The organism is Comamonas badia DSM 17552, assembly GCF_000484635.1.
In the GTDB taxonomy this organism is placed as follows: domain Bacteria; phylum Pseudomonadota; class Gammaproteobacteria; order Burkholderiales; family Burkholderiaceae_C; genus Comamonas_C; species Comamonas_C badia.
In genome coordinates this window covers 222,810-280,480 of sequence record NZ_AXVM01000004.1, presented here as the reverse complement: position 1 = coordinate 280,480, position 57,671 = coordinate 222,810, and the positions used below count along the sequence as shown (strand labels likewise).

The 57,671-nt window shown below is 65.1% G+C and carries 48 protein-coding genes (2 of these 48 cut by a window edge); 44 read left to right on the top strand and 4 right to left on the bottom strand.

Translation table 11 applies throughout. The features are described 5' to 3' along the window. The 13 genes in view from K320_RS0110530 to K320_RS0110470 are tightly spaced (at most 38 nt apart) and all read left to right on the top strand, a layout consistent with a single transcriptional unit that may run on beyond the window. A protein-coding gene (locus K320_RS0110530) for an enoyl-CoA hydratase/isomerase family protein (RefSeq protein ID WP_024538802.1) crosses the window boundary here: on the top strand, positions 1-806 show its 3' portion. It extends 16 nt beyond the left edge of the window; the window shows 806 of its 822 coding nt (coding positions 17-822); its start codon lies off the left edge, out of view; its stop codon occupies positions 804-806. Further along, complete coding sequence (locus K320_RS0110525) at positions 806-1,558, top strand: SDR family NAD(P)-dependent oxidoreductase (protein WP_051384892.1); 753 nt, start codon at positions 806-808, stop codon at positions 1,556-1,558. Before K320_RS0110530 ends, K320_RS0110525 begins: the two co-directional genes overlap by 1 nt. Further along, on the top strand, positions 1,555-2,484 hold the full coding sequence (locus K320_RS0110520; protein ID WP_024538800.1) for an alpha/beta hydrolase: 930 nt from the start codon (positions 1,555-1,557) through the stop codon (positions 2,482-2,484). Before K320_RS0110525 ends, K320_RS0110520 begins: the two co-directional genes overlap by 4 nt. Further along, positions 2,481-3,938 (top strand): hydroxymethylglutaryl-CoA synthase family protein, encoded by a 1,458-nt coding sequence (locus K320_RS0110515; RefSeq protein WP_024538799.1) that lies wholly within the window; start codon positions 2,481-2,483, stop codon positions 3,936-3,938. Before K320_RS0110520 ends, K320_RS0110515 begins: the two co-directional genes overlap by 4 nt. Positions 3,939-3,948: 10 nt before the next feature. Continuing rightward, complete coding sequence (locus tag K320_RS0110510) at positions 3,949-5,151, top strand: acetyl-CoA acetyltransferase (RefSeq protein WP_024538798.1); 1,203 nt, start codon at positions 3,949-3,951, stop codon at positions 5,149-5,151. A gap of 37 nt (positions 5,152-5,188) precedes the next feature. After that, entirely contained in the window at positions 5,189-6,748 is a 1,560-nt protein-coding gene (locus K320_RS0110505) for an acyl-CoA synthetase (RefSeq protein WP_024538797.1), read from the top strand. A 38-nt stretch (positions 6,749-6,786) separates the two neighbouring features. Then, a complete protein-coding gene (locus tag K320_RS0110500) occupies positions 6,787-7,593 on the top strand; it encodes an enoyl-CoA hydratase/isomerase family protein (protein ID WP_084301237.1) in 807 nt (268 codons plus the stop codon). Beyond that, complete coding sequence (locus tag K320_RS0110495; RefSeq protein ID WP_024538795.1) at positions 7,590-8,375, top strand: enoyl-CoA hydratase-related protein; 786 nt, start codon at positions 7,590-7,592, stop codon at positions 8,373-8,375. Before K320_RS0110500 ends, K320_RS0110495 begins: the two co-directional genes overlap by 4 nt. A gap of 2 nt (positions 8,376-8,377) precedes the next feature. Beyond that, positions 8,378-9,889 (top strand): 3-hydroxyacyl-CoA dehydrogenase, encoded by a 1,512-nt coding sequence (locus K320_RS0110490; protein WP_024538794.1) that lies wholly within the window; start codon positions 8,378-8,380, stop codon positions 9,887-9,889. After that, positions 9,886-10,740, top strand: a complete 855-nt coding sequence (locus K320_RS0110485) for an FAS1-like dehydratase domain-containing protein (protein ID WP_024538793.1) — start codon at positions 9,886-9,888, stop codon at positions 10,738-10,740. The genes K320_RS0110490 and K320_RS0110485 overlap by 4 nt, the downstream gene beginning before the upstream one ends. 32 nt (positions 10,741-10,772) lie before the next feature. Next, entirely contained in the window at positions 10,773-12,104 is a 1,332-nt protein-coding gene (locus K320_RS0110480) for a phytoene desaturase family protein (RefSeq protein ID WP_024538792.1), read from the top strand. A gap of 11 nt (positions 12,105-12,115) precedes the next feature. After that, positions 12,116-13,783, top strand: coding sequence for an acyl-CoA dehydrogenase family protein (locus K320_RS0110475; protein ID WP_024538791.1), 1,668 nt, complete (start codon positions 12,116-12,118; stop codon positions 13,781-13,783). A gap of 1 nt (position 13,784) precedes the next feature. Next, entirely contained in the window at positions 13,785-15,002 is a 1,218-nt protein-coding gene (locus tag K320_RS0110470; RefSeq protein WP_024538790.1) for a CoA transferase, read from the top strand. On the opposite strand, the gene K320_RS18395 is transcribed toward K320_RS0110470, so the two are convergent. Next, complete coding sequence (locus tag K320_RS18395; protein ID WP_024538789.1) at positions 15,003-15,611, bottom strand: TetR/AcrR family transcriptional regulator; 609 nt, start codon at positions 15,609-15,611, stop codon at positions 15,003-15,005. A gap of 139 nt (positions 15,612-15,750) precedes the next feature. Here K320_RS18395 and K320_RS0110460 point away from each other — a divergent pair, with 139 nt between their 5' ends. From K320_RS0110460 to K320_RS18390, 8 genes are all read left to right on the top strand, one after another. Then, positions 15,751-17,028 (top strand): NAD(P)/FAD-dependent oxidoreductase, encoded by a 1,278-nt coding sequence (locus tag K320_RS0110460; RefSeq protein ID WP_024538788.1) that lies wholly within the window; start codon positions 15,751-15,753, stop codon positions 17,026-17,028. 83 nt (positions 17,029-17,111) lie between these two features. Beyond that, positions 17,112-17,441 (top strand): ATP-binding cassette domain-containing protein, encoded by a 330-nt coding sequence (locus K320_RS19690; protein WP_342667229.1) that lies wholly within the window; start codon positions 17,112-17,114, stop codon positions 17,439-17,441. Then, complete coding sequence (locus K320_RS18125) at positions 17,345-17,941, top strand: ABC transporter ATP-binding protein (protein WP_342667228.1); 597 nt, start codon at positions 17,345-17,347, stop codon at positions 17,939-17,941. The genes K320_RS19690 and K320_RS18125 overlap by 97 nt, the downstream gene beginning before the upstream one ends. Before the next feature lie 11 nt (positions 17,942-17,952). Next, positions 17,953-18,729, top strand: a complete 777-nt coding sequence (locus tag K320_RS0110450; RefSeq protein WP_245593862.1) for an ABC transporter ATP-binding protein — start codon at positions 17,953-17,955, stop codon at positions 18,727-18,729. Continuing rightward, positions 18,722-20,584 carry an AMP-dependent synthetase/ligase gene (locus tag K320_RS0110445; protein ID WP_024538786.1) on the top strand — a complete coding sequence of 621 codons (1,863 nt, stop codon included), beginning with the start codon at positions 18,722-18,724 and terminating at the stop codon, positions 20,582-20,584. Before K320_RS0110450 ends, K320_RS0110445 begins: the two co-directional genes overlap by 8 nt. Before the next feature lie 55 nt (positions 20,585-20,639). Beyond that, positions 20,640-21,512: a branched-chain amino acid ABC transporter permease gene (locus tag K320_RS0110440; protein ID WP_024538785.1), complete on the top strand. Its 873-nt coding sequence runs from the start codon at positions 20,640-20,642 to the stop codon at positions 21,510-21,512. Then, positions 21,512-22,558 (top strand): branched-chain amino acid ABC transporter permease, encoded by a 1,047-nt coding sequence (locus K320_RS0110435; protein ID WP_024538784.1) that lies wholly within the window; start codon positions 21,512-21,514, stop codon positions 22,556-22,558. Before K320_RS0110440 ends, K320_RS0110435 begins: the two co-directional genes overlap by 1 nt. 81 nt (positions 22,559-22,639) lie before the next feature. Beyond that, a complete protein-coding gene (locus tag K320_RS18390) occupies positions 22,640-23,767 on the top strand; it encodes an ABC transporter substrate-binding protein (protein ID WP_169730049.1) in 1,128 nt (375 codons plus the stop codon). A 28-nt stretch (positions 23,768-23,795) separates the two neighbouring features. Here the strand turns inward: K320_RS18390 and K320_RS0110425 are convergent, their stop codons facing one another. Then, positions 23,796-24,389 carry a TetR/AcrR family transcriptional regulator gene (locus tag K320_RS0110425; protein ID WP_024538782.1) on the bottom strand — a complete coding sequence of 198 codons (594 nt, stop codon included), beginning with the start codon at positions 24,387-24,389 and terminating at the stop codon, positions 23,796-23,798. A 132-nt stretch (positions 24,390-24,521) separates the two neighbouring features. On the opposite strand from K320_RS0110425, the gene K320_RS0110420 reads away from it, so the two are divergent. The 20 genes from K320_RS0110420 (at position 24,522) to K320_RS0110325 (ending at position 49,674) form a co-directional block, all read left to right on the top strand. After that, positions 24,522-25,682 (top strand): acyl-CoA dehydrogenase family protein, encoded by a 1,161-nt coding sequence (locus K320_RS0110420; protein WP_024538781.1) that lies wholly within the window; start codon positions 24,522-24,524, stop codon positions 25,680-25,682. A gap of 11 nt (positions 25,683-25,693) precedes the next feature. Next, positions 25,694-26,857, top strand: a complete 1,164-nt coding sequence (locus K320_RS0110415) for a CaiB/BaiF CoA transferase family protein (RefSeq protein ID WP_024538780.1) — start codon at positions 25,694-25,696, stop codon at positions 26,855-26,857. After that, on the top strand, positions 26,854-27,399 hold the full coding sequence (locus K320_RS0110410; RefSeq protein ID WP_024538779.1) for a DUF2889 domain-containing protein: 546 nt from the start codon (positions 26,854-26,856) through the stop codon (positions 27,397-27,399). The genes K320_RS0110415 and K320_RS0110410 overlap by 4 nt, the downstream gene beginning before the upstream one ends. Continuing rightward, positions 27,396-28,214: an enoyl-CoA hydratase-related protein gene (locus K320_RS0110405; RefSeq protein ID WP_024538778.1), complete on the top strand. Its 819-nt coding sequence runs from the start codon at positions 27,396-27,398 to the stop codon at positions 28,212-28,214. The genes K320_RS0110410 and K320_RS0110405 overlap by 4 nt, the downstream gene beginning before the upstream one ends. Before the next feature lie 179 nt (positions 28,215-28,393). After that, positions 28,394-29,281, top strand: a complete 888-nt coding sequence (locus K320_RS0110400) for a branched-chain amino acid ABC transporter permease (protein ID WP_029696038.1) — start codon at positions 28,394-28,396, stop codon at positions 29,279-29,281. A 12-nt stretch (positions 29,282-29,293) separates the two neighbouring features. Continuing rightward, on the top strand, positions 29,294-30,370 hold the full coding sequence (locus tag K320_RS0110395; RefSeq protein ID WP_024538776.1) for a branched-chain amino acid ABC transporter permease: 1,077 nt from the start codon (positions 29,294-29,296) through the stop codon (positions 30,368-30,370). Then, positions 30,367-31,179, top strand: coding sequence for an ABC transporter ATP-binding protein (locus tag K320_RS0110390; RefSeq protein WP_024538775.1), 813 nt, complete (start codon positions 30,367-30,369; stop codon positions 31,177-31,179). The genes K320_RS0110395 and K320_RS0110390 overlap by 4 nt, the downstream gene beginning before the upstream one ends. An 11-nt stretch (positions 31,180-31,190) precedes the next feature. After that, on the top strand, positions 31,191-31,964 hold the full coding sequence (locus K320_RS0110385; RefSeq protein ID WP_024538774.1) for an ABC transporter ATP-binding protein: 774 nt from the start codon (positions 31,191-31,193) through the stop codon (positions 31,962-31,964). A 5-nt stretch (positions 31,965-31,969) separates the two neighbouring features. After that, positions 31,970-33,826: an AMP-dependent synthetase/ligase gene (locus tag K320_RS0110380; RefSeq protein ID WP_024538773.1), complete on the top strand. Its 1,857-nt coding sequence runs from the start codon at positions 31,970-31,972 to the stop codon at positions 33,824-33,826. Positions 33,827-33,909: 83 nt separating this feature from the next. Continuing rightward, entirely contained in the window at positions 33,910-35,094 is a 1,185-nt protein-coding gene (locus K320_RS0110375; RefSeq protein WP_024538772.1) for an ABC transporter substrate-binding protein, read from the top strand. A gap of 35 nt (positions 35,095-35,129) precedes the next feature. Next, the gene (locus K320_RS19640; protein WP_281172629.1) at positions 35,130-35,255 is read left to right on the top strand and encodes a hypothetical protein; all 126 of its coding nucleotides are present in this window, start codon (positions 35,130-35,132) and stop codon (positions 35,253-35,255) included. Further along, positions 35,239-36,444, top strand: coding sequence for a lipid-transfer protein (locus K320_RS0110365; protein WP_024538771.1), 1,206 nt, complete (start codon positions 35,239-35,241; stop codon positions 36,442-36,444). The genes K320_RS19640 and K320_RS0110365 overlap by 17 nt, the downstream gene beginning before the upstream one ends. Before the next feature lie 184 nt (positions 36,445-36,628). Beyond that, positions 36,629-39,367: a LuxR C-terminal-related transcriptional regulator gene (locus K320_RS0110360; protein ID WP_024538770.1), complete on the top strand. Its 2,739-nt coding sequence runs from the start codon at positions 36,629-36,631 to the stop codon at positions 39,365-39,367. Between the two features lie 10 nt (positions 39,368-39,377). Then, the gene (locus K320_RS0110355) at positions 39,378-40,517 is read left to right on the top strand and encodes an acyl-CoA dehydrogenase family protein (RefSeq protein ID WP_024538769.1); all 1,140 of its coding nucleotides are present in this window, start codon (positions 39,378-39,380) and stop codon (positions 40,515-40,517) included. Positions 40,518-40,706: 189 nt separating this feature from the next. After that, positions 40,707-42,506 (top strand): acyl-CoA dehydrogenase C-terminal domain-containing protein, encoded by a 1,800-nt coding sequence (locus K320_RS0110350; RefSeq protein ID WP_024538768.1) that lies wholly within the window; start codon positions 40,707-40,709, stop codon positions 42,504-42,506. Positions 42,507-42,715: 209 nt separating this feature from the next. After that, positions 42,716-43,537, top strand: a complete 822-nt coding sequence (locus K320_RS18115) for an enoyl-CoA hydratase (protein ID WP_024538767.1) — start codon at positions 42,716-42,718, stop codon at positions 43,535-43,537. Between the two features lie 246 nt (positions 43,538-43,783). Then, entirely contained in the window at positions 43,784-44,575 is a 792-nt protein-coding gene (locus K320_RS0110340; RefSeq protein WP_084301235.1) for an enoyl-CoA hydratase/isomerase family protein, read from the top strand. A gap of 62 nt (positions 44,576-44,637) precedes the next feature. Then, positions 44,638-45,846: an acetyl-CoA C-acetyltransferase gene (locus tag K320_RS0110335; RefSeq protein WP_024538765.1), complete on the top strand. Its 1,209-nt coding sequence runs from the start codon at positions 44,638-44,640 to the stop codon at positions 45,844-45,846. Positions 45,847-45,866: 20 nt separating this feature from the next. Further along, entirely contained in the window at positions 45,867-47,993 is a 2,127-nt protein-coding gene (locus K320_RS0110330) for a 3-hydroxyacyl-CoA dehydrogenase NAD-binding domain-containing protein (RefSeq protein ID WP_024538764.1), read from the top strand. 103 nt (positions 47,994-48,096) lie between these two features. Continuing rightward, the gene (locus K320_RS0110325) at positions 48,097-49,674 is read left to right on the top strand and encodes a long-chain-fatty-acid--CoA ligase (RefSeq protein WP_024538763.1); all 1,578 of its coding nucleotides are present in this window, start codon (positions 48,097-48,099) and stop codon (positions 49,672-49,674) included. 219 nt (positions 49,675-49,893) lie between these two features. On the opposite strand, the gene K320_RS0110320 is transcribed toward K320_RS0110325, so the two are convergent. Continuing rightward, complete coding sequence (locus K320_RS0110320) at positions 49,894-50,895, bottom strand: helix-turn-helix domain-containing protein (protein ID WP_024538762.1); 1,002 nt, start codon at positions 50,893-50,895, stop codon at positions 49,894-49,896. Between the two features lie 246 nt (positions 50,896-51,141). Between K320_RS0110320 and K320_RS0110315 the strand changes: the two genes are divergently transcribed. From K320_RS0110315 to K320_RS0110305, 3 genes are all read left to right on the top strand, one after another. After that, on the top strand, positions 51,142-52,707 hold the full coding sequence (locus tag K320_RS0110315) for a serine hydrolase (protein WP_024538761.1): 1,566 nt from the start codon (positions 51,142-51,144) through the stop codon (positions 52,705-52,707). Between the two features lie 30 nt (positions 52,708-52,737). Further along, positions 52,738-55,623 carry a hypothetical protein gene (locus K320_RS0110310; protein WP_024538760.1) on the top strand — a complete coding sequence of 962 codons (2,886 nt, stop codon included), beginning with the start codon at positions 52,738-52,740 and terminating at the stop codon, positions 55,621-55,623. 111 nt (positions 55,624-55,734) lie between these two features. Further along, positions 55,735-57,351, top strand: a complete 1,617-nt coding sequence (locus tag K320_RS0110305) for a D-alanyl-D-alanine carboxypeptidase/D-alanyl-D-alanine-endopeptidase (protein ID WP_029696032.1) — start codon at positions 55,735-55,737, stop codon at positions 57,349-57,351. Positions 57,352-57,359: 8 nt separating this feature from the next. Here K320_RS0110305 and ttcA read toward each other — a convergent pair whose 3' ends face one another. Then, positions 57,360-57,671, bottom strand: partial view of a tRNA 2-thiocytidine(32) synthetase TtcA gene (gene ttcA, locus K320_RS0110300; protein WP_024538758.1) — the 3' end only. It continues 588 nt past the right edge of the window; 312 of the gene's 900 nt are visible here — the last part of the coding sequence; the start codon falls outside the window, past its right edge; it ends in the stop codon at positions 57,360-57,362.

Below are 57,671 nucleotides of genomic sequence, written 5' to 3'. Positions count from 1 at the left end.
CTACGGTGCTGGTTGGCGAGGGGCCAGCCTTGCTGGCGCTCCATGCCGACGGCGTGGCCCACATCCGGCTAAACCGAGCCGAATCGGCCAACGGCCTGAACATCGAGCTACTCAAGGCATTGCACGAAGTCGTGATGCGCGTGCATGGCGACGGGCGCGTGCGCAGCGTGCTGATCACCGGAGAGGGCAAGAATTTCTGTGCCGGCGGCGATGTGCACACCTTCCTGTCCAAAGGCGCCGAACTGCCGGATTACATCCGTGTGGCGACGGGCTATCTGCAGCTGGTGGCGGCGGGCCTGATCCGTCTGAATCCGCCCGTGGTCTGCGCGGTTCAGGGCTTCGCGGCCGGCGGCGGCGGCATGGGGCTGGTGTGCTCCGCGGATTTCGTAGTGGCGGGCGAATCGGCCAAGTTCCTGGCCGGCGCCACCCGCGTGGCCATGGTGCCGGATGCCGGAGTGTCGGTCACCCTCACGCAGCTGGTGGGTCTGCGCCGCGCGATGGAAATCCTGATGCTCAACCCGACAATCACGGCGGCCGAGGCCAAGGACATGGGCCTGGTCACCCGTGTGGTGGCAGACGACGCCCTGCGGCACGAAGCCCTGGCGCTGGCGCGACAGCTGGCCGCCGGCGCGCCGGCGGCGCTGGCCAACACCAAGCGCCTGCTCTGGAACGGTATTGGGCAGGGTGTGGAGGCCGCGATGCCCGAGGAAAACCACACGCAGGCCGTGCTCTCGGGCATGGGCGATGCGCTGGAAGGCCTGGCGGCGGTAATCGACAAGCGTGCACCGCGCTTTACGGGGCGCTGATGGTGGCGCCGGCATCTTCTGTCCCCCTGGCGGGTCGGCGGGCGCTGGTCACGGGCGGTGCCAGCGGCATCGGCGCGGCCATTTGCGCACGCCTGGCTGCCGACGGCGCGAGCGTGGTCATTGCCGATCTGCAGCTCGAAACTGCTGCCCGGTTGGCTGCAGACACTGATGGCGTCGCCGTACGGTTGGACGTGACCGACTTCGACGCTGTCGCGGCGGTGGTGCAGGCGCACGGTCCGTTCGATGTCCTGGTCAACAGCGCGGGCGTGGATCAGCACGCTTTCTTCACGCAGACCACGCCGGCCGACTGGCGCCGCCTGCTGGCCGTCAACCTGGAGTCGGTGTTGAACACCACGCACGCCGTACTCGGGGGAATGCAGGCGGCTGGCTATGGCCGCATCATCAATATCGCGTCAGAGGCAGGTCGGCTCGGCTCGCGCGGCGGCTCGGTGTATGCGGCGGCCAAGGGCGGTGTGATCGCCTTCACCCGCTCCATTGCACGCGAGAACGGCCGCAAGGGCATCACGGCCAACGTCGTCGCGCCGGGTCCGATCGACACGCCGCTGCTGCGCCAGGCCGTGGCGCAGGAAGGCGACAAGATCATGACGGCCATGACCGGCGCCACGCTCGCGGGGCGGCTCGGCACGTCGGATGAGGTGGCCGCTGCCGTGGCTTTCCTGGCGTCGGAGGGCGCGGGCTATGTCACCGGCGAGGTGCTGGGCGTATCCGGCGGCATGGGGTGTGGCGCATGACGAAGCATGAGGCCGTCGAATCCGTCATCGCACGCGTCAAGGCCGTCTATGGTGGCTGGCGGCGTGATACCACGGTGGCCCAGATGCGCGCAGACTGGGACCAGCTGTTCAGCGCGCCTGGCGCGGCCGATATCCAGGATGTGGTGGCAGCCCATGTGCCCTGCCAGTGGGTGACGGCGCCTGGTGCGGACATGGGGCGCACGGTTGTGTATTTCCACGGTGGGGGCTTCCAGGTGGGCTCGCTGGCCTCGCACCGCGAGCTGATGGCCTGCATCTCCGCCGCCAGTGGCGCGCGCGTGCTGGGCGTGGGCTACCGCCTGGCACCAGAGCACCGCTATCCCGCGGCGCTGGAAGATGCGCTGGCCGCCCATGGCTGGCTGCGCGCGCAGGGCGTGGCGGCAGAGCGGATCGCGGTCGCGGGCGATTCGGCGGGGGGTGGCCTGGGTTTGTCGCTGCTGCTGGCGTTGCGCCGCCGCGGTGAGCTGATGCCCGCCGCCTACTGGGGCTTGTCCGCCTGGACCGATCTCACGGCCTCGGGCCAAAGCTATGACACCCGCGCCACGCTCGATCCGATCCACCAGCGGCCCATGATCGCGGCCATGGCGCGCAACTATCTGGGCAGCGCGGGCAACCCCAAGGACCCGCTGGCGTCGCCGTTGTTCGCGGCGCCCGACGAGCTCGCCGCCTTGCCGCCGATGCTGCTGCAGGTGGGCGAACGCGAGACGGTCGTCAGCGATTCCGAGGCCTTCGTGCAGCGGGCGCGAGCGGCAGGTGCCACGGCCGAACTGCAGGTGTGGCCCGCAATGATCCATGTGTTTCAGCAATTCCCGACCCTGTTGGCCGAGGCGCGCGATGCGCTGGCCGGCGGCGGGCGGTTTCTCTCGGCGTGCTTTGACGCCGCCTCCAATCGAAAGACAGCTCAATGATAGGTATCACCGGATTCGGCGGCTATGTGCCACGCCTGCGCCTTTCGCGCCAGGCGGTCGCGCAGGCCAACGCCTGGTATGCGCCGCATTTTGCGGCGCGCAAGGGCACGCGTTCCATGGTCAACTGGGACGAGGACAGCATCACCATGGCCGTGGCCGCCGCGCGCGATTGCCTGGGCGCGGGCGAGGATCGCCGGCACGTGCGCAGCGTGCTGCTGGCGTCGGGCACGCTGCCGTTTGCCGAGCGCCTGAACGCCGGCGTGGTGGCCGGGGCGCTGACCCTGGACGACGACATCGACGCCATCGATCTGGGCGGCTCGCAGCGCGCGGCGCTGTCGGCGGTGACCCAGGCCGTGGCGCGCGTGCGTGCGGGGGGTGGCGATGTGCTGGTGCTGGCGTCCGACGCGCGCAAGGCGCTCGCGGCGAGCGCGCAGGAGATCGAGTACGGTGACGCGGCCGCGGCCCTGCTGATCGGCCAGGACAAGGTGCTGGCCGAATTTCTGGGTGCAGGCACCCTGTCCGTCGATTTCGTCGACCACTTCCGTGCAGCGGGCGAGGACATCGACTACCACTGGGAAGAACGTTGGGTGCGCGACGAGGGCCTCTCCAAGCTGGTGCCGCGCGCCGTGGCCGATGCGCTGCAGCAGGCCGGCGTGGCGCCGGCCGAGGTGGACCATTTGATCTTCCCGTCGAGCTTCGCCAAGATGGACGCGCAGCTGGCCAAGGCCTGCGGCATCCGCGCCGAGGCGGTGGTCGATCCCTTGTTCGCTCAGATCGGCGACAGCGGCCTGCCGCACGCGTTGCTGGTGCTGGCGCACCTGCTGGAGCGTGCCGAGCCCGGCAAGGTGATCGTGCTGGCGCAGTTCGGCAGCGGTGCGCAGGCGCTGGTGTTCCGCACCACCGATGCCGCCGGCACGTTCCGGCCGTCGCGCGGCGTGCACGCATGGATCGCGCGTGGTGCCGAGGAGCGCAGCTACACCAAGTTCCTTGCCTTCAAGGGGCAGCTTCAGCTTGAGCGCGGCATGCGCGGCGAGCAGGACAAGAAAACGGCGTTGTCAACGGCCTGGCGCCACCGCGCGGCGCTGCTGGGCCTGGTCGCCGGGCGCTGCGAGGTCACGGGCAGCGTGCATTTCCCGCCCTCGCGCATTTCCTATGACCAGGGCAAGCCGCTGCAGGACACGCAGCGGCCCTACAGGCTGGCCGACCGGCCGGCGAAGATCCTGTCGTGGTCGGCCGAATACCTGTCCTACCACCCGGCGCCGCCCCACCACTACGGGCAGATCGATTTCGAGGGCGGCGGCCGCATCCTGATGGACTTCACCGACCTGGACGTGGGGGAGGTGGATTCCGGCTCGGCGATGGAGATGGTGTTCCGCATCAAGGATGTCGATGAGCGCCGCCACTTCACCCGTTATTTCTGGAAGGCCACCCCGGTACGTGGCGCAAAGGCCTGAGGAGAACACCATGGCACAAGGTATCAAGGACAAGGTAGCCATCCTCGGCATGGGCTGCAGCAAGTTCGGCGAGCGCTGGGATGCCAGCCCCGAAGATCTGATGGTCGAGGCCTACAACGAGGCCATGGCCGATGCCGGTATCGCGCCCGAGCAGCTTGGGGCAGCCTGGTATTCGACCCACATGGATGATGTCGGCACGGGCCGCGGCGGCACGCCCATGGGCATCGCTCTGCGCCTGCCGAACATCGGCATCACGCGGGTGGAGAATTTTTGCGCCGGTGGCTCCGAGGCCGTGCGCGCCGCCGTCTATGCCGTGGCCGCGGGCGCCTGCGACATCGCGTTGGCGCTCGGCGTGGAAAAACTCAAGGACACCGGTTACGGTGGGCTGCCGATGGCCACCGTGGGCACCTACATTCCGCAGTGGTACCCGAACGCGGTGGCGCCGGCGAACTTCGCGCAGCTTGCTTCCGCGTACCGCAGCCGCCACGGTGTCGATGCCGCCTTGCTCAAGCGCGCGATCGCGCATGTGTCGGTCAAGAGCCACGCCAACGGTGCCAAGAACCCCAAGGCCCACTTTCAGAAGGCGGTGAGCGAGGAGACGGTGCTCAAGGCGCCCATCATTGCCGAGCCGCTGGGGCTTTTCGACTGCGCGGGTGTTTCGGATGGCGCCGCCGCGGTCATCGTGACGACACCCGAAATAGCGCGCAGCCTGGGCAAGCGTGACCTGGTCACGTTCAAGGCGCTGCAGGTGGTCGTGTCCAACGGCTGGGAGCTCCAGTCGAGCGAATGGGACGGCAGCTACGTGCACACGGCGCGCATCGCCGCGCAGCGGGCTTATGCGGAAGCCGGTATCGCGAAGCCGCGCGAGCAGATCAGCATGACCGAGGTGCACGACTGCTTCTCGATCACGGAGCTGGTGACGATGGAGGATCTGGGCCTGTCGGACGTCGGCGGCGCGGTGAAAGACGTGCTCGATGGGGTTTTCGATGCGGACGGCAGGATCCCGTGCCAGATCGATGGCGGCCTCAAGTGCTTCGGCCACCCCATCGGCGCCAGCGGCATCCGCATGCTCTACGAGATGTACCTGCAGTTGCAGGGCCGGGCGGGGCCGCGCCAGTTGAGCAACCCGACCATGGGGCTGACGCACAACCTCGGGGGCCAGCCGTCGCAGAACGTCTGCTCGGTGTCCATCGTGGGCCTGGAAGGCGCATGAGGCCAGCCGCGCTTCATCCATTTTCGATAAGTGAATCATGACAGTCGGTATCACGCAATCCCTCCATCGCGCGCTGCAGCAAAGTCCCCAGCGCATCGCGACCATCGCCCAAGGACGTCGCCAGACCTATGCCGAATTCGCCGATCGCGTCCGGCGGCTCGCCGGTGCCATGCGCAGTCTTGGCGTCGAAAAAGGCGACCGAGTCGGCATCCTGTCACTCAACTCGGACCGCTACCTTGAGGTCATCATGGCGGTGTTCTGGCTGGGTGCGGCGATCAACCCCGCGAACACGCGCTGGAGCGCGAAGGAACTGGCCTTCTCGTTCAACGACTGCGAGACCACGCTGCTGTTTGTCGACGATGCCCACCTGCCCCGCATGGACGAGGTGCGGGCCGAATCGCGCACGCTGCGCAAGGTTATCCATCTGGGCGACGGTGCGTGCCCGGCGGACATGCTCGACTATGGACAACTGGTGGCGCAGGCCGAGCCCGTGGACGATGTGCGTGCGGGCGGCTCCGACCTGGCGGCGGTGTTCTATACCGGTGGCACCACCGGCTTCCCCAAGGGGGTGATGATCTCGCACGATGGCTTGATGGGCGCGGCCCTGAACCGGCTGGCGATCGGCTATCCGGTGGGCCCGGTGTACCTGCATGCGGCGCCCATATTCCATTTGGCCGGCGCGCTGGGGGTGTGGTGGCAATTCATCGCCGGGGGCACGCATGTCCTGCTGCCCAGCTTCGATGCCCTGCAGTTCATGGAGACGGTGCAGAGCGAGCGCGTGACAGACACGCTGCTGGTGCCGACCATGATCCAGATGGTGCTGGACCACCCGGCGTACAGCAGCTTCGATCTGACGAGCCTGACGTTCATGGTGTACGGCGCTTCGCCCATCTCTGAAACGCTGCTTGATCGCCTGAGTGCTGCCTTGCCCCAGCTGTCGCTGATGCAGGGCTACGGCATGACCGAGCTGTCGGGCTGCGTGAGCTACCTGCCGCCGTACTACCACACGGCCCAAGGGCGCGCGCAGGGCAAGCTGCGCTCGGCCGGGCGCGCGGCGGCGCTGGCCGAGATCAAGATCGTGGACGGCGATGGCAACGAAGTGCCGCGCGGCACGGTGGGTGAAATTGCCTCCAGCGGCATGTCGGCCATGCTGGGTTACTGGGGCCGCCCGGAAGACAACGCCAGAACCTTGCGCAACGGCTGGGTGCATTCGGGCGACGGCGCCTACATGGACGAGGAGGGCTTCATCTTCATCGTGGACCGCATGAAGGACATGGTGGTCAGCGGTGGAGAGAACGTCTATTCGGCAGAAGTCGAGAACGCCATCCTCAAGCACCCCGCCATCGCGGCGTGCGCCGTGGTCGGCATCCCGAGCGAAAAGTGGGGCGAGAGTGTGCACGCGGTGGTGGTGCTCAAGCCCGAACAGACGGTGTCCGAGGCTGAGCTGATCGCGCACTGCAAGGGCCTGATCGCCAACTACAAGTGCCCGCGCAGCGTCGAGGTGCGCACCGAGCTGCCCCTGTCCGGTGCTGGAAAAATCCAGAAGAACAAGCTGCGCGAACCCTACTGGGCCGACCGCAGCCGCCGGGTGGCCTGAGTCCCCTTTTTTCCGCTCCCCGCTCGGACGATGGATCTATGACAAACCCTGCAAATCCCCCTCCGGTGGTGCTGATGGACAGACCGGCGCCCCATGTGGCGCGCCTGCTGATCAACCGCCCGGACAAGCGCAACGCCATCGACTTCGATGTGCGCGAGCAGCTGACCCGGCAGATTCAGGCCTTGCAAAACGAGGGCAGCACCCGCGCCCTGGTGATCGGCGGGGTGGGTGGCGTGTTTTCCGCGGGCGGCGATGTGCCCAGCATGCTCGGCCTGACCGAGGCGCAGGCACGCGATCGCATGCAGCATATCCACGTGCTGTGCCGGCTCGTGGCCAGCGCGCGCTTTCCGGTGGTCAGTGCCATGGAAGGCTTCGCGGCCGGCGCCGTGGTCGGCCTGGCCCTGCTGGGTGACCGCATCGTTGGCGGGCCTGGCACCCGGGTGATGTTCCCCTTTCTGCGCCTGGGCTTGGTGCCGGACTGGGGGCAGCTGCTCACACTGCCGCGCCGGGTCGGCATCGGCGCCGCACGCCGCATGCTGACCAGTGGCAAGACCGTGGAGGGTGAGGAGGCGCATCGCCTCGGGCTGCTGGACCTGCTGGTGCCCGACGCGCAGGTGATGGACACGGCGGTGCAGCAGGCGCTGGAACTCGCCCGTTTGCCCCAGGATGCGTTCAGCCGCATGAAACAGCGCCTCAATGCGATCTCGGGCTCCCTGGCCGAAGAACTGACCCGGGAGGAGAACGACCAGGCAGTGTGCCTGCTCGGTGATGAATTCAAGGAAGGCTACGCGGCATTCAGCGAGAAACGGGCGCCGGATTTTCTGCGCGGCGGAGGTAGTCAATGACGACGCCATTGAGCGACGCGCCCGTGCTGGTGCACCGTGATGGCGCCGTCGGCGTCGTCACCCTGAACCGGCCCGACAAGCGCAACGCGCTGGACCTGACCATGCGCGCCGCGATCGCCCAGGCCGTGGCGGCGCTGGACGCCGAGGCGGCGGTGAGGGCCATCGTGATTACTGGCGGCGATGCGGTGTTCGCGGCCGGAGCCGACCTCAACCTGCTGGTGGACAAGGGTGCCCAGGATGTCGCCGACATCGACCTCGGCCAGTTCTGGGCACCGGTGGCGAACAGCCGCAAGCCCGTGATCGCCGCCGTGAGCGGCTTCGCGCTCGGCGCGGGCTGCGAGTTGGCCATGATGTGCGACTTCATCGTCGCCGACGCGAGCGCACGCCTGGGCCAGCCCGAGCTGGCCGTGGGCATCATGCCCGGCGCCGGCGGCACGCAGCGGCTGGTGCGCACGGTGGGCAAGCAGGTTGCCAGCCTGCTGCTGCTGACCGGCGAGCCACTGAGCGGCGAGCGCGCCTTCGAGCTCGGCCTGGTGGCCGAGCTCGCGCCGGCCGGAGAAGCGCTGTCCCGCGCCCTGGAGCTGGCCAAGAAGGCAGCGCGCATGCCGCCGAAGGCGGTCGCAGCCACTCGGCGCGCGCTGCGCCAGGGTGCCGACCTGCCCCTGGACGCCGCGCTGGCGCTGGAGAACCGCGAGTTCCTGCTGCTCTTCGACACCGCCGACAAGACCGAAGGCATGCGGGCCTTCCTCGACAAACGCAAGCCCGACTTCAAGGGCGAATGAACATGGCAGAAAAAATCACCATCGGCGTTATCGGCGCCGGCACCATGGGGCGCGGCATCGTCCAGTTGTTCGCGCAGGCGGGGCACCCGGTGCGCTGCCACGATGCGCAGCCCGGCGCCGCCGCCAAGGCGATGGACTACGTGGACGGCATGTTCGCTCGCGCGGTGGAAAAGGGCCGCATGGCCGCCGCCGGGCATGCCGCGGCGCGCGCGCGCCTCAACGCCTGTGAAAGCCTGGCCGATCTGGCGGACTGCGAGCTGGTGATCGAGGCCATCGTGGAGGATCTGGACGTCAAGCGCGCGCTGTTCCGCGAGCTTGAAGGCCTGGTCGGCGAAGACGCCATCCTGGCGAGCAACACCTCGTCGCTCACGGTGGCCGAGATCGCGGCCGCCTGCCAGCGGCCGCAGCGCGTGGCGGGCCTGCACTTTTTCAACCCGGTGCCGCTGATGAAGGTGGCCGAGGTCATCGCCGCCGTGCGCACCGAGCCCGCCGTGGTGCGGCGCCTGTGCGAACTCACCGAGGGTGCGGGCCACCGCGCTGTGGTCACCGCCGACCAGCCGGGTTTTCTCATCAACCACGCGGGGCGCGGCCTGTACACCGAGGGCCTGCGCATCGTGGAAGAGCAGGTGGCCACGCCGGCCGACGTGGACGACGTGCTGCGCGAGGCGCTGGGTTTTCGCATGGGCCCCTTCGAGCTGCTGGACCTGACGGGCCTGGACGTGTCCTCGCGCGTGATGACCTCGATCTACGAGCAGTTCCAGCAAGAACCCCGGTTTCGGCCCTCGTCCCTGGTGGCGCCGCGGGTGGCCGCCGGCCTGTTCGGCCGCAAGAGCGGAGAGGGCTGGTACCGCTATGTCGATGGCCAGCAGCAAAAGCCGCCCGCGAAGCCCGTGCCGCCGCTGCCCGAGGCGCTCACCGTGTGGGTGGACCCGCAGGTCAGCGGCGGCGCCGGCTTGCGCGAGCTCGTGTCGGCCGCTGGCGCGCGCCTGGCCGATGACGCGGCCAACGCCGACCTTGCCATCGTGCAACCCTGGGGCCAGGACGCCACCAGTACCGCGCTGGTTTTGGGCCTGGACGCCGCGCGCTGCGTCGCCGTTGACCCGCTGCCGGCGCTCGCGCTGCGCCGCACGCTGATGCTCACGGCCGTGACCAGCGCTGCAGCGCGCGATGCCGCGCACGCGCTGCTCGCCCAGGACGGCACGCCGGTGACCCTGATCAACGACAGCCCCGGTTTCATCGCGCAGCGCGTGATGGCCACCATCGTCAACATCGCCGCCAACATCGCGCAGCGCGGCATCGCCAGCGTGGCCGATCTGGAAGACGCCGTGCGCCTGGGCCTGGGGTATCCGCAGGGGCCGCTGGGCTGGGGCGACAGGCTCGGCGCCGGCCGGATGCTGGAGATCCTGCGCGCCCAGCTCGCCGCGACGGGTGATCCGCGCTACCGCCCCAGCGCCTGGCTCGTGCGCCGCGTGGCGCTGGGCCTGCCGCTGACCACGGCAGAGGCGGCGCGATGAACGCGCCCATCGACATCGACCATCTGCGCCAGTGGGTCGGCCGCAGCGAAACCCGCGAGCAGCACCTCGACCCCTTTCCGGCGCGCGCACTGGCGGGCCTGCTGGACCGCGCCGACGTGCCTGGCGAGGGCGACGCGCTGCCGTTGCCCTGGCACTGGCTCTACTTTCTTGACGCGCCCAGTCGCGAGGGCACGGGCGTGGATGGGCACCCCAAGCGCGGCGGCTTCCTGCCGCCCGTGCCGCTGCCGCGCCGCATGTGGGCCGCAGGTGAGCTCACATTGCACGAACCCTTGCGCCTGGGCCGTGCCGCGCGCAAGACCTCCACCGTGCGCAGCGTCGAACTCAAGCAGGGCAAGGCCGGCGCGCTGGTCTTCGTGACCGTTGCGCACGAGCTGGAACAAGGCGGCCAGCCGTGCCTGAGCGAGCTGCAGCACATCGTCTACCGCGAAGCGCCCGCCGCGCCCGCGCCGCTGCCGCCCGGAGAGCCCGCGTCCACCGACGCCGGCTGGTCGCGCGCCGTATCGCCCGATCCGGTGATGCTGTTCCGCTTCTCCGCGCTCACCTACAACGGCCACCGCATCCATTACGACCGCGACTACGCCACGCGCGAGGAGTTCTACCCCGCGCTGGTGGTGCACGGCCCGCTGCTGGCCACGCTGCTGCTGGACCTGCTGGCGCGCGAAGGTCAAGCAACGGCCCCGCCCGCCCACTTCAGGTTCCGGGCCCAGCGCCCGGCCTTCGATACCGAGCCTTTGACGCTCTGCGGCCGCCAGGAGGCCGAGGGCGCGGCGCTTTGGACCACGGATGCCTCCGGCATGGTCGGCATGACCGCGTCCGCACGCTACCGGTGACAACGAATCAACCTTCTCAACCAGGATATGCAATGACTTCATCCACGAATACAACCCACAGCTACGACGCCGTCGTGATCGGCGCCGGCGCGGGCGGCATGAGCGCTGCGGCCCATCTGGTGGCCGCCGGCAGAAAAGTGCTGCTGGTCGAATCGCAGGACCGCCTGGGCGGCCGCGCATCCAGCGAAGAGATCGATGGCTTCATCGTCAACCGCGGCGCGATCGCCATCGAGCGCGGCAGCAGTTTCGAGCAGACCTTCGATCTGCTGGGTGTGCCGCTGGATGTGCGCGAGCCGCAGCCGGCGACCGTGTTCCGTATCGACGGCAAGATCATCGATCCGAGCAAGGGCGGTGGCTGGAATCTGATCCTCGGGGGGCTGACCAAGGCAGCGGCCAAGATCGGCGCGAGCTTCGGCGACGTACGCAAGGGCAATACCGAGCTGCCCGAGGAAGCGATCACCACCGAAGAGTGGCTGCGCAAGTTCACCAAGAACCAGACCGTGCATCGCCTGTTCCGCAACTTCTGCGCGGCCATCTGGGCCGCCAATGCGGATGAACTGCCCGCGCGCGCCTTCTTGACCTACTTCGCTTTCAAGGGTGCGTTCAAGCGCTTCGGTTTTTGCCCGCGCGGCACCATCGGCGTCTGGAACGACCTGGGCGATGGCATCCGCGCCAAGGGCGGCGAGATCTGGCTCGACGCACCAGTGAGCAAAATTCACGTGACCAACGGCCGTACGACCGGCGTGGATGTAGTGCGCAATGGCGTGACGCAACGGGTCGAGGCCCGTGTGGTGATCAGCAATGTCGGACCCAGCGCGACGATCAGGCTGGCTGGCGAAGCCGCGATGGGCGAGACCTACGTGGCCAAGGCGCGCAAAGTGTTGCGCCCGGCGGCGAACATCGTGGTCAACTTCGCCACCCAACAGCGCCTGATCGACCAGCCGGGTCTGATCACCTTCGCCAACACCGAGCGCCTGTGCAACCTGGGCGAACTCACCGCCATGTGCCCCGAGATGGCGCCGCCGGGCTGGCATCTGTATGTCGCCTATGTGGTGCCCAAGCCGGCACTGGGCGATTTCGACGAAAAGGCCGAGACGGAGCTGGGATTGCAGGACCTGCGCAACGAGTTCCCCGGCTTTGCCGATGCGAAGATCCTGTCCATTCGCGTGATGCGCGACGAGTGGCCCGCCCAGCGCTCCTGCGCCGGCTACGACATGCCGCAGGAAACACCGCTGCCCAACCTCTGGAACGTGGGCGATGCCGTCAAGGACTACGGTGGCGGGGGCACGCAGGCGTGTGTCGACACGGGCCGCGAGGCCGCCCACAAAGCGCTGGGTGTGCTGGGCGTGGGCCAGGCGGCATGAACTCAGGTCATATGGAACACCTTCACAGTGCCGCCACCGTCCTGGCGCGGCTGAGGCTCCTTTTCGATGCCGGCGTCCAGGCGCTGGCGCGAAGCTGCATGGAAGACGGGCGATTGAGTGCCAGGCGGCTCGATGAGCACCAGGTGGCCAGCTTCGAGCTGGCCTGGGCCGGCGCCGAGCTGCTCGCGGCCGAAACCGCCATCGGGGCACTCACGCCCGCGAGCGCACCAATGCAGGCGCAGCTGGCGCTGGTGTTCGCGGCCGATGCCGTGGTGGCGCTGCTTGACCGCCTGGACATGGTGTATGCCGAAACCGGTCTGGATCCGGCCGAGGTGGACCACCTGCGCGCCGCGCCGGAATGGCGTGCGCTGCGCCAGGCCGCTGGCAGCGCCGAGGCCTTGCAGGCCGCCGGTCGCGGCGTGATCGAGGCGCAGGGGCTGGTCGGCGAGATCACCCTCGACGAGCCGCACGCGCTGGCCCAGGACGCCTTCCGCCGCTTCGCCGAGGAGGTGGTGGCGCCCCAGGCCGAGGCCATCCACCGCGACGACCTCACGGTGCCCGAGCCGCTGCTGCAATCCATGCGCGAGATGGGCGTGTTCGGCCTGGCGATTCCCGAGCGCTTCGGCGGCAGCGCGCCCAATGAGCATGAGGACACACTGCTCATGGTGGTCGTGACCGAGGCCTTGTCCGAGGGTTCGCTCGCGGCGGCGGGCAGCCTGATCACGCGGCCCGAAATCCTCACGCGCGCGCTGCTCGCGGGCGGCACCGAGGCGCAAAAGGCGCACTGGCTGCCGCGCCTGGCCACCGGCGATCCGCTGTGCGCCATCGCCATGACCGAGCCCGACTATGGCTCCGACCTCGCGGCCTGCCAGTTCAAGGGCACGCGTGTGGATGGCGGCTGGCTGCTCAACGGCGCCAAGACCTGGTGCACCTTCGCGGGCAAGGCTGGCGTGCTGATGGTGGTCACGCGCACCCACCCCGATCGATCGCTGGGCCACAAGGGCCTGTCGGTGCTGCTGGCCGAGAAACCCTCGGTGGACACGCACGAGTTCGAGGTGGAGCAAGAAGGCGGCGGCAAGCTCACGGGCCGCGCCATCCCCACCATCGGCTACCGGGGCATGCACTCCTTCGATCTCTCTTTCCAGGATTATTTCGTGCCTGACGCCAACGTGGTCGGCGGCGAGGCGGGCCTGGGCAAGGGTTTTTACTACACGCTCTCGGGCATGGTCGGCGGGCGCATGCAGACCTCGGCGCGCGCCTGCGGCGTGATGCGCGCGGCACTGCGCGCCGCCGTGCGCTACACGCAGGACCGCAAGGTCTTTGGCGCGCCGCTGGCGGAGTTCGCGCTCACGCAGGCCAAGCTGGCGCGCATGGGGGCGCGCCTGGCAGTCTGCCGGCGCCTGGCCTACACGGTGGCCGGCATCGTCGATGGCGGCAACGGCCGCATGGAGGCAAGTTTGGTCAAGCTGCTGGCCTGCCGCTCGGCCGAGTTGGTCACGCGTGAGGCACTGCAGCTGCACGGCGGCATGGGCTACGCGGAAGAAACGCCCGTGAGCCGCTACTTTGTCGATGCGCGCGTGCTGTCGATCTTCGAAGGTGCCGAGGAAACCCTCGCGCTCAAGGTGGTGGCGCGCAGCCTGATGGAGCGCGCGCTGGGCATCACTGCGGGGGGCAACTGACATGGCCCAGGGTGTTCTTTGCGGCATGCGTGTGGTGGAGGCGGCCGCTTTCGTGGCCGCCCCACTGGGTGGCATGACACTGGCGCAGATGGGTGCCGACGTGATCCGCATCGATACGCTGGGCGGTGGGCTGGACTATCGCCGCTGGCCGGTGACGCAGGACAACACCAGTCTGTTCTGGTGCGGCCTCAACAAGTCCAAGCGCTCGGTGGCGCTGGATCTGTCATCGCCTGAAGGCCGCGAGATCGCCATGGCGCTGATCACGGCGCCGGGCCAGGATGCCGGTCTGTTCGTCACCAATTTCCCCCCGCGCGGCTGGCTTGACTACGACAAGCTGCGCGAGCGGCGCACCGACCTCATCCAGCTCACTCTGCAGGGCGATCGCCATGGCGGCTCGGCCGTCGACTACACCGTCAACCCGAGCCTGGGCTTGCCGTCGATGACGGGGCCGCAGGACAGTGGCGAGCCGGTGAACCACGTGCTGCCGACCTGGGACTTGATCACCGGGCAAATGGTGGCGGTAGGCCTGCTTGCCGCCGAAAGGCACCGCAGCCGCACGGGAGAGGGCCAGCATGTCAAGCTCGCGCTGCAGGACGTCGGCCTGGCCGTGATGGGACATCTCGGTTTCATCGCCGAGGCGCGGCAGGGTCAGCCGCGCCAGCGCCATGGCAACGAGCTGTTTGGCGCGTTCGGCCGCGATTTCCGTTGCGCGGATGGCGCTCGCGTAATGGTCGTGGGGCTGACCGGCAAGCAGTGGCGTTCGATCTGCAATGCGACGGACACTGGCGCGCAGATGGATGCGCTGGGCGGTCGCCTGGGGCTTGAGCTGGCCCGCGAGGGCGATCGCTTCCAGGCACGGCGCGAGATCGGTGACATCGTGGGGGACTGGATCGCACGCCGGTCGTTTGCCGAGGTGGCGGCTGCCTTCAAGCACCACGGTGTGTGCTGGAGCCGCTACCAGAACGTCGCTGAGCTCGTGCGCGATGATCCGGAGTGCTCGATCGCGAACCCGATGTTCGCGGCCATCGAGCAGCCAGGCGTCGGGACCGTGCTCGCGCCAGGCGTTCCACTGGACTTTCAGGGTTCCGGCCGTTTGCCGCCACGAGCGGCTCCGCGCCTGGGTGAGCACACGGCGGAAGTGCTGTCCGAGTTGCTGGGCCTCGATGCGGCGGCGTTCGGGCGCCTGCACGACCGGCGCATCGTCGCGTCGGCGGACTGATCAGTTCAAGGTCTGGGGCAGGGCCTTGAACCCATGGACGAACAAGGTTGAAATGCGCTGCGCCAGTTCGTGCGGCGCGATCGATCCGGTCCGGCGGTACCACGAGAAGGTCCAGATCATCATGCCGAACAAAAGCAGGGCATAAGGCTTCTGAAGATGCTCTTCGGCCATGAATTCGGGATTGATCTCGCGCAGCAGGTCTTCCATCAGCTCGGTCAAATTCGCTTCCAGGCGGCGGATCTGGTCGAGTTGGGCCTTGGGCAGAAACTTGATGTCGTTCATCAGAATCAGGTGCTCGTTGCGCGAGCGTGCCGCGCCTTGCATGAAGGTGTCCACGAACTGCGCAAAGCGCTCTTCCGCGGGCAAGGGCTGTGCCACGATGCGATTGAGTTCGGCGGCTTGCGCGGTGATGTGCTCATGCACGATGGCAAAGAGCAAATCTTCCTTGCTCGAAAAATAGTGGTAAAGGTGCGACTTGGAGGCGCCGCAGGCCTTGGCCACGTCCAGCATGGTGGCGACGTCGAAGCCTTTGCGCGCGATGAGCGCCGCGGCCTTGTCAAGGATGGTTTGTCGTTTTGCTTCGTAGTCATCCGCACGCACACGCGTCATTGCATTTCTCCAACACCGATTGGCCGCCCGTCTGCCCAACGCACCAGGCGGCGCATTGCGATTTTAGTCCATGAAGGATATAATTAGACCGACTGGACGGACTATGTGAAACGATAGATCGAAAACGGCAAGGGAAACCATGGAGACACAAGGCAGCGGATTGCTCATCGTCGGTGCGGGGCATGCGGGTAGTGAACTGGCGGTGGCCGCGCGGCAGGGGGGCTGGACGGATCGCATCGTCCTGCTGGGTGACGAGCGGGTTGTGCCCTATCAGCGCCCCCCCCTGTCAAAGGCTTACCTGCTGGGCCAGGCCGATGTGGATGCCCTGGCATTGCGCCCTGCCGCGGCCTATCAGGCGGCGCGTATCGAACGGGTACAGGGCGCTCGCCTGGCTGCCATTGATCCTACGGGCCGTGCCGTGACATTGGCCGACGGTGCGACGCTGCGCTACGACAAGCTTGCCCTGTGCACGGGTGGGCGCCCCAGGCCGTTCGTGTGCGAGGGCATCGATGCACGGAATCCGCCGCCGTCCAATCTCTTTTATCTGCGCACGCTGGCCGATGCCGATGGTATTCGAGCGAGCCTCGGCCCGGATGCGCAGGTGGTTGTGGTTGGCGGCGGCTACGTGGGGCTTGAAGTGGCTGCTTCCGCACGCGGACTGGGCGCGCGCGTCACTGTGATCGAGGCGCAGCCGCGTGTGCTTGCGCGCGTCGCGGGTGCCGAGGTATCGCGCTTTTACGAAAGCGTGCATCGCGAAGCGGGCGTGGAAATCTTGACAGGCGCTGGTGTCGAGCGCGTGACGTGCGAGGGGGGGCGCATCGTGGCCGTGCACTGCAGCAACGGTCAGCGCGTTCCCGCGGATCTGGTCGTGGCAGGCGTCGGCATGCTGCCCAATGTCGAGGCTGCTGTGGCAGCGGGCCTGGCGGGTGAGGGCGGCATTCCGGTGGATGAACTCGCACGCACCGCAGACCCGCACATCGTGGCGGCCGGGGACAACACGCTGCAGCACCATCCTCTTTACGACCGCGAACTGCGGCTGGAGTCGGTGCCCAATGCCCTAGAGCAGGCGCGCGCCGCCGCGTCCTGGCTTTGCGGCAAACCCAAGCCGAATCGCAGCGTGCCGTGGTTCTGGTCGGATCAGTACGATCTGAAACTGCAAACGGCGGGGCTGTCGCAGGGGCACGACCGCTGCTTGTTGCGTGGAGACCCCGGCGCGCGCAGCTTCTGTGCTTTCTACCTGCGTGGCGGGCAATTGCTCGCGATCGACGCGGTCAATCGGCCGGGCGACTTCATGGCCACGCGGCGCGCTCTGGCGCAGCAGCCGGTACTGCTGAACCCGGCAAGCCTGACGGATGAGTCGCTTCCGTTGAGAGAGATTTTTCCCGGCCAAAGCGCTCAAAATCCGGGTAATCCCTAATCAAAAAACGGTCTTTGGTGTTTATACTTTGATCCAAATCAAAGTCCGACACGTCGGACTAATTATATCGGGATGAATCATCAATGACGGATACGCGCGCGCCGGTTTCAACGGCCCCGCCTGCTCTTGCCGTGCACAACATTCAGATTGTTTACGGGGGTGCCATCGAGGCCGTTCGTGACGTGTCGCTGGAAGTGCGGCCGGGCCAGATCGTTGCCCTGCTGGGCTCCAACGGCGCTGGCAAATCCAGTGTTCTCAAGGCCATTTCAGGTGTTTTGGATGCCGAGGACGGAGAAATAGAAAAGGGTTCATCCATTTGTTCGGCGAAGCCATCGAGCGCGCTCCCGCGCCGCACATCGTCAAGAACGGGATGGTGCAGGTGCCCGAAGGCCGTCGCCTCTTCGCCACGCTGACGGTGGAGGAAAACCTGATAGCCGGCGCCCACCTGCAAGGCTCTGAAAAGCTCGCGCAGGCGCGCAATTTCGTGTTCGATCTGTTCCCGCGCCTGGCGGAGATGCGCCAGAGCATCTCGGGCTATCTCTCCGGTGGTGAGCAGCAGATGGTTGCGATCGGCAGGGCGCTGATGAGCCAGCCCAAGGTGCTGGCCCTGGATGAACCGTCCCTGGGTCTGGCTCCGCTGATCGTGACGGATATTTTTCGCACGATTCAAAAGCTGCGCGACAGCACGGGGCTCACCATCCTGCTGGTGGAGCAAAACGCCAACCGGGCTTTGGCCATCGCCGATTACGCCTACATCATGGAAAACGGGCGTGTCGTACTCGATGGCACCAGTGAGCAGCTGCGCCGCAACACCGATGTGCGCGAGTTCTATCTTGGATTGAGTACCCAGCCCGGCCGCACCAGCATGAAAGACGTGAAGCATTACAAGCGACGCAAGAGGTGGTTGTCATGACGCAGGACAGCATGACTCCCGTCCTGGAGGCGCGGGGTATTTCCAAGCGCTTTGGCGGTGTGACGGCCGTGAACAACGTCAGCCTCAAGGTGATGCCGGGTGAAATCGTCAGCCTCATTGGCCCCAATGGCGCGGGCAAGACGACCACGTTCAATCTGGTGAGTGGCGTGCTGCCGCCGACCCAGGGGCAGATTCTGTTCGAGGGGCGGGATACGGCGGGGCTGAAACCCTCCGAATTCGCGCGCCTGGGTATAGGCCGTACTTTCCAGAATCTGGCGCTGTTTCGCCACGGCACCGTGGTGGAAAACCTGCTGGTGGGGCGGCATATCCATTTCCGCTATTCGGTGCTGGAGTCGCTGTTGTTCTGGGGGCGGCCGCGCCGCGACGAGATCGCAGCGCGCGAAAAGGTGGAGCAGATCATTGAGTTCCTCGAAATCGAAGAACTGCGCGACAAGTCCGTGAGCCAGCTCGCCTACGGCCAGCAAAAGCGTGTCGAACTGGGCCGTGCGCTGGCCTGCGAGCCCAAATTGCTGTTGCTCGATGAAATCGTTGCAGGGATGAATCGTGAAGAAAAAGAGGACATCGCGCGCTTCACGCTGGACATACGTGATGAATTCGGGGTTGCGGTGCTCATGATTGAACACGACATGCAGGTGGTGATGGATTTGTCCGACCGGGTTTACGTGCTGGACTTCGGATCGAAGATCGCCGAAGGGACGCCGGCGGAGGTGGCGGCCGATCCGGTGGTACTGCGGGCCTACCTCGGCGAGGAGGCGGAGCATGTTTGAACATGGCGCCCTGCTGCGCGGGGACGGGACGCTGCCCGGACTGCTGCGCCTGCGTGCGCAGGAGCGCGGACAACAAGTGGCGCTGCGGGAGAAGGTGCAAGGCGTGTGGCGCGGACGCACCTGGGCCGACTACTACCGGGATGCGCGCCGTGTGGCTTTGGGCTTCATGAAGCTGGGCTTGCAGCGGGGTGACCGCATCGTCATCGCGGCCGAAGACGTACCGGAGTGGTTCTATGCGGACCTCGGTGCGCAGATGCTGGGCGTGCAGGTCGTCGGCATCTATCCCACCAACCCCTGGCCCGAAGTGCAGTACATCGCCAGCCACTGCCAGGCCAAGGTCGCCATCACGGGCGACCAGGAGCAGACCGACAAGGTGCTCGACGCCATGAAGGAAGGGGCCGGCCTGCCCCATCTGGAGCATATTTTCTGTGTCGACATGAAGGGGCTGCGCCGCTATGCGCCGGGCAAGCCGGGCAGTTTCGAACACCTGATGGCGCTGGGCGACCAGCTGGTGCAGGAAGACCCGTTGGCCGAGCAGCGCCTCGATCAGAGCGTGGACCGCCTGTTGCCCGACGACGTGAACATTCTCGTGTACACCTCGGGAACGACCGGGCCGCCCAAAGGGGCGATGCTCACGCACCGCAACTTCATCTTCGCGGCGTACTCCTACGCGGCGGCGCGCCAGATGGTGGGCAAGCGCTTTGAGTCCGTGTGCTATCTGCCGCTGTGCCACGTGGCCGAGCGCGGCTACTCGACGGTGCTGCACCTGCTCACAGGCGGCTGCGTCAACTTCGCCGAATCCGTGGATACGGTGTCCGCCAACATCCGCGAGATCGCACCGACCTTCTTCCTGGGCGTACCCCGCATCTGGGAAAAGCTGCAGCAGAATTTTGATTTCCGCATGAAAGACAGCGGGCGCGTGCAGCGCTGGCTGTACCGCGCCGGCATGAAGCGCGGGCGCGTGCTGTCGGACAAACGCGCGCAGAAGGGCCGCCTCGTGGATCTGGGCGATCGGGCCGAGTTCGGCCTCTGGTACCTGCTGTTGTTTCGCAACATGCAGCGCCACATGGGGTTGAACCGCACCCACACGCGCATGTGCGGCGGCGCTTCGGTGTCACCGGAGACGCTGAAGTTCTTCGACATCATCGGCCTGCCGGTGGGGCAGGGCTATGGCCTGACCGAGGCCGGCGGACTGGCTTTCGTGCAGGTACCGGGGCGGCCATTCGTTTCGGGCAGCTGCGGGCCTGCCATGCCGGGCGTCGAATGGAAAGTGGGCGAGGATGGCGAGGCCTTTGTGCGCTCACCCGGGGTGTTTCGCGGCTACCTGTTCGATGACAAGGGGACGCAGGACATTCTGTCCAGCGACGGCTGGCTGGCCAGTGGCGACATCGTGGAGGTGCGCGCCAAGGATGAGATTGCGGTCGTTGATCGCAAGAAGGCCATCATCATCACGAGCGGTGGCAAGAACATTGCGCCATCCGAGATAGAGAACGCGCTCAAGGACAGTCCCTATGTGCGCGAAGCCATCGTGGTGGGCGAGGGCAAGAAATTCCTGGGGGGTCTGATTCAGATCGATTTTGATAGCGTGGGCCGCTGGGCTGGCGAGCGCGACTTGCCTTATACGACCTTCAAATCGCTGACACAGATGAGCGAGGTGCGCGAATTGATCCAGCAGGTGGTCGATGAGGTGAATGGCAAGTTTGCCCGCGTCGAGAACATCCGCAAATTCGTGTTGCTGGAAAAGGAGCTGGACCACGACGATGGCGAGCTCACGGCCACGCAGAAGGTGCGCCGCGGACTCATCAACAAGAAGTTCGCGCGCGAGCTCGAACAAATTTACGGAGACGCGCAATGAACCTTGAGTCATCGCAGGAACAGGTGCGCCCGGCCGTGCGCAGCAAGGAGATTGGGTGAACTATTTTCTCGAACTGGTCGTTTCGGGATTGGCGGTCGGTGCGATCTATGGTCTCGTGGCCATGAGTTTCGCCGTCATCTTCAAGGCGACCGGCATCATCAATTTCGCCCAAGGCGAGATGGGCATGCTCACCGCCTACAGTTCCTGGTCCATCGCCACGGCCTTGGGGACCAGCGCGGTTCCAACCATCATCGTTGCCGTGGTTGTGGGAGCGATCCTGGGGCTCGTGTGTGAGCGGCTGATCATGCGTCCCATGCTCGGCGAGCCGGTCTTGTCGGTGGTGCTGGTGACCGTGGGGCTTGCGGTGGTGCTGCGGGCCCTGGTGACACTGATCTGGGGTGCCGCGCCGCACAAGTTCAATGTCGAAGGAGCGGACACCATCGTCCATATAGGAGGCATGGGCCTGCGGATGAGCCAGATCACCGTGATCCTGGTGCTGCTGCTGGCCATCGCTGGGTTCTGGTTCTTCCTGCGCCACAGCCGATTTGGTGTCGCCATGCGGGCGGTCGCTGCGGACGAGAAGACCGCACGGCTCATGGGTGTGTCCACCGCGCGCGTGCAGGCCGTGGCCTGGGCCTCGGCTTCCGGCCTTGCCGGTCTGGCCGGCGCCTTTTTCGCAGTGATCTACGGGCTGGTTCCCACCATCTATGAAATCGGCTTCAAGGCCTTCCCGGCCACGGTGCTGGGTGGCTTCGACTCCGTGCTCGGTTCCGCTTTCAGCGGGCTGTTCATCGGTGTTCTGGAGAACCTCGTGGGGGGCTATCTGCCCAGCACGTTCAAGGAAATCGCCGGCTTCATTCTCATCCTGGTGGTGCTGATGGTCCGTCCGTTTGGGCTGTTCGGTGAAAAGCGAATCGAGAGGGTTTGATGCGCAGCGGTTATTTCAAGCAAAGCTACAGCGACCTGGTCGTTCTCACGGATTCGCCCGTTGTCAAGGGGTGGGTGACCGTGTTGCTGCTGGGGCTGCTGGCGGCACCATTCCTGCTGAGCGGCTATCTGCTGTCGCACCTGACGGTGATTCTTTTCACGACTGTCGGCGCGTTGGGACTGATGGTGCTCACGGGATTCACGGGGCTGATTTCTTTGGGCCACGTGGGCTTTCTCATGCTTGGGGGTTATGCCTACGCGGTCGCCGTCTCACGCTGGGGTCTGCCGCCCGAGCTTGCGCTGGTGCTGTCGGCGGTGCTGCCTGCGGTGTTTGGCCTCGTCGTCGGCATTCCATCGCTGCGCCTGCATGGCCTGTACCTGGCCATCACGACACTGGCGTTCTCCTACATCGTGAGCGCCGCGATCCTGGCGGGCGGCGAACTCACGGGCGGCGGCAGCGGCATCATGATCGAGCGGCCGGTGATTCTCGGCATGAATCTTTCCAGCGACCGGGCCTTTTACTGGTTCTGTCTGTGCGTCGCCTTCCTGACCGTGCTGGCCGTCCTCAACCTGCGCCGATCCTATGTCGGTCGCGCCCTGGTGGCGGTGCGCGACAACGACATTGCTGCGCGCACGATGGGGATCAGCCTGGTGCGATACAAGCTTCTGGCATTCCTCATCAGCTCGGCGCTCGCGGGGCTGGCTGGCGGTCTGATGGCCATCTACATGAGCTTCGTGTCGGTTGAGGGCTACCCCTTCCTGCTCAGCATCGAGGCTCTTGCCATCGTGATCGTCGGGGGCATAGGTTCGGTGCTCGGGGCCGTGCTGGGGACGGTGTTCATCGTCACCTTGCCGGAGGTTTTCTCGGTCCTGATGTCCTTCCTCGGAGGGCGTCTTGCAGACGCCATGACCACCAGTTCGCACGAGATCAAGACCATTCTCTATGGCGTGGCGATCATCGCCTTCCTCCGTTTCGACCCGCGCGGCCTGCGCGGCATCTGGCATGACCTGCGCCATGCCTGGGTGCAATGGCCGCTCAGATATTGATCATCCACACCGGCTTCGGCCATTCTTTGCAACCAGGAGACCCACCTCATGAACCGCAGACTCACTTCGCTTGCCATCGGCTTGCTTGCCGCCGGCTTCACTTTCCATGCGGCAGCGCAACAGCAACAGGGCATCAGTGACACTGAAATCGTGATTGGCGACATCCTGCCGCTGACCGGCCCGCCCGCGCTGCTCGGAGTGGCACACAACCTCGGGGTGAAGGCGGCCGTGGCGGAAGTCAACGCGGCCGGTGGCATTCACGGCCGCAAGGTGCGCCTGATTTCGGAGGACGACGGCTACGTGCCTTCACGCACCATTCAGGGGGTGCGAAAGCTGATCGGCAGCGACAAGATATTTGCCTTCACGTCCATATCGGGCACCGGGCAGGCACAGGCTGCGATGCCTCTGATCAAGCAGGCAGGCATTCCGGCGATGGCGCCCATCACCACGTACGAGGGTTTGTACAAGCCCGTCATCAAGAACGTCTTTGCGGTCGGCTACGACATGCGAGAGGCGGTCTACGGGCTGATTTCGAAAATGGCGGACCGCTACCCGGGTAAAAAATGGGCCGTGATCTCGCAGGACGATGACTACGGTGAAAACGTGCGCGATGGGTTTGAACGTGTCGCCAAGGAAAAAAACCTGCAGGTCGTGTCCAGCCAGATCTACAAGAAGGGGCAATCGGACTTTTCCTCGGAAATTCTCAAGGTCAAGCAGGCGGGCGCCGAGGCGCTGATGGCAGGAGGGGTGCTGGGTGAAAACATCACCATGGTCAAGGAGCTGGAACGCATCAGCCTGAAAATCCCCGTTGGCGTCACCTATGTGTCGCGCGTGCCGGCGAGCGCGAAGATGATGGGCTCGGCAGGCGAGAACGTCTACACGGTGGACTACGTCTACCTGGAGAGCTCGCCCGAGGCCAAGGGATTCATGGACAAGCTCGATAAATACCTTTCGCCCGAAGAGCGTGCCCGTGTCAATCGCTACAGTTTCACCGGGTATGCGGCAGCGAGAGCGCTGTTCACGGCCATCGATCACTGCGGCAAGTCGCCGACCTGGGATTGCACGAATGCTGAGCTGGCAAAAGTGACCAATCTGGAAACCGGAGCCATGACGCCGATCAGCTTCACGGCGGAAAATCACCTGGCTGCCCCCAAGCTGTTTTTCCTCAAGGCAGATCCCGCATCGGCCACCTACAAGATAGTGCAGTAATGGGATGAGCCTGAAGGGTTCCCGCGAATCATCCCTTTTCCGCGAGGAACCCCTTCAGGAACAGGCGGGCGAGCCGGTCGCAGAGTTCCTGCGGCTTCATCGCGCCGCCGGGCCTGTACCACATGTCGGTCCAGTTGAGCAGGCCGACGAGCATCATCGTGTACGGCTTGTAGACGTCATCGGGCAGGTTGGGATTGACCTCGCGCAGCAATTGGGCGACCCGGTCGGTCAACGTGCGCTGCAGCTCGATGAGCGGAGTCTGTTTGGCGCGGGGCAGGTACTTCACGTCCTGCATCGCGATCATGTGGCGCCTGCGCGACTGGGCTGATTTCTGCGTGTAAACCTGCACCATGGCCTGCAGCTTGTCGCGCGGCGGGACGTGCAGGGCGATGGCGTCTTCCACGCTGTGCACCACGCGTTCAAGATGCTCCATGAGCATGGCGAACAGCAGATCGTCCTTCGTCGGGAAATAGTGGTACAGCATCGATTTGGTCGCGCCGCAGGCCTTGGCGATATCCTGCATCTTGGCGGATGGGTAGCCTTCCTTCGCGAACAGCGCGGCGGCACTGTCGAGGATTGCGTGGCTCTTGGTTTCGTAATCGTCTGAACGTACTCGGGGCATGGGTTCTCCTGTCTCGGGGAGTTTATCAATCCCTTGAAATTATCCGACGCATCCGTCTATAATAGACCGCCGCGTCGGAATATTAAACCGCCGACATCATCGCCGGAAGCGGCCTCATTTCCTGGTATTCCCATGATCGAATTTGAATTCAACGAACCTGATTTCCTGGGCGAAGACCTTCGTCTCGTGCGCCAGCAGGTGCGCCGTTTCGTCAACGAAGTCATCGTGCCCAACGGGGATGAGTGGGAGGCCAGCGGCGAGATTCCGCGCAGCGTGTTTCGCCAGCTGGGTGAAATGGGTTTCCTGGGCATGCGCCACCCGGTGGAATATGGCGGCGGCGGCATGGGTGCGCTGGCCTCGGTCGTGCTCGGCGAGGAACTGGCGCGTTCCTCCTACGGCGGCGTGGCTTCTGCGCTGACGGTGCACAGCGACATGTCGATTGGACACATCGCGCATCGCGGCACGCACGAGCAAAAGCAGAAATACCTGCCCGATGCCTGCGCTGGAATCCGGGTAGGAGCGGTTTGCGTGACCGAGCCGCATGCCGGATCCGATGTCGCGGGGCTCAAGACCCGTGCCGTCAAAACCGCAGAGGGCTGGACCCTCAACGGCTCCAAGACATTCATCACCAATGGGGTGTTCGGCGACATCTACATCGTGGCGGCGCGCACCGATCCGCAAGCCAAGGGCAGCCGCGGCATCTCGCTGTTCATCGTGGAGAAGGGCAACCCCGGTCTGAAGGTGGCGCGCAAGTTCGAGAAGCATGGCTGGCGCTCCTCGGACACGGCGGAGCTGTTTCTGGATGATTTGAAGCTGCCGGCCGACGCGCTCCTGGGCGAAGAGGGCAAGGGCTTTTACTACATCATGAGCACCTTCCAGAACGAGCGTCTGGTGGTGGGGGCGCTGGTGTCCGGTACGAGTTCCAAGGCCATCGAGCTGACGGTCGACTATCTGCGCAACCGCCAGGCGTTCGGCAAGTCACTGTGGGACCAGCCGGTGGTGCGCAACAAGATCGCGTGGGTGGCGGCCAAGGCCGCCGCCGTGCGGGCGCTGACCTACCAGTGTGCGCAGATGATCGATGAAGGCAAGGACACGGTGCGCGAGGTGTCGATGCTCAAGGCCTTCGGCGCCGAGACGCTGCAGGAAGTCGTGCATACCTGCCTTCAGCTGCACGGCGGCACGGGCTACATCATCGGCACGCCGGTCGAGCGCATGGCGCGTGACTCCCGCATTCTCACGATCGGCGGCGGCGCTACCGAGGTGATGCTGGAGGAAGTGGCGAAGCGGATGTAAGGCGCGGACATATGCCAGGACCTCTTTCGCATCTCACCGTCATCGAACTCGCCGGCATCGGTCCGGGCCCCTTCGCCTGCATGCTGCTGGCGGACATGGGCGCACGGGTCATACGCATTGACCGTGCGCCCGCACCCCGCCGGGGAGGGCTCGACGATCTCATGCGCAACGACAGCGTCGTGGACCGCGGCCGCCAGTCGCTCTCTCTCAACATGAAGGATCCACGCGCGGTCGAAACCGTGCTGCGCCTGGTGGAACGCGCAGACGTGTTGATCGAAGGCTACCGCCCGGGTGTCACCGAGAAGCTCGGCCTGGGGCCTGACGCATGCCATGCGCGCAATCCCGGGCTGGTATACGGCCGCATGACGGGCTGGGGGCAGACCGGGCCGCTCGCGCACACCGCGGGGCACGACATCAACTACATCGCCCTCACCGGCGCCCTGCACGCCATCGGGCCCGCCGCACAGCCGCTGCCGCCCCTGAATCTGGCGGGCGACTATGGCGGCGGCGGCATGCTGCTGGCCATGGGCGTGCTTGCCGCGCATGCGCAGGCAGTGCACACGGGCATGGGCCAGGTCGTCGATGCCGCGATGACCGACGGTGCGGCGTTGCTGATGGCGGCGCAGTACGGCTTGATGGCCAAGGGCTTCTGGCAGGATGCGCGCGCGTCGAATTTTCTGGATGGGGCGGCGCATTTTTACGGCACCTATGCCTGCCAGGATGGCAAGCATGTGTCCGTCGGAGCCATTGAGCCCCAGTTCTATGCGCAACTGCTTGGGCTGTGCGGCGTCACTGATCCCGATTTCGAGCACCAATGGCAACAGGGCGAGTGGGCCGCGCTGCGCGCCAAGCTGGCCCAGGTGTTCCTCACCCGCACTCGGGCGCAATGGTGCGAGGTGTTGGAGGGCTCCGATGCCTGCTTCGCCCCCGTTCTGTCTATGAATGAGGCCCCCGAACACCCGCACAACGTGGCGCGTGGCACCTTTGTGCGCCCGGATGGCGTGCTGCAGCCCGCGCCGGCGCCGCGCTTCGATCGCACGCCGTCGGCCCTGCCGCCAAAAGCACCGGGTACCGGCGAGCACACCGTTGCACTGCTTGAAGGTGCCGGCTATTCCCCCGCCGAAATCCAGACGCTGGTGGATGCCGGGGTGGCTTTCGTCGCGGTGCGCGGATGAGCACGGCCCCACCGCCCGGGCCGCGGCGGCCACTGCATCTGAGGCGCATCAGCTGCGAAGCTTTCGAGCGCGACGATGGACTGCTGGATATCGAAGGACTGCTTATCGATACCAAGCCTGGCCCGGTGCAACTGCTGACGGGCCGGAACATTGATCCCGGGGCAGCGATTCACCAAATGCGCGTCCGCCTCACGGTGGACCGGGATCGGTGGATCGTTGCGTCGGCGGCTTACAGCGAGGAGCACCCGTACCAGGAGTGTGCCGTGGTTGAGGCGGCCTACCAAAAACTGGTTGGACTGAGGATCGAACCCGGATTCACGCTGAGAGTGAAGCAGATGTTCCGAGGCGAGGCGGGCTGTACGCATATTTCCGAACTCATACCGCCGATGGCTACCGTGGTATTCCAGGTTTTATGGGCGGACAGTGATTTCAATCCAAACGAGTCCACAAGGCCCTCTCCACTGGGATCCTGTCACGGGTTGCGGTGGGGGGGTGAGGTTGCACGCACCCATTTTTCCGTTCACAGGAAGAAATCCCAATGACGCAAAACCCCGCCGTTTCATTTGCAATCGATGCATCGATCGCAACCATCAGCCTCACCGATGACAAGCGTATGAATCCCTTGGGTGACGCCGTGATCGAAGGCATGACTGACGCCGTCAATCGGATCAGAGATGACAAACGGGTACGTGCCGTGATCCTCACGGGCCGTGGGCGCGGGTTCTGCGTTGGCGCGGATCTGGCGCACTACCGCCAATTGATCGATCAGCCTGAAGCCAGCGCCGATGGCACGCTGGGCGAATACGTGGGCGGTTTGATGGCGCGCATGAATCCGGTCGTCAAGGCGCTCAAGGATTTGCCGGTACCGGTGGTCTGTGCCATCAATGGCGTGGCGGCGGGCGGTGGCGTCGGTCTGGCGCTGGCCGGTGATCTGGTGGTGGCCGCGAAGTCATCGTACTTTTACCTGCCGTTTTTCCCGTCGCTCGGTGCCGTACCCGACATGGGGGCGACATGGGTGCTGCCCCGGGCCATAGGGTATGCCCGGACCTTGGGACTCGCGTTGACGGGGGAAAAACTGCCGGCGCAGAAGGCGCAGGAATGGGGCTTGATATGGGCCTGTGTCGACGACGAGCGTCTTGAAGCAGAGTCCACGCGCCTGGCGCGCCAATTGGCGGCGATGCCGCCCCATGCGATTGGGGAGGCCCGGGCGGTCTTCGCTGCCGCGGAAAAAAATACCCTGGCGCAGCAGCTTGATTTGGAGCGCGCACGCCAGATGGATTTGGTGAATGGCGGCAGTTTTGCTGAAGGAGTGAGAGCCTTCAGCGAACGCCGCCCACCGAATTTCCATAGACCTTGAGAAGGTCCGAGGCGGTGGCTGGCTGAAAGGGGCAGGTACATCGGTTGTGAGGCCGAAAGCAGGTGGCTCGGAACCCTCGAATCGTCGGATAAGACGATATTCCACGTTGACCGACTATCTAACCTACGACGATCAAACATTGAGGTTCGCCACCTGGTTGGACGAGCGAACCCATTCCGATGGAGACGCCGTTGCTGGTATTGCAGGTCATCGTTGCGGGGATTGCGCAGGGCTGTGTTTATGGCTTGATCGCGTTGGGGTTCGTGCTGATCTACAAGGTCACGGAAACCGTCAATTTCGCGCAGGGCGAACTGATGATGCTGGGTGCCTTCGTGGGTTTCGCCTGCATGGGCCTGTTCGGCATGCCGTTCTGGCTGGCGGCCGTTTCGGCCGTGCTGGCGATGGCCGCGTTTGGGATCGTGGTGGAGCGACTGGTGATACAGCCTGTGCTGGGGCAGCCGATGTTTTCCATCGTGATGCTCACTTTCGGCCTGGGCTATGTGGCGCGCGGCGGCATCACCATGGTGCCAGGTATCGGCACCGACACCCACACGTTGAACGCGCCCTACAAAGGGAGTCTGATCGAGGCCGGCGGGGTGGTTCTGGCCGGTGAGCAGCTCGTCATCATCGGTGCGACGGCGCTGCTGTGCGCGGGCCTGTGGGCGTTGTTCCGATTCACGCGCGTGGGCGTCGCCATGCAGGCCTCATCCCAGAATCAACTGGCGGCCTACTACATGGGCATTCCGGTGCGGCGCCTCAATGGTTTGGTATGGGCGCTGGCGGCCGCGGTCGCCGCGGTCGCCGGGATATTGTTGGCGCCGATCACTTTCGTGCACGCCAACATGGGTTTCATCGGGCTCAAGGCATTTCCGGCCGCCATCATCGGAGGCTTCAGCAGCTTGCCGGGCGCCATCGTGGGCGGGGTCATCGTTGGCCTGGTCGAGTCGTTGTCAGGCTACTTTTTGCCCGAGGGCTTCAAGGATGCCATGCCCTATGTCGTCGTACTGTTGATGCTGGCCGTCAAGCCCTCGGGTTTGTTTGGTGAGCGCTTGCGCAAGAAGGTGTGAGCGGGGACGGCCATGCGCTTTATTTTCAAAACCCGCTACGACCAGGATATTGACCTGGCCAAGCACGGCGGGCACCGGTTCTGGTATGGGTTGCTGCTGCTCGCTCTGGTGGGTGCGCCTTGGCTGTTGCCCGAGTACTGGATCGCTCAGCTTGTGTTTGTCTTCATCTACTCCGTCATCGCCGTCGGACTGATGCTGCTGGTTGGATTCACCGGACAGTTTTCCATCGGTCATGCGGCATTCATGGGGGTGGGGGCCTATACCGAAGCGTTTCTGGCTGCCCGTGGCTGGCCGTTCCCGCTGTCCATGGCTTGCGCCATGGGGTTGTCGGCCGCGGTCGGCGTGGTCGTCGGTCTGCCGGCACTGCGTGTCAAAGGCATGTACCTGGCCATAGCGACGCTGGCGTTTGGCTTCATCGTCGAGGAAATCCTGACACGCTGGGACAGCGTCACCGGCGGAAATTCAGGTCTGATGGTGCAAAGCCCGATGGTGTTCGGCTGGGCGCTGGACGGTCCGGTGGCGTTTTACTTCTTGTGCCTTGGCTGCGTGGTCGCCAGCACGGTGATGGTGCTCAACCTGTTGCGTGCGCCTACGGGACGTGCGTTCGTCGCCATCCGCGATTCCGAGATCTCTGCGCAAAGCATGGGCATTCATCTGGCACGCTACAAATCGCTTTCGTTCGCGATTTCCGCGGCGTTGGCCGGGCTGGGTGGAGCGCTGTATGCCCATCAGATCCAGTTTCTCTCGCCTGAACAGTTCGGCTTGTTGCAGTCGATTGATCTGGTGCTGATGATCGTGATCGGCGGGTTGGGATCGATGCACGGCGTTTTCTTCGGCGCCATGTTTCTGATCGGCATGCCGCAGCTGATTTCCTCGGTCAAGGACTACCTGCCTGCGGCCATAGGGCAGGCGACAGGGCTGCAAGCCGTGGTGTACGGCGTGATCCTGATCGCCTTCGTGATGCTCGAACCCATGGGAATGTACGGCCGCTGGCTCAAGATCTGCACCTGGCTGGAGCTGTACCCGTTCTACCGGCGCGGCATGTTCAAGCGGCAAAAGACCTTTCAGAAGTCGGAGCGCTTGAGATGAATGATGCTCTGCTTGCAGCCCGCGACCTCCGGGTGCGTTTCGGAGGCGTTCTTGCCGTCAACAACGTCAGTTTCGACGTTCGGCGCGGTGAGGTGTTCACGCTGATCGGCCCCAATGGCGCGGGCAAGACGACGGTCTTCAATCTCATCAGCCGTATCTACGACCTTACCTCGGGGTCGCTGGAATTTGACGGGCAGGTTCTCCACAAGGTGCCGCCGCACCAGGTGGCGTCACTGGGCATTGCCCGCACCTTCCAGAACATCGAACTGTTCGAGCATGCGACCGTGCTCCAGAACCTGCTCATCGGGCGCCATATCTGCCGTCGAACGGGTATTTGGAAGGAGCTGATTTTTTCGCGCGGGGTGAGGCAGGCAGAGCGGGATACGCGCCGCAAGGTGGAGGAGGTGATTGATCTGCTGGAATTGCAGCACTACCGTGATGCCTTGGTTGCGGGGCTGCCTTACGGTGTTCGAAAAGTGGTTGAGTTGGCACGCGCGCTCTGCACCGAGCCGAAGCTGTTGCTGCTGGATGAGCCCTCCTCGGGTTTGAACGTGGAAGAAACCGAGGACATGGCATTCTGGATTCAGGATATTCGGCGTGACCTCGGGGTGACCATTCTGATGGTTGAACACGATATGGCGCTGGTTTCCAAGGTGTCCGATCGGGTGCTGGCGATGAATCAGGGTGAAGTGCTTGCGGTTGGCAGCCCGGCCGAGGTGCAAAGAGACCAGGGCGTGGTGGAAGCCTATCTGGGCTCGGTGGACGATGTCGCCAGCCTGCGCCGCGAAAACCATGGGGAAGCAGCATGACGGTGCCTGCCGTGGACGACGCCATCCTCACGCTGCTCAACGTCGAAAGCGCTTACGGCCCCATCAAGGCCATTCGTGGCGTAAGCCTGAACGTGCGGCGCGGCCAGATAGCGACAGTGCTGGGGTCCAACGGCGCTGGCAAGACCACCATTCTCAAGACCATCAGCGGCATCATCGATCCGCGCAAGGGTTCGGTGGAATTCAAGGGCGAGAACATCACCGCCAAGGATCCGGTCCATATCGTTCATCGGGGCCTGGTGCATGTGCCGGAGGGGCGAGAAGTGTTTCCGTTGCTGTCGGTTCGGGACAACCTCCTGATGGGCGCCTATGCGCGCGCCGATCGCGATGCCATCGCGCGCGATATGGAGGCGGTCTATGGCTACTTCCCGATTCTCGCGGAGCGCAGCCATCAGGACGCGGGACTGCTCTCGGGCGGCCAGCAGCAAATGCTTGCGATCAGCCGCGCGCTCATGGCCAAGCCGGAACTCATCTTGCTCGATGAGCCCAGCCTCGGGCTTTCCCCGAAGCTCACGAAAGAGATTTTCGAAATCGTGGTGCGCATCAACCGTGAACGCGGTACCACCATCTTGCTGGTGGAACAGAACGCGAACATGGCCCTCAACGCCTCTGACTACGGCTACGTGCTGGAGAACGGCCGCATCGTGATGGAAGACACCTGTGCGCGATTGCGTGAAAAGGAAGACATCAAGGAGTTCTACCTGGGCATGAAGGAAGAAGGCGTGCGGGCCGAGCGGCGCTGGAAAAAGAAGAAAACCTGGAGATGACGCGCGTGTCCCGACTCTGGAATCTCGATCATTTCAAACCCCGGCATGACATTGTCGTTCCGGGAGAGACCATTCCCGACATGTTCTGGGGTGCGGTCGAAAGCCGTGCAAATCAAGTCTTGATGCGGCAAAAGGATTTCGGTCTATGGCGTGCCTGGAACTGGAGTGAGGTCGGAACGATCGTCCGGGAGCTCACCATGGGGTTGATCTCCATCGGAGTGCGCCAGGGGGAATGTGTCTCCATTCTCGCCAACACCTCGGTGGAGTGGGTCTGGGCGGACATGGCCGTTCTGTCGGCCGGTGGGGTGGCGAACGGGATTTATCCCACCGATGCGGCGGATCAGGTCCGGTATATCTGCGCAGATTCCGGCACGGTGGTCTTGTTTGTCGAAGACGAAGAGCAGTTGGACAAGGTCTTGGCCGTCCGCGGCAACTTGCCGGAGTTGCGCCGAATCGTGCTCATCGATCCGAAGGGATTGACAGAATTCAGCGACCCGATGGTCGTCACGCTGGATGATCTGCGCCGATTGGGCGCGCGCCACGACGCCGAGCACCCCGGCGTATTCGACACCGCGCGCCGCATGCGCCAGCCGGAGGATGTCGCCATTCTGGTCTACACCTCGGGAACAACGGGCCGGCCCAAAGGGGCGATGCAGTCGCATCGAAATCTGCTGACGGCCGTGCATGGCAACGACGCGATCCTGCCGCAGGACGAGACCGACGAGCGCATGTGCTTTCTGCCTCTGTGCCATGTCGCCGAGCGTGTCGTCGGCATGTACTCCTCGCTCTATAGCGGCACGAAGATGAATTTCGTGGAGAACCCGGATACGGTGCCAGAAAACGTGCGCGAAATTGCGCCCACGGTCTTTGGCGGTGTGCCCCGCCTGTGGGAGAAGTTCTATTCCGCCGTCACCATCGCCGTCAAGGAGGCGGGGCCTGTGCAGCAGCACGCCTACGCGTGGGCCATCTCCGTGGGCAACGAGGTGGTTGACCGAGTCATCAAGGGTGAGCCGGTAAGCCTGTGGTTGAAGCTCAAGTACCGGATTGCCGGCCTTGCTTCGCTGAACAACGTGCGCCGTTTCATGGGCATTCATCGTTGCCGCTTTCTCGTGACCGGCGCGGCGCCGATCGCACCAGATTTGATCCGCTGGTATCTGGCCCTTGGCATTCCCATGCTGGAGGCGTGGGGGCAAACCGAGTGCGCAGGCATTGCCACCTCGATGCCGCCCGATGGCATCCGCCTGGGCACCATCGGGCGCGCATGCGCATTCAATGAAGTACGCGTGGACGCCGGCACGGGCGAACTGCTGGTGCGCGGCCCCAATGTGTTCATGGGCTACCTCAACCAGCCCGAGAAAACCGCGGAGGCCATCGATGCTGAAGGCTGGCTGCATACCGGCGACGTGGGTTCCGTCGATGCGGGCGGCTACTTCCGCATCACCGACCGCATGAAGGACATCATCATCACGGCAGGCGGCAAGAACATCACACCCAGTGAATGGGAAAACGAATTGAAGTTCTCCCCTTACGTGACCGACGCTGTCGTCATCGGCGACCGCAGGGCCTACCTGACGGCGATCGTGATGATCGAACAGGAAAACGTCGAGAAATATGCACAGGACAACGATGTTCCCTTCTCCAATTACGCCAGTTTGACCCGTGCGCCCGAAGTGCTGGCGCTGATACAGGGGGAAATCGACAGGATCAACAGAAAGTTCGCCCGTGTCGAGCAAATCAAGGCCTTTTTCCTATTGGAGACACAGCTCTCTGCCGAGGATGAGGAATTGACGCCCACGATGAAGCTCAAGCGCAGCTTTGTGCAGAAAAAGTACGCGAAGCAGATCGAGGCGATGTATCAGTGACGTTTGGGCGGCCTCAAGTTTGAAATGCAAAAAACAGATTATGCAGTTGAGGATGGTTTCGTTTGTTCAATCAAGGAGATGTCATGAAAAGTTCAGGTGTGTTCGGGTATGTTTTTTCGGCGATGACGCTTTGTTTTGCCTCTGCTGCGCCTGTTTTGGCTCAGACGCAGGGGGTTGGTAAAAGTGAAGTCGTCATCGGATATGTAGGAGACCTTTCCGGCCCGGTTGCGGGCTATGGAAAGGATATCCGAGACGGCATGATAATGCACATTGACGAGGTCAATGCACGCGGTGGGGTGCATGGCCGTAAAATCCGCCTTCTTGTCGAAGATAATGCCTACGATCCCAAGCGGACTGTTCTGGCGGTACAAAAACTGGTCAATAAAGAAAAGATTTTTGCAGCAATTGGCACGTTTGGCACCGTCCATGCGCAGGCAGCCATGCAAATACAGGATCCCAAGGGGGTTTTCAATTTGTTTCCCATGGCCTTGGCGAGGGAAATGTACGAACCGATCAGCCCGCTCCATTACGCGTGGATGCCGACGTATTTTCAGCAAATCAGCGCGGCAGTACCAGTGCTTTACAAGCAGCAGGCGGCTGGCAAGGCGTGCGTGGTTTTCCAGGATGACGATTTTGGCCAGGAAGTCGTGCAAGGTGCCGAAGCGGGTCTGAAAAAGGTCGGTGCCACGCTTGTCGAGCGTGCCAGTTTCAAGCGCAATGCCACTGATTTTTCGTCACAGGTGGCGCGCATCAAGAATGCCGGTTGTGATTTTGTCGTGCTGGGAACTCTGATTCGGGAAACTGTTGGCGTCATCAGTGAGGCGCACAAGTTGGGGTATACGCCCAAGTTCCTCGTATCGTCCAATGCATACACTGACCTCATACCCAAGCTGGGCGGTGCGCCAATGGACGGGTTGTATGCATCGCACCACGCTGCATTTCCCTATCTGGATGATGCTTCTGAACCGGTGCGGGCCTGGGCGAATCGGTACGAAACTAAATTCAAGCAGGTTCCCAGCATTTTTTCAGCTTATGGATATACAAAAATTGATATTTTTGTCAGAGCGCTGGAAAAAGCGGGGCCTGATTTGAAATCGGAAGATTTTGTCCATGCCATGGAGAGCATTGAAATTCCAGCCGATATTTTTGGAAATCCCTCGATGCGCTTTAGCGATAAAACCCATCTTGCATCGGATAAGTCACGTCTGTCCCGGCTGGAAAACGGCCGTTGGAAGGTCGTCTTCGATTACGACCAGATGTCCAGGTAGAAATTCTCGTCTTCCACCCGACGCAAGGAATCACCATGAAATTGCGGCTTTCTCTGCTGCGGGCGGGCTTTGTCGCCAGTGCTGCCGCCGTGGCGCAGCCCCAGGGCGCCACATCCGATGGCTGCTGGAAAGCGGTGCCCGACCATGACAAGTTCCGCTGAACCAACGGCGCGCCGCGCTCATGTCGTGGGCGTTGGCATGCTGCCGTTCAGCAAGCCCGGCGCCAGCGAGAGCTACGAGATCCTGGGTGCGAGCGCCGCCCGTGCCGCGCTGGCCGATGCGGGGGTGGATTACCAGAGTGTCGATCAGGTCTATGCGGGCTTCGTTCATGGCGACTCGTGCAGCGGCCAGGCGGCGGCCTACCGCGTCGGGCTGACCGGCGTGCCCGTCATCAACGTCAACAACAACTGCGCCACCGGCTCGACGGCGCTCTATCTGGCGCGCCAGGCGATCGCCGGCGGCGAGGCCGAATGCGTCCTGGCGCTGGGTTTCGAGCAGATGCGCCCCGGTGCGCTTGGGGTGCACCACACCGACCGGCCTGACCCCTCGCAACGGCTGATTGACGCCATGCATGCCGCGCAGGGGACCGCTCTGCAGGTGCCGATGGCGGCGCAGTTGTTCGGCGGCGCCGGGCGCATGCACATGCAGCTCTACGGCACGAATGCGGATACCTTCGCGCGCATCGCGGTCAAGGCCCGGCGGCACGCCGGGAACAACCCGAACGCGATCTTCCGCCAGCCGCTGACGCTCGACGAGGTGTTGGCCTCCCCGATGGTGTTCGACCCGCTGACGCGCCTGCAATGCTGCCCGCCGACCTGCGGCGGCGCGGCCGCGGTGCTGTGCTCCGAGGGCTTCGCGCGCAAGCATGGGCTGGACCGCAGCGTGGTCATCGCCGGTCAGGCCATGACCACGGACGGCAACAGCAGCTTCGACGAGAACGACATGCGCCGGATCGTGGGCTACGATATGGCGCGTCGCGCGGCGCGGCGCGTGTACGAGTCCACCGGCGTCGGCCCCGACGACATCCGCGTCGCCGAGCTGCATGACTGCTTTACCGCCAACGAACTGATCACCTACGAGGCGCTGGGCTTCGTCCCCGAGGGCGGTGCCGAGAAATTCATCCTTGACGGCGACAACACCTATGGCGGCCAGGTGGTGACCAACCCCTCGGGCGGGCTGCTGTCCAAGGGCCACCCCCTGGGTGCGACGGGACTGGCACAGTGCGCCGAACTGGTGTGGCAGCTGCGCGGGCAGGCGGGCGCTCGCCAGGTTGAGGGCGTGCGTCATGCGCTGCAGCACAACCTGGGTCTGGGTGGCGCCTGCGTGGTGACCCTCTATGCACGGGTTTGATCCGAATCCCGTCGGCATGGCGCCTTCTCCCTGAGAGAGAGGGAACAAGGGTCGGGTGATCATTGACTATTCCATTGACTATTCAATTGATAGCTTGAGACGCTTGATGTGAAAAGGCTGTAGGCCAATTTCGCTGCACAGTGCAAACGTGCATCCGTTCTTGGCTGAACCGTATGGAAACTAGATGGCGGAACATAGTGAAGCTGATTGGGAAACGGCGCGCGGCGCACGCGCCTCGCCGCTCGCGTCCAAGCTGAGTCCGCCGCAGTCCGCAGCGTTCGAGATTGCGCGCACCCACCTGTGCGAACGCATCTTCAACGCGGGCGCGGCCCGGCTGGTGGTGCTGCGCGCGCCGGCAGGGTTCGGCAAAACGACGTTGATGCTGCAGGCGCGCCGGCGTTTCGAGGACGCGGGGTTGCCGACAGGCTGGCTGCGGCTGGACCGCGCCGACAATGACCTGGGGCGCTTTCTGGCCGTGCTGGCTGCCGGGCTGGACCCGCTGGTGCCGGGCCTGTCGCGGCTCTACGAGGCGTACCGGTCCGGCGGGGCGGAGGACTTCGCCTTTGCCCTGATTGACCGAGTCGCCGCGCATCCGACGCCATTCGCGTTCTTCCTGGATGATTTCGAGGCGCTGCAGAACCCCGCGGCGCTGGGGCTCATCAATGAGCTGATTGACCAGTTGCCGCGCGGTGCGCAGCTCATCGTCGGTTCGCGCGGCGTGCCCGGCTTGAGTCTGGGACGGTTACGCGCGCGCGGCCGCCTGCTGGAGATCGAACCGACGCAATTGCGCTTTTCAGTGGACGAGGCCAGCGGGTTTCTGTGCCAGCGCCGCGGCCTCGCGCTGGAGCCGGGCGACGTGCTGCGCCTGCACCGCAGTACCGAAGGCTGGCCGGCGGCGCTGTGGCTGGCTTCCGTGTCGCTGGAGCACCGCGAGGAGCCGAGCCGTTTCATCGGTGGTTTTTCGGGGTCGAATGCGGCAGTGATGGACTATCTGGTCGAGGACGTGCTGGCGCGCCAGGACGAAGACGTGCGCGGCTTCCTGCTGCGCACCAGCATCCTGGCCGATCTCAATGTGTCGCTGTGCAACGTGATCTGCGCGCGCGGCGACAGCGACCTGATGCTGCGCAGGCTGGAACAGTCCCACTTGTTCCTGAGCCCGCTGCAGGCCGATGGCGATGGCTATCGCTACCACGGCATGTTCGCTGAATTTCTGCGGGCGCAGCTGGAGCGCCAGTACCCCGGCGAGGTGCCGCGCCTGCACCGGGCCGCGTCGCAATGGTTCCTGGGCCAGGGCCGGCCGGTGCCTGCCATCGAACACGCGCTGGCCGCGGACGATCTGGATTCGGCATTGCCGCTGCTGCGCGCGCATGCACAGTCGCTGCTCGACCAGGGCAGGGTGCGGCTGCTCTCGCGGTGGCTCGACCCCTTGCTTGACCGCGGCATTCTTGATCCGTACCCCATGCTGCGCGTGGTCCACGCCTGGGCCGTGTGCTTCGCACGTGGGCCGCGCGCGGCGGCGCCGCTGCTTGACCGGCTGGACGAGCGCGCCGACCCCGACGAGGAAGTCAAAGCGCATCGCCTGGGCATGCGCCCCTTGCTCATGGTGCTGACCGACCAGACCGACGAGGCGATGCTGTTGACGGCCGCGCTGCTCGACGACTTGCCGCTGAGCGTGAACTTCGTGCGCGGCTTCCTGGAGATCACGCTGGCCAACCTGTCGATGATCGCGGGCCGCTATCACGAGGCGCTGCGCCTGGCCGATGCCGCCCGCAGCCGCCAGAGCGAATCGGGCGGCAGTTTCAACTTCGCCCTGTCCGAGGCCGCCGAATCCGCGGTCGATCTGACCCAGGGACGGTTGCGCAAGGCGCTGGCGCGGCTGCGCCTGGCCGTCAGCGCCGGCGCGGCGGACGTCGCGCGCGCCACCAATGGCAACGCGATGGTCGGCGTGCTGCTGGCAGAGGCGCTGTTCGAGGCTGACGGCTGCGACCAGGCCGAGCGCCTGCTGGCGGTCTATATCCCGCTGATCCGCCACGTGGGCATTCCGGATCAGTTGATCCTGGCGCATGTACTCATGGCCCGCATTGCCCATGACCGGGGCGATGGCGATCGTGCGCTGCAACTGCTGGCCGAGCTGGAACATATCGGTCATCGCGATAGTCTGCCGCGCGTGGTGGCGAGCGCCCGGCTCGAACGCGTGCGGGTACTGCTTTCCGAGGGGCAACTGGCGCGCGCGCGCACCGAAATTGACCACTGCGGCGACAAAGCCTTGTGGGCGCGGGTCGGCCGTTCGTCGTTGCGCGCCAACGAGGTCGAGACCCATGCGCTGGCCGTGGCGCGCTGGTCGGTGCTGACCGGCCATGCGGCCGATGTCGTTGCCAGCCTGCGCGTTGAGCTGGATACCGCCGAACGCGCACAACGCGAGCGCCGGGCGCTGACGCTGCGCCTGCTGCTTGCGCAAGCCCTGTACTGCACCGACCAGCGCAACAAGGCCATGCGCGTGCTCGCCAGGGCGGTGCGCTTCGCGGCGGGCGAGGGCTATGTGCGCGCCTTCCTGGTCGAAGGGCCGCAGCTGCTGGCCTTGCTGCGCGAGCTGCGGGATGGACCGACCGAACTGCTGGAGGAGAGCGGCGATGCCGCGCTGGCCTTTCTTGACAGGCTGTTGCCCCGGCCCCGGCCCATTCCTGCCGTTGGGGCGACCGCGCGCCAGCCGGATGCCACCGTGGTGAATGAAACTCTCACCCGCAAGGAACTGCAGGTGTTGCGGCTGGTGGCCGAGGGGCTGTCGAACGAACAGATCGGTGAACGCATGTTCGTTGCCGAGACCACCATCCGCACCCACTTGCGCAACATCAACGTCAAGCTCGACACGCGAAATCGCATGGAAGCCGTGCAGGTCGTGCGCCGCGCGGGTTGGCTAACTTAGGAAGTTTCAAATGAACCGCGATATCTTCAATCCCGAGCATGAGCTTTTCCGCGACGGTGTGCGCCGCTTTCTGGCCAGTGAGATCGTGCCGCATATCGAACGCTGGGAGGCGCAAGGCGGTTTCGACCGCGCCTTGTTCACCACCGCCGGTGCGCAAGGCCTGCTGTGCCCGACGGTGCCCGAGGCTTACGGTGGCGCTGGCGCCGACCTGCTGTATTCGGCAGTGCTGCTGGAAGAGATGGCGCCCTGCAGCAATTTCGGACTGTCATTCACCATGCATTCGGAAATTGTCACCAATTACCTGCTGCATTTCGGCAGCGAGCACCTTAAGCGGACGTGGCTGCCGCGCATGGTGAATGGCGCGTCGGTTGGTGCGCTGGCGATGACCGAGCCCGGGGGCGGATCGGATGTCAAGGCGGTGACGACGCGGGCAGTGCGCGAAGGCGACCACTACCTGCTGTCGGGTGCCAAGACGTTCATCTCCAATGCCACCGTGTGCGACCTCGTGATCGTCGTCGCCAAGACCGATCCGGCGGCCGGCGCCAAGGGGGTCAGTCTGCTTGTGGTGGACACCACGTTGCCTGGCGTCACCAAGGGCCGACCGCTCAAGAAAATCGGACTCAAGTCGCAAGACACTGGTGAACTGTTTTTCGAGCAAGTGCGCGTACCCGCCGACCACCTGCTCGGCGAGGAGAACAAGGGGTTCGCCTACCTGATGCGCGAGCTGCCCTGGGAGCGGCTGCAGATTGCCGTGTCCGCCATTGCGGCGTCCGAAGCGGCCTACCGCTGGACGCTGGACTACGTGCGCGAGCGCCGCGCCTTCGGCCAGCCCGTCGCCGATTTCCAGCACACGCGCTTTGTACTGGCCGAATTGAAGACCGAGATTCTGATCGGCCGCAGCTTCGTGGACCGCTGCCTGGCGCTGCTGCTGCGCGGCGAACTCGACGCGCAGGCTGCGTCCATGGCCAAGTACTGGTGCAGCGACCTGCAAGCCAAGGTGGTGGATGCCTGCGTGCAATTGCACGGCGGCTACGGCTTCATGGCGGAGTACCCGATCGCGCGTGCCTATGTGGATGCGCGCGCGCAGCGCATCTATGGCGGGACCAACGAGATCATGAAGGAGCTGATTTCTCGCCAGCTCGACTTGTGAGGTCGGTTTCCTGTGAGGGATGGCGGCATGGGCACGCCAGCCAGGGTGGCCAAGCGTTCATTCTTGGCGCATGAAGGGCGCGGATTTTCGTCGGATACGACGATATTGCGCGCCGCCGGCCGCCGCACACTGCATGCACACCGCGCGGCGGCACCTGATGCCAGGTCCCGGTGCCAGGAGACAAAAGCCATGTTCTGCTACGACACCCCTGTACGCGACATGCAGTTCGTGCTGCACGAACTGCTGGACGCATCCACTGCCTTCGATGCGCTGCCTGGCCTTGAGGGCTGGGACGAAGACACCATCCGTCAGACGATCGAAGCCTCCGGACGCTTTGCCTGCCGCGAACTGCTGCCGCTCAACGCAGCGGGAGACCGCGAGGGCTGCCGGGTCGAGGGCGGCGGAGTGAAGTCTCCAGCCGGATTTGCCCAGGCCTATCGCCGCTTCGCCGAGGCTGGCTGGCCGGCGCTCGGCGGAGATCCGCGCTATGGTGGCCAAGGCGCGCCGGCGGTTGTCTACAGCGCGGTATCCGAGGTTTTCTATGGCTGCAACCCGGGCTGGACGATGTTCCCGGGTACGGCCCGCGGTGCCTACCAGTGCCTGCTGGCCCATGGCTCGCCGGAGCAGAAAGATGCCTACCTGCCGCGCATCGTTTCGGGCGAATGGACGGCCACCATGTGTTTGACCGAACCCCACTGCGGCAGCGATCTGGGCTTGCTGCGCACCCGGGCGCAGCCCGCTGGCGACGGCAGCTACCGCATCACGGGAGCGAAGATGTTCATCTCGGGCGGCGATCACGACATGGCGCCCAACATCGTGCACCTGGTGCTCGCTCGCCTGCCGGACGCGCCAGCCGGTGTGGGCGGCATCTCGCTGTTCGTGGTGCCCAAGTTTCTGCCCGAGGGCGATGCCGGTCTGGCGGCCACGCCCAACGGCATGGCCGCCATGGCGGTCGAGCACAAGATGGGTCTGCGCGGGTCGGCGACCTGCGCGATGAACTTCGACGCCAGCGTGGGCTGGCTCGTGGGCCGGCCCAACGAGGGCCTGCGCAACATGTTCGTGATGATCAATGCCTCGCGTCTGGGGGTGGGCGTTCAGGCGTTGGGCATGGGCCAGGCGGCCTACTGCAGTGCGCTGGGCTATGCGCGCGAGCGCCTGCAGATGCGCGCGGCCGGTGGTGCAAAACGTCCCGACTTGCCGGCCGACCCGATCATCGAACATGCCGACGTGCGGCGCATGCTGCTCACGCAGAAGGCCTATGTGGAAGCCGCGCGCATGCTGATCTACTGGCTGTCGCTCGCGCTCGACATGCAGGCTGGCGCCGCCGATGCGGGGCAGCGCGATGCGGCCGCCGAACGGCTGGCGCTGCTGACGCCGGTGGTCAAGGGTTTTCTGAGCGAGAAGGGCGCGGTGGTGGCCGACATCGCGATCCAGGTGCATGGCGGACACGGCTACGTGAGCGATAACGGGGTCGAGCAGATCGTGCGCGACCTGCGTGCGGCGCAGCTCTACGAAGGCACCACCGCGGTGCAGGCGCGCGATCTGATCGTGCGCAAGATTCTGAACGACGGCGGACGCCAGTTCGACCAACTGATCGCCGAAATCCGGACTTTTGCCGAAACGGCCCAGGCCGAGGACGGCATGGGGATCTTCGGCACCGCACTGGCGCGGTGTTGCGACGACATCCAGCGCCTGACGGGGGAGATCGGCCAGGCGGCTCGGCATGAGGCGGACGCGGTTGGCGCCGCCGGCTGCGACTTCCTGCGTGCGCTGGGCCACCTGGTCTGTGCCTGGCTGTTCGCGCAAGCCGCCCGCGTGGCGCTGCGTCGCATCGCGCAGGGCTCATCCGATCCGTTCTACGCATCCAAGCTGGCAACCGCGCACTTCTATTTCGCGCGCCTGCTGCCGGAGGCCCGCTGCCACGCGGAGGTGGCGCGCACCGGGCTGGCGAGCCTGTCCGGCCTGCCGCAGGAATTGCTCTTCGTCTGAACGCCGGCCGCGCCCGCGATCCATCGAAACCGCACGCATCCACATGCCATTGCCAGATCCCTTGGGGGACCGATTCGGCGCGCCGACCATTGCCTCCCCGAGGCCCCTGATGTCTGGGTTCGAGCGGTTGATCGCCTGCTGCAGTGCGGGCGTCGCGACAACCTTGCCGGAGAGCATCCATGGGTAATTCTTTTTCAGCGGGCGACGACTTGCTCGTCGATGTGTCGGACGGCGTCGCCACTCTGACGCTGCACCGGCCCGAGCAGCACAATGCCTTGTCGCGCGCATTGCGGGAAGCGTTGGTGGCCGCACTGACATCCCTGGCCACTGACGATCAAGTCGGCGTGGTGATACTCACTGGTGCTGGCGAGAAGGCCTTTTGCGCTGGTGCCGATCTCAAGGAGATGGAGCATGCGCCGCTGCAGCCCGAGGATCTGGGTCCTGATGCGCCCCTGATGCGCGCCTTCCGGGCGCTGCGCAAACCCACCATCGCGGCGATCAACGGCTTTGCGCTGACCGGTGGTTTCGAGCTGGCGCTGAACTGCGACATTCTGGTGGCCAGCACCCGCGCGCGTTTCGCCGATACCCATGCCCGCGTCGGTCTGGTAGCGGCCTGGGGCTTGACGCAGCACCTGCCTCGGTTGATCGGGCCGGTGCGGGCGCGCTACCTGAGTTTCACCGGCAACTACCTGGATGCCGAAACGGCCCTGGCGTGGGGCCTGGTGCTGGCCGTGGTGCCGCCGGATGGGCTGATGCCCCGCTGCCATGGCATCGCGCGCGACATCCTGGGCTGTGACAAGGACGCATTGCGGGACGTGGGCGAAGCCATCGCCCATGGCCTTGGTTGCAGCCTTGATGAGGGATTGGTTTTTGAAGGAGCGCTGGCGCGCCGAAGTCTGGAACGTTTCGACGTCTCTTCTTTCGTGGGTCGCCGCGCCGCGACGCTGGCACGCGGCAAGGCGCAAGTGGTGCCCCGTCCGGCGGGTCGGGAATCTCGCCCACCAGGTCACGGTCAGGAGCTGCGTGAATGATTCGTCGGATGCGACGATATTCCGAGGCCGCGGTGCTGACAGACTTGAGCAAACCCCGCGAGAGCGCCGTGCGCTTGGCAGGATGCTGAGGCGCAACACCCTCCCAGTGAGCCGACCGGGTTGCAGCGTTGCATCAGTCGCTCCGCCGAATGTGCGCGGCAGCATGGACAGCGCTGCGGATCGTCGCCTTGGCGGATTGACCATGCAGGACGCCTCCAACTTTCATCAACACCTGGCTTTATCTTCATGACCCATCAGACTGACAGCACCCCCGAACCTGGCATCCGGCTGTACCGGAAGGGTCCGGTGGCCGAGGTGGTGATTCACCTCTCTTCCCAGAAAAACAGCTTTCGGGCAGCCGACGTCCAGCACCTCGGGGCATTGCTCGACGAAATCCAGGCCAGCGATGCGCGCTGCCTGTTGCTGCGCGGTGGCGCAGGGGTTTTTTCTGCCGGCTGGGATTTGTCATCGGTGGATATGGCCAGCGCCGATCCGATGGCGGTCATTGGTGACGTCGTGGGCCCGTTCTGCAAGCGGCTGCGGGAATTTCCTCTTCCTGCCCTTTCGGCTGTCGCTGGCCCGGCGCTCGGTTTCGGCCTTGGTCTGGCGCTGGCCTGTGATATCTGTATCGCCGATGAGGATGCGCTGCTGGGGAGCCCATTCAGAAACATCGGTTTTGTCCCTGACACGGGAGCCCATTACTTTCTCCTTGAGCGCCTGGGCTATCACCGTGCGGCTGAACTCATCTACACCGGCCGGCTCCTGAGCGGACAGGCGGCGGCCGAAGAGCGCCTGATCAATCGTGCCGTGCCTGCGGGAACCGTGGTCGAGGAGGCACGCAAGCTGGCCGATCTGATCGCCAGTGGCCCAACGCAGGCCTTCCGCCTGTCCAAGGACATCCTGCTGCGTGGCGGCAGCTTCGACGCCATGATGGCGCTCGAAGCGACGCACCAGGCGGCGGTGTTCTCCACGGCGGACACCGCGGAGGGGCTGCAGGCTTTTCTCCAGCGACGCAAGCCGGTGTTCGTCGGCCGTTGAGAGCGCCCTTCAGAGCTGCTCCCGACCTGTTTTCGAATCTTCCCCATCCCAGGAAACTGACCATGACAGAAGCTTTCATTCTCGACGCCGTGCGCACGCCGCGCGGCAAGGGCCGCGCGAGCGGCCGACTGCACGAGGTGCCAGCCGCGCGGCTGGCCGCCGGTGTACTGGATGCCTTGCGGGAGCGTATGGGTTTCGTGCCCGGCCAAATCGCTGACGTGATCCTCGGCTGCGGAGAGCCTTCGCTGGAGCAGGCGTCCAATATTGCCAAGGCCGCCACGTTTGCCGCCGATGGGTTCTCGCAGGTGCCCGGCATCCAGCTCAATCGCTTCTGCGGCTCCGGACTGGAAGCCTGCAACTTCGCTTCGGCCATGGTGATGGCTGGCCAGGCGGAGCTGATGATCGGAGGCGGTGTCGAGAGCATGTCGCGGGTGCCCATGTTCGCAGGCGGTGGCGCCTGGGTAACGGACCCGCAGATCACGCTGCCGAACCGTATCGTGCCGCAAGGGATATCGGCCGACCTGATTGCGACGCTCCATGGCTACAGCCGCCGCGATGTGGATGCCTATGCCGCCGAGAGCCAGCGCCGCGCCGCCGCAGCCTGGGCCGAAGGGCGTTTCGCACGTTCCATCGTGCCGGTCAAGGATGTGCACGGCACGCTGCTGCTCGATCGTGACGAACATATCCGCGAGGACACCACCGCAGAGTCGCTGGCGGCGCTGGAGCCCTCCTTTGCCGTACTGGGCGAGAAGATGGGCTTCGATGCCGTGGCGCTGCAGCGCTATCCGCAGCTTGCGGCGATCGATCATGTGCACCACGCCGGCAATTCCTCGGGCATTGTCGATGGGGCTTCGGCGGTGCTGATCGGCAGCCAGGCCGCGGCGCGGCAGCTGGGCGTCAAGCCGCGTGCGCGCGTGCGCTCCTTTGGCGTGGTGGGGAGCGAACCCACCATCATGCTCACGGCCCCGGCCGCGGCGGCAGAGTCAGCCTTGAAGCGTGCAGGCATGAGTGCCGGCGACATCGACCTGTTCGAGTGCAACGAAGCCTTCGCGGCCGTGGTGCTGCGTTTCATGGAGGCGCTGGACCTGCCGCACGCCAAGGTGAACGTGAACGGCGGTGCGATCGCGATGGGACATCCGCTGGGGGCCACCGGCGCCATGCTGGTCGGCACGGTGCTCGATGAGCTGGAGCGCCGGGACCTGTCCACCGGGCTGATCACGCTGTGCGTCGGCGGGGGCATGGGTTCTGTGATGGTTATTGAACGGGTGTGAGCAAACGGGAGCTTATGAACATGATCGATTACAAGACCGACGCTGACGGCATCGCCACCCTGACCTGGAACGTGGCTGATCGGCCGATGAACGTGCTGAACGCGGCCAGCATCGCGGCCTTCGATGCCGCCGTGCGGCGCGCTGTCGAGGATCCTGGCGTGAAGGGCGTCATCGTCGCTTCGTCGCGGCCCGAATTCGTTGCGGGCGGCGATCTTGACCTGATCCGGGGCATCCGCAATGCACAGGAGTCGTTCGAGGCATCGGGGCCGGTGAGCGCCACGCTGCGGGCGCTTGAGCGCTCGGGCAAGCCCTTTGTCGCCGCGATCAACGGGACCGCGCTGGGCGGTGGCCTGGAGATCTGCCTGGCCTGCCATCGGCGCATCGTCGCCGATGATCCGAAGATTCAGCTCGGCCTGCCCGAAGTCACGCTCGGCCTGCTGCCGGCGGCTGGCGGCACGCAGCGACTGCCGCGCATGATCGGCATCAAGAACGCGCTGCCCTACCTGATCGAAGGCCGCAAGGTGGCGCCGGCCGCGGCGCTTGCCGCAGGCATCGTGGATGAAGTGGTGCCTGCGGCGCAATTGCTCCAACGCGCTCGGTCCTGGCTGCTTGCAGAAGGCGCGCAGGCCGCCGTCAAGCCCTGGGACATGAAAGGCTTCCGGTTTCCTGGTGGGACGCCGCAGACGCCCGGCCCGACACAATTGTTTTTTGGTGTGGGCGGAGGGTTGCTGGCCAAGACGCAGGGGCTGTATCCGGCGCCCGAGGCCATTCTTGCCTGCATCTATGACGGGTGTCAGGTGGACATCGATACCGGGTTGAAGATCGAGCAACGCCAGTTTGCCCGCTTGGCGACTTCAATGGCCACCAAGAACATGATCCGCACCCTGTTTTATGCCATGGGTGAAGCGAACCGCCTGGCCGACAGGCCGAAGGAGGTCCCCGTGCGCCGCTACAAGCGCATCGCGGTGCTGGGGGCCGGCATGATGGGCGCCGGTCTGGCATATGTCGCCGCACAGGCTGGACTGGACGTGGTGCTGCTCGATGTCGATCAGGCGGCCGCCGAGAAGGGCAAGGCTTATGGCGCGAAACTGATGGACGCCCAGGTGGCCAAAGGCCGCCTGGATCCGGCCCGACGCGAAACCAGGCTTGCCCGTGTGCATCCGACGACTGACTATGCGCAGCTGGCCGGATGCGAACTGGTGATCGAAGCGGTGTTCGAGGATCGGGCGGTAAAAGCCGAGGTGACGCGCCGTGCCGAGGCGGCGATGGATGCCGACGCCATCCTGGCCTCCAATACGTCGACGCTGCCGATCACGGGCCTGGCTGAGATCTCGTTGCGGCCGGAACAATTTGTCGGACTGCACTTCTTTTCTCCCGTCGAGAAAATGCCGCTGCTGGAGGTCATTCGCGGCGCGCGCACGTCCGAGGCCACGATTGCGCAGGCACTGGATTTTGCAAAGGCCATCCGCAAGACGCCCATCGTGGTGAACGACTGCCCGTCGTTCTATGCCAACCGCGCGTTTGCCATGTTCCCCTACGAGGCGATGACCATGCTCGCGGAGGGTGTGAATCCGGCGCTGATCGAGAATGCCGGGCGCCTTGCCGGAATGCCGATGCCGCCGCTGGCCTTGATTGACGAGGTATCCGCGGAGCTGCTCCACAAGGCGATGAAGCAGGCGCGCGCGGATCAAGGGGCGCGCTACCGGGAGCAGCCGCAGGATCGCGTTCTGGCAGCCATGGTCGAAAAAACGGGCCGGCTGGGCAGGAAGGTCGGACAGGGCTTCTACGATTACCCCGCGCAGGGCGCCAGGCGTCTGTGGCCGGGTCTCGCCGAACTCTTTCCGGTCGCCGACCAGCAGCCCACGGTGGATGAGGTGCGTGAACGCTTGATGTATGCGCAGTCGCTGGAGGCCGCGCGCTGTGTGGCCGAAGGCATTGTGAGCCCGCGTGATGCCGACGTGGGTTCGATCCTGGGCTGGGGCTTCCCCGCCGTGCTGGGTGGAGCGCTGGGGCAAATCGATACCGTGGGAGCCGCTGCCTTCGTCCAGGCCTGCGATCGGTTGGCCCGCCTGCATGGGCCGCGCTTCGAAGTGCCTGAGGCGTTGCGCCGCATGGCCGCCGAGGGGCGGCGCTACCACGCTGCCTGAATCTCGTTCATCCGGCCGCCCCAAGACCGTCACCTTGCACTTGCTGATTTCCCAGTGTGTTTTTTGACGCTTCTCCCAATAGCTTTTGTTTCAGCAAACAGATATGAATCAGAAAAAGGAAATATCCACCCTCGCCGGTATTCTGCGGACGCATGCTGCGAGCAGGGCCGACGGCATTGCCCTGCAATTCGAGGATCGGTCGACGACGTGGCGACAGTGGGAGCAGCAATGCAATCGCGTTGCCCATGCGCTGCTCGACATGGGGCTTGCATTTGAAGACCGTGTCGGCTACCTGGGGAAAAATTCAGACCGTTTCTTCCACGCGTTCTTTGGCGCTTCGATGGTGGGCATGGTCATGGTTCCCATCAACTGGCGACTGACCGTCGAAGAGATCGCTTTCATCCTGAATGATGCGGAGTGTCCGATTCTGTTCCTGGGCGAAGACTATGTGCACCTAGCGCAAGCGTTGAAACAGGTGTGCCCGAAGCTGCGCCAGATCATCGGCGTGGCTGGTGCGGCGGCGGAAGTGCTGGCATTGGACGATTTTGTGCGGAATCAGCCCAGCACCGCTCCTTCCCATGCCTGTGCGCCCGACGATGTGGCGCTGCAGCTTTATACGTCCGGCACGACGGGGCTGCCCAAGGGGGCCCAGCTGACCCATCGGAATCTTTTGTCTGCCGCGAGTCTCGCCGCGACGGAGCTGCTGGGTGCATGGCGGGAAGATGACGTGAGCGTGCTGCCGCTGCCGCTGTTTCATGCGGGCGGCCTTGTCTATGGCCTCAATGGTCCGCTGACCGGCGGCATCACTCGCGTCGTGCGGGAACCGAATCCCGCGCTGATCATCGCGGCGATGCGACAGCATCCCGCGCCTGTGACCCGACTGGGCGTGGTTCCGGCGGTGATGCAGGCGCTGCTTGGCCATCCGGAGTTCGATGCGGCCGATTTCCGGGGACTCAGGACGCTCACGTACGGCGGCTCACCCATTTCTCCAACGGTGGTACGCCGAGCTACCGATGTTTTCGGCCCGGTGCTGATGCAATTGTTCGGCATGACGGAAACGTGCACCATGGGCACTGCATTGCTGCCTTCGGATCACGATCCGGGCCGGCCCGAACGCTTGAGCTCGTGTGGACGGCCGCTGCCTGGTTTTGAAATCCGCATCGCGGGGATGGACAGCCCACAGGCGCCCCCGGGCCAGTCCGGCGAAATCCTGATCAGAGGCCCGGCCGTGATGAAAGGCTATTGGCATCGTCCGGAGGCGAGCGAGCAGGCCTTGCAAGACGGTTGGTACCACAGCGGCGATGTGGGGTATCTTGATGCCGACGGCTATCTCCATATCCAGGACAGGTTGAAGGACATGATTGTTTCTGGCGGTGAAAACGTCTATCCGGCAGAAGTAGAGCGTGTGATGGCTGACCATCCCGAGGTGGCGGACGTGGCGGTTTTCGGGGTGCCGGACCCAAAATGGGGCGAGGCCGTCAAGGCGGCTGTCGTTCTCAAGGCGGATAGTTCGTTGACCGAAGAGGCGCTGATTGCTTTCGCGCGCGGCCGTCTGGCGGGCTACAAATGTCCGAAGACCATCGACTGGGTAGCGAACATACCGCGCAATGCCACCGGGAAAATCCTGAAGCGCGTACTGCGCCAACCCTATTGGAGCGATCAAAGCAGGAATGTTGGCTGAGCCTTCGGACAGCAGCGGGGACGCGCCCGGTCGCGGGAGCTGCCAGCCGGGGAGGGGCAGCATCCATCGCCAGTGGGGCATTGGTTCCCACCGGGCGTACGCAGGCAGTGAATCTGTTAACTATTGGTTTGATAGCTGTCTGCGCAGCATCCATAAGGGCTAAAGGCGTAATTTCTTTGAAGCGTGGCGAGCCGCTGCTGGCCCGCGCGAGCGCGCTGTTCACCGCTGGTGGCCGCTGGTCAGCGCCGCCGTGGCGGCGTGCCGTCCCCATTCGTTGGGCGCCAGGCCAAAGCGCGTCTTGAACAGGCGATTGAAATTGGCCTGCGTGGCAAAGCCGCAGGCCCACGACAAGGCGCCCAGGTGCGCATTGGGATCGCGCTCGATGCGCTCGCGCGCGCGCTGCAGGCGCACTTCGCGCAGCGCGCCCATGACGGTGTCGCCCTCGTCGGTGAACGCGGCGCACAGGCGCGTGCGGGAGCAGCCGATGCCCAGCGCGATGAGGTTCAGATCCAGATCGACCCGGTGCGCATGGGATTCCATGAAACGCAGCGCCGCCGTGCGCCGGCCGGCAGCCAGCGTATCGGCGGCGATGGCATCGGCCTGGCCGGGGTGGCCCGCCTGGTGCAGCGCCAGCAGCGCCAGCACCCGCGCCCCCGCCAGCAGGCCGGCGCGCGCGGGTTCGTCCAGGGTCTGTGCCTGACTGGACAGCAGGGTGAGCTGGCTGGCCAGCGCGGGCGCCAGCGGGCAGTTTTCCAGCACCACTGCCAGGCCGTTGGGGGCGGCGCCATAAGCCACCAGCGCATCGGCCCGGGGCAGCACCAGAAAGGCCTCGCGCGAGGAGGCGCTCCACTCGTAGCGGGCTGGCCGCGCCAGGTCGTACAGGCCCAGGCTGCCTTCGGAAATGCACCAGGATTCGCCGGTGCGCGCGCGGATGCGTACCTGGCCGGCCTGGATCAGCGACACCACCACCATGTCCGCGCTTCCCGTACGCCGCCACGGGTTGGCGCGCGTGGCATACGCCGACGAGGACATGGTGCCGAAGGTGCAGCCGTGGTCGCGCAGCGTCAGCAGTTCGGCATCCAGCGGAGCGTCGGGCGGCGGCGGGTCCAGATCAACCCAGCGGTGCGCGCGTTCACGCCAGACGTCGTAGCGCAGCGCGGGCTCCACGTCATGTGAAGACAGCAGCTCCAGCGTGCAGGCCGAGGGCGAGGCGGGGGGCATGGCTTTTCTGGTTGTGAAGTGGGCGTGACGGAAACCATTCTAGAAACAATTGACTACGCCGTGGGACGATTGGAGAAAGACTGGGATGCGGCGACAAGGGATCGCGCCTCGGTGGCCCGTGGTCAGCCCCTATAGTTCAAAGCAGGCAGGCGCGGCGGCGGGTGTCTCCTCGAACACTTGGAACAAGCGCTGACGACACGCGGCGACCCCAGGCCCCTATCCAACCACTTTTGACTGAGGCCGTTCATGATCTTTCCCCGCTCTGTTGGCGTTCTGGCAGCGCTCGGCTTGTTCTGCGGCCTGCTGGCGGGCTGCGGCGGCAGCAACGATACCGCCGTGCCCGCCGCCGTCCAGCAGGCCGCGGCGCAGCTCGATACCGTAGTGCCGCAACTGATGGCGCGCACCGGCGTGCCCGGCGTGGCGGTGGCCGTGGTTTACCGCGGCAAGACGGTGTACGCCCGCGGCTTTGGTGTGCGCAAGCTGGGCGAGGCCGCGCGGGTGGACGCCGACACGGTGTTTCAGCTGGCCTCGGTTTCCAAATCCATTTCAGCGACGGTGATGGCGGCGCAGATGCCGGGCAGCGCGGTGAATGGCGCCACCGACTGGAGCACGCCCATCCAGCGCCTGATGCCCGAATTTGCTCTCGGCTATGCCGACCCGGCCCTCAACGCACGCCTGACGCTGGGCGAACTGTTCGCCCACCGCTCGGGCCTGCACGACCACGCGGGCGATCGCCTGGAAGACCTGGGCTACAGCCGTACCGAGATCCTGCAGCGCCTGCGCGGCGCGCTGCTGGAGGATTTCGGCAGCTACAACTACACCAACTTCGGCCTGACCGCCGCGGCCGAAGTCATGGCGCGGGCTCAGGGCACCGATTGGGCGACGCTGTCTGAACGCAGCGTATTCCAGCCGCTGGGCATGGCGCGCACCAGCGCCCGCTTTGCCGACTTTGCGGCGCAGGGCAATCGCGCCTGGGGCCACGTGCAGATCGGCGTGACCTACGACAGCTATGGCGCAGAGCCGGCACAGTACGAAGCGCAAAACCCGCCGCGCCAGCCCGACGCGCAATCGCCCGCCGGCGGCGTCAGCGCCAGCGTGGCCGACATGGCGCGCTGGATGGCGCTGGTGCTGGACCAGGGCCGGTGGCAGGGCCGCGCGCTGCTCAGCCCGGCGGCCCTGCAGGCGGCCACCACGGCGCAACCGGGCGACCACCACTATGGCTATGGCTTCAATGCTGGCCCCGATCCCACCGGGCATGCCAGCCTGTCGCACAGCGGCGCCTTCAACCTGGGCGCCGCCACCAGCTTCGTCCTGTGGCCCGAAGCCGGCCTGGGCATCACGGTGCTCACCAACGCGCAACCGCGCGGCCTGGCGGAGGCGATTGCGCTGCTGTTTGGCGAACAGGGTCTGGGCGACGCGCCCGTGGGCCAGCCCAGCCGCGACTGGCTGGCCTTCATGCAGCCGCAGATGCACGGCCTGTACAAGCCGGAAGGCGAGCACGCCGGCCAGACGCCGCCCGCGCCGCCCGCGCCGCCGCAGCCGCTGGCCAGCTACGTCGGCCGCTACACCAACGCCTATTACGGCGATGCGCAGATCAGCCTGGGCGCCGGCGGCGGCACGCTGGAGCTGAGCATCGGCGCGACACCGCTGCGCTACACCCTGCGCCACTGGAGCGGCGACGAATTCGTGTTCGAGCTGATGGGCGAGAACGCGCCGCGCGGCTCGCTGTCCGCCGTGCGCTTCGGGCCTGGCCGGATGCAGATCGAATACTTCGGCCGCGATCTCGGCCGGGGTGAATTTCAACGTTCCTGAGCACCGCACCCCATTGGGAGGAGACCTGTCATGAAACACTCCGTGTGGATCCGCTGGATCATGGTCTGGATGGCCGCGCTGCTGCTGGCGGCCTGCGGCGGTGGCGACGATGCACCCGGCCCGGCGGCCGCGGGCGGCGCGTCCAGCCGCATCGTCATGCTGGCGGCGCCATCCGGCCAGCTGCTGCCGGGCGACTCGCCCACCCATTGGACGCTGCTGCTCGACCAGCCGAGCCCGCAGACCTTCTGGTACGAAGACCGGCCGCTGCGGGGCAGCGGCGAGCAGGCCTTGACGGACTACATCGAATCGACCTGGACGCAGGCCTATGGCGCGATCGACCCGCACGCCACGCTGCACTTTCAGCAAGCCGGCAGCGCCGACCTGCAGGCCCTCTACGCCAGCCTCGGGCGCCCGGTCTACGATGCCAAGGCACGGCAGTTGCGCGTGCCGGTCACGGTCTTCGCCAACTCGGCGCCCACCGACGGCCAGCCGCTGAGCCTGCGCAAGCTGTTCCTGCAGGTGCTGAACAATGCATCGGGCGGCCAGGGTTCGGCGTTCTACCTGCAGCATGCCGACAGCGTGTCGATCAGCCCCGATGGGCCGAGCGGCCAGTACCAACTGGTGCTGAGCGGCGTGGCGGACACCACCCTGCTCGCCACCAGCGCCCCGGGGCCCTATCACGAAGGGCGACCCACGGCCGACTTCAGCGCCACATGGAACGACAGCTATGGCGGCAACCCGCCCAACGCCGCGCTGTATGGCAGCACCGGCACGGGCCAGATGTGGCTGTACTTCTTCACGCTCGGCGCGCCGCGCTACGACGCCGCGGCTGGCACGGTGAGCTACACCGCCACCAGCTTGGGCGACGGGCCGGCGCAGCCGCTGCAGTTGCAGCAGGTGGCGCTCAACATCGATTCGGTGGCGCTGTCCAGCGCGTTCTCGGTGCAGTGCAAGGACTACAACGGCAACCCCGTGCAGGTGCGCCCCAAGACCATTTCCATTCACAACAATTCGGACAAGCCGATCTACCCGGTGCTGACCATTGGCGCCAAACCGGTCGATCAATGGTTGCAAGGGTGCATGCGCACCAACGACCCGTACACCGACCTGAACGACTACAAGCTGTTCGTCAACGAGGCGTCCGGCCTGCCGCCCCATGCATCGGTCACGCTCACGCTGCCGCTGTACAGCAAGCTGGCGGCGAAACTCGATGGCGGCCACATCACCTGGTGGAACGGCGGGCGGGTCATCCTGGCCGACGACAAGCAAGGCCTGAACCAGACGGGTGAAACCAAGCTGCCGACCCCCGAGGGCGTCAGCTGTCAGGGACAAGGCACCGATTGCCAGATGACGGTGTATTCGCTGCGCGGCGGGCCCCCGCCCAACATCTATGCCCAATTGACGGAATACACCTTCGGCGACTCGGTCATCATGCCGGGCCAGGCCGACCGCCTGCTCAAGCCCGAAAACGTGGGCTACAACATCTCGTACGTCGATCAGGTATACGTCCCCGTGGCCATCGGCCCCAGGAACAACCCCTACATCGGCTACAGCGGCTCCACGATGGAGTTGGGCGCCTTCAGAAGTGCCTTGAACTCGTACCTGAACACGCCCATCGGTCAAGGCTGGCCGGTCTACAACATGGAGCAGTTGCAGACGAACCAGGTGCGCATCCCCAGCGGCTACAACATCTTTGCCGATCGCGATGGCACCTTGTCGCCCGATGCCAAGGTGCCGGTCATCCCGCCGCCCATTCCGCCGGCAACCAAGGGCTTTCCGCCCGTGCTGACGGTGCTCAAATGCATTCAAGGCCAGTGCACGGATGACGAGAAGAAATCGCTGCACTTCGGCGAGTCCGTGCAGCGCATGCAGAACCTGTGGGGCAGCTGCGTTGACTGGGGCGGCGAGGACTTGAGCAAGTACGTGACGGGCCGCACCGACTGCCCGCCCGATCTGCGCCAGAACCTGACGGTGGTCAAGCAGTTCTTTGCGCAAAATCACGCCGATTACCTGGCGCTGGTCCGCAGCGGCAAGTGCAAGGGAACGCAACCCGAGCGGCCGACCTTCGACTATTGGCAAGCCATCACGCACATCTATGGCTGGGTGCCGTTCAACGAAGGCTGCGGCGCCGGCGCCAACCCGCTGGCCGACACGAAGATACCGGGATGGGACCATGCCAAGGTGCAGTTCATGTACATCCACGATCTGCAATACAACTACCTGCAGCCGGCCGTGGCCGCCAACCCTGACTTGCTGTTCAACCCCTACGTCAAGCTGGTGCACAAAGACCTGGGCATGAGCGCCTACGGGTTCTCCGTCGACGATGCCGTCGGCTTCATGAGTGAGCTGGGCGACGGCCTGGTGTTTTCGGTCGGCGGCTCCAGCGGACTGGAAAACCCCGAGCAGTTCAACTACGGCGACGGTTTTTCATTGATCATCGGCCCCCCCACAGGGTATGAAACACAACTGAACAAGCCCGTGATCAAACGCTATGGGGTGTGCAGCCTGAATCGGCAAGCCGGCGATCCGCAATGCCAGAACCCCCGGCAGGATGTGACGATGCCGACCAACAGCCAGATCCTGGGCTTCCGCGTGGGCACCGTGAAGTCGGGCGCCCAGGACGGCTACCCGCTGGTGGTGCGCTTCACCGATCTGGACGACAACGTCTACACCTTCCGCGTCAACCAGAAGTTCGCGGTCTGCCCGTCGGACAAGGACACGGCAATGTGCCCCACCAACCGCGACCAGATCGTGGATAAAGCCGCCTGCACCGTGACCGACGCCAGCGGCAAGCCGCACCCCAAATCGAGCCAATGGTGCGGCGGCGCCAACCCCAACCAGCAACGGGAAGCGAAGGAGGCGCAAGTCGTCAAGAACTACATCAGCTTTCCCGTGCCGGTGAACTACTTGCCTTGAGCAGGCGCCGTGGCGTGCGACGGCTTGAGCGGCGCGGACCACACGTCGCCGCCAGGCCGGTCGCCGCCGATGAAGATGGTTTCGGCCTTTTGTGGACACCTGGAATTCGCCATGAAGCATCCCACTTTCGCAGCACTCGTCACTTCAGCCGCGATCGCGGCAGGCGCCCTCACGGGCTGCGGCGGCAGCAGTGAACCCAACGCCGATGTGCCCGCGGACATTCGCGCCGTGATGAACCAGGCGCGCTACGCCGGCGCGCGCTGGGGGCTGCGCGTCGTGGACGCGCAAACGGGAAAGGTGGTGCTGGACACCCAGCCGGACCACGCCTTCTACATCGGCTCCGTGCGCAAGCTTTTTTCGGTCGGCGAGTTGCTCGATCAGACCGGCCCCGATCACCGTTACAACACGCCGGTGTATCGGCAAGGCGCGGTCAGTGGTGGCGTTTTGAACGGCGACCTGGTGCTGGTGGCGTCCGGCGATCTGACCATGGGCGGGCGCGCCAACCCGGACGGCTCGATCGCCATCAGCGATTACGACCACAACGAGGCCAACAGCCTGGGCAATGCGGTGCTGACCCCGCCCGATCCGCTGGCGGGATACCGGTCGCTGGCGCGGCAGGTGGCGGCCTCCGGCATCACCCGCATCACGGGCCAGGTGATCGTCGACGACCGCCTGTTTCAGCCCTTCCCCTACCGGGGGGAATTCGATCTGCGGCCGATCTTCGTCAATGACGACATGATCGATCTCACGATCAACCCCACGGCCCCCGGTCAGGCGGCATCGCTGGATTGGCGCCCGAAGTCCGCGGCACTCGGCGTGAACAACGCGCTCAGCACCGGCGCCGCGGGCAGTGAACTGGCGTTCGAGCTGACGCCCGAATTTTCAGGCTGCATGGGCGCGCCTGGCTGCTCCACCCGGGTGAGCGGCGCCATTCCCATGGACTTCAAGCCACGGTTCACCGGACGGTTTCCGCTGGTCCGATCCATCCGCATGACCCGGCCGGACAACTACGCGCGCACCGTGCTGATCGAGGCGCTTGTCGACGCGGGCGTGGTGGTGGACGCCCCGCCGGTCCAGGAAAACCCGGTGCAGCTGCTCCCGCCGCGCGACAGCTGGGCAGAAGCCGACAAGGTGGCCGAACTCGCCGGCATGCCCTACGCGGACTACGCGAAGCTGATCCTCAAGGTGAGCTACAACCTGGGCGCCGACACCAGCCTGCTGTTGTGGGGGAAGACGCAGGGGGTGGACAACATGGACGCGACGCTGGCGCGCGAGCAGGTTCATCTGGCCAACCAGTATGGCGTGCAGCGCGGCGACTACGCGTTCTTCAATGGCAGCGGCGGCGGCGACACCAAGGCCTTGACGCGCGCGGTCACCATCTTTCTGGCGCGCATGCGGCAAAGCGCGCACTTCGACACCTATTTCGATGCCTTGCCGATCCTGGGCACGGACGGTTCGCTGGCCTTCGTGAAGGACTACGCCGCCGACGCCAGCCTCGCCGGGGCAACCGGCCAGGTGCGCGCCAAGACCGGTACCAACATCGAAGCCGCTGGTGCCGGACTGCTGCTCAAGGGACAAGCCCTTGGCGGTTACATCCGCACCCGAAGCGGGCGCGATCTGATCTACGCGCTGGTGGTCAACAACGCGAAGGTGGCGGACATCGACGCGGTTGCGCAGGTGTTTCAGGACGAAGGCACGATTTCCGCCCTGCTCTGGCGCGACTATTGAGCGAGGCGCTACCGCTGCAATGGGTCCGGCAGGATTTCGGGATCGAACGCCCTGTCGCCCATGGGATCGGCAATGCCAGTGGCATGCGCACCCTTGAAATCGTGCAGTTGCTGGTCCATGAGGTGCGTGGGCACGATGTGGCTCATGGCGCGGAACATGCTCTCGATGCGGCCCGGAAATTTCTTCTCCCACTCGCGCAGCATGTCGCCGACGACCACGCGCTGCAGCCCTTCCTGGCTGCCGCAGAGGTTGCAGGGAATGATGGGAAAACCCTGGATTTCGGACCAGCGCCGGGTGTCGTTCTCGGTGACGTAGCACAG

Coding starts and splice junctions, on each gene's coding strand:
- K320_RS0110525 (WP_051384892.1), top strand. CDS start 806: ATGGTGGCGCCGGCATCTTCTGTCCCCCTGGCGGGTCGGCGGGCGCTG.
- K320_RS0110520 (WP_024538800.1), top strand. CDS start 1,555: ATGACGAAGCATGAGGCCGTCGAATCCGTCATCGCACGCGTCAAGGCC.
- K320_RS0110515 (WP_024538799.1), top strand. CDS start 2,481: ATGATAGGTATCACCGGATTCGGCGGCTATGTGCCACGCCTGCGCCTT.
- K320_RS0110510 (WP_024538798.1), top strand. CDS start 3,949: ATGGCACAAGGTATCAAGGACAAGGTAGCCATCCTCGGCATGGGCTGC.
- K320_RS0110505 (WP_024538797.1), top strand. CDS start 5,189: ATGACAGTCGGTATCACGCAATCCCTCCATCGCGCGCTGCAGCAAAGT.
- K320_RS0110500 (WP_084301237.1), top strand. CDS start 6,787: ATGACAAACCCTGCAAATCCCCCTCCGGTGGTGCTGATGGACAGACCG.
- K320_RS0110495 (WP_024538795.1), top strand. CDS start 7,590: ATGACGACGCCATTGAGCGACGCGCCCGTGCTGGTGCACCGTGATGGC.
- K320_RS0110490 (WP_024538794.1), top strand. CDS start 8,378: ATGGCAGAAAAAATCACCATCGGCGTTATCGGCGCCGGCACCATGGGG.
- K320_RS0110485 (WP_024538793.1), top strand. CDS start 9,886: ATGAACGCGCCCATCGACATCGACCATCTGCGCCAGTGGGTCGGCCGC.
- K320_RS0110480 (WP_024538792.1), top strand. CDS start 10,773: ATGACTTCATCCACGAATACAACCCACAGCTACGACGCCGTCGTGATC.
- K320_RS0110475 (WP_024538791.1), top strand. CDS start 12,116: ATGGAACACCTTCACAGTGCCGCCACCGTCCTGGCGCGGCTGAGGCTC.
- K320_RS0110470 (WP_024538790.1), top strand. CDS start 13,785: ATGGCCCAGGGTGTTCTTTGCGGCATGCGTGTGGTGGAGGCGGCCGCT.
- K320_RS18395 (WP_024538789.1), bottom strand. CDS start 15,611: ATGACGCGTGTGCGTGCGGATGACTACGAAGCAAAACGACAAACCATC.
- K320_RS0110460 (WP_024538788.1), top strand. CDS start 15,751: ATGGAGACACAAGGCAGCGGATTGCTCATCGTCGGTGCGGGGCATGCG.
- K320_RS19690 (WP_342667229.1), top strand. CDS start 17,112: ATGACGGATACGCGCGCGCCGGTTTCAACGGCCCCGCCTGCTCTTGCC.
- K320_RS0110450 (WP_245593862.1), top strand. CDS start 17,953: ATGACTCCCGTCCTGGAGGCGCGGGGTATTTCCAAGCGCTTTGGCGGT.
- K320_RS0110445 (WP_024538786.1), top strand. CDS start 18,722: ATGTTTGAACATGGCGCCCTGCTGCGCGGGGACGGGACGCTGCCCGGA.
- K320_RS0110435 (WP_024538784.1), top strand. CDS start 21,512: ATGCGCAGCGGTTATTTCAAGCAAAGCTACAGCGACCTGGTCGTTCTC.
- K320_RS0110425 (WP_024538782.1), bottom strand. CDS start 24,389: ATGCCCCGAGTACGTTCAGACGATTACGAAACCAAGAGCCACGCAATC.
- K320_RS0110420 (WP_024538781.1), top strand. CDS start 24,522: ATGATCGAATTTGAATTCAACGAACCTGATTTCCTGGGCGAAGACCTT.
- K320_RS0110415 (WP_024538780.1), top strand. CDS start 25,694: ATGCCAGGACCTCTTTCGCATCTCACCGTCATCGAACTCGCCGGCATC.
- K320_RS0110410 (WP_024538779.1), top strand. CDS start 26,854: ATGAGCACGGCCCCACCGCCCGGGCCGCGGCGGCCACTGCATCTGAGG.
- K320_RS0110405 (WP_024538778.1), top strand. CDS start 27,396: ATGACGCAAAACCCCGCCGTTTCATTTGCAATCGATGCATCGATCGCA.
- K320_RS0110400 (WP_029696038.1), top strand. CDS start 28,394: ATGGAGACGCCGTTGCTGGTATTGCAGGTCATCGTTGCGGGGATTGCG.
- K320_RS0110395 (WP_024538776.1), top strand. CDS start 29,294: ATGCGCTTTATTTTCAAAACCCGCTACGACCAGGATATTGACCTGGCC.
- K320_RS0110390 (WP_024538775.1), top strand. CDS start 30,367: ATGAATGATGCTCTGCTTGCAGCCCGCGACCTCCGGGTGCGTTTCGGA.
- K320_RS0110375 (WP_024538772.1), top strand. CDS start 33,910: ATGAAAAGTTCAGGTGTGTTCGGGTATGTTTTTTCGGCGATGACGCTT.
- K320_RS19640 (WP_281172629.1), top strand. CDS start 35,130: ATGAAATTGCGGCTTTCTCTGCTGCGGGCGGGCTTTGTCGCCAGTGCT.
- K320_RS0110365 (WP_024538771.1), top strand. CDS start 35,239: ATGACAAGTTCCGCTGAACCAACGGCGCGCCGCGCTCATGTCGTGGGC.
- K320_RS0110360 (WP_024538770.1), top strand. CDS start 36,629: ATGGCGGAACATAGTGAAGCTGATTGGGAAACGGCGCGCGGCGCACGC.
- K320_RS0110355 (WP_024538769.1), top strand. CDS start 39,378: ATGAACCGCGATATCTTCAATCCCGAGCATGAGCTTTTCCGCGACGGT.
- K320_RS0110350 (WP_024538768.1), top strand. CDS start 40,707: ATGTTCTGCTACGACACCCCTGTACGCGACATGCAGTTCGTGCTGCAC.
- K320_RS0110340 (WP_084301235.1), top strand. CDS start 43,784: ATGACCCATCAGACTGACAGCACCCCCGAACCTGGCATCCGGCTGTAC.
- K320_RS0110335 (WP_024538765.1), top strand. CDS start 44,638: ATGACAGAAGCTTTCATTCTCGACGCCGTGCGCACGCCGCGCGGCAAG.
- K320_RS0110330 (WP_024538764.1), top strand. CDS start 45,867: ATGATCGATTACAAGACCGACGCTGACGGCATCGCCACCCTGACCTGG.
- K320_RS0110325 (WP_024538763.1), top strand. CDS start 48,097: ATGAATCAGAAAAAGGAAATATCCACCCTCGCCGGTATTCTGCGGACG.
- K320_RS0110320 (WP_024538762.1), bottom strand. CDS start 50,895: ATGCCCCCCGCCTCGCCCTCGGCCTGCACGCTGGAGCTGCTGTCTTCA.
- K320_RS0110315 (WP_024538761.1), top strand. CDS start 51,142: ATGATCTTTCCCCGCTCTGTTGGCGTTCTGGCAGCGCTCGGCTTGTTC.
- K320_RS0110310 (WP_024538760.1), top strand. CDS start 52,738: ATGAAACACTCCGTGTGGATCCGCTGGATCATGGTCTGGATGGCCGCG.
- K320_RS0110305 (WP_029696032.1), top strand. CDS start 55,735: ATGAAGCATCCCACTTTCGCAGCACTCGTCACTTCAGCCGCGATCGCG.